Source organism: Pedobacter sp. MC2016-05 (genome assembly GCF_026239735.1).
Taxonomy (GTDB): domain Bacteria; phylum Bacteroidota; class Bacteroidia; order Sphingobacteriales; family Sphingobacteriaceae; genus Pedobacter.
The window spans coordinates 1-57,671 of sequence record NZ_JAPIVT010000007.1 but is presented as its reverse complement, the minus strand read 5'-3'; the positions used below and the strand labels follow the sequence as shown (position 1 = coordinate 57,671).

44 protein-coding genes and 1 pseudogene (1 of these 45 running past the window's edge) are annotated in these 57,671 nt (G+C 38.8%); 31 read left to right on the top strand and 14 right to left on the bottom strand.

Translation table 11 applies throughout. From position 1 onward, the window contains the following. On the top strand, positions 1-1,069 hold the 3' end of the coding sequence (gene purL / locus OQZ33_RS11285) for a phosphoribosylformylglycinamidine synthase (RefSeq protein ID WP_265799290.1). Its footprint begins 2,669 nt before the window's first position; the window shows 1,069 of its 3,738 coding nt (coding positions 2,670-3,738); its start codon lies beyond the left edge, outside the window; the stop codon is at positions 1,067-1,069. Between the two features lie 240 nt (positions 1,070-1,309). On the opposite strand, the gene OQZ33_RS11280 is transcribed toward purL, so the two are convergent. Beyond that, complete coding sequence (locus OQZ33_RS11280; protein ID WP_265799130.1) at positions 1,310-2,149, bottom strand: energy transducer TonB; 840 nt, start codon at positions 2,147-2,149, stop codon at positions 1,310-1,312. 203 nt (positions 2,150-2,352) lie between these two features. On the opposite strand from OQZ33_RS11280, the gene OQZ33_RS11275 reads away from it, so the two are divergent. Together OQZ33_RS11275 and OQZ33_RS11270 are read left to right on the top strand one after the other, a co-directional pair. Then, positions 2,353-4,527, top strand: a complete 2,175-nt coding sequence (locus tag OQZ33_RS11275; RefSeq protein ID WP_265799129.1) for a glutamine synthetase III — start codon at positions 2,353-2,355, stop codon at positions 4,525-4,527. A gap of 329 nt (positions 4,528-4,856) precedes the next feature. Further along, entirely contained in the window at positions 4,857-6,038 is a 1,182-nt protein-coding gene (locus OQZ33_RS11270) for an AIR synthase related protein (RefSeq protein WP_265799128.1), read from the top strand. A gap of 105 nt (positions 6,039-6,143) precedes the next feature. Here OQZ33_RS11270 and OQZ33_RS11265 read toward each other — a convergent pair whose 3' ends face one another. Both OQZ33_RS11265 and OQZ33_RS11260 read right to left on the bottom strand, forming a co-directional pair. After that, the gene (locus tag OQZ33_RS11265) at positions 6,144-6,593 is read right to left on the bottom strand and encodes a hypothetical protein (RefSeq protein WP_265799127.1); all 450 of its coding nucleotides are present in this window, start codon (positions 6,591-6,593) and stop codon (positions 6,144-6,146) included. After that, positions 6,590-7,261, bottom strand: a complete 672-nt coding sequence (locus OQZ33_RS11260; protein ID WP_265799126.1) for an alpha-ketoglutarate-dependent dioxygenase AlkB family protein — start codon at positions 7,259-7,261, stop codon at positions 6,590-6,592. The genes OQZ33_RS11265 and OQZ33_RS11260 overlap by 4 nt, the downstream gene beginning before the upstream one ends. Before the next feature lie 39 nt (positions 7,262-7,300). Between OQZ33_RS11260 and OQZ33_RS11255 the strand changes: the two genes are divergently transcribed. The 6 genes from OQZ33_RS11255 to OQZ33_RS11230 all read left to right on the top strand — a co-directional run bounded on the left by OQZ33_RS11255 (position 7,301) and on the right by OQZ33_RS11230 (position 12,675). After that, the gene (locus OQZ33_RS11255) at positions 7,301-8,038 is read left to right on the top strand and encodes an ImuA family protein (protein ID WP_265799125.1); all 738 of its coding nucleotides are present in this window, start codon (positions 7,301-7,303) and stop codon (positions 8,036-8,038) included. Position 8,039: 1 nt separating this feature from the next. Continuing rightward, positions 8,040-8,333 carry a hypothetical protein gene (locus OQZ33_RS11250; protein ID WP_265799124.1) on the top strand — a complete coding sequence of 98 codons (294 nt, stop codon included), beginning with the start codon at positions 8,040-8,042 and terminating at the stop codon, positions 8,331-8,333. Between the two features lie 23 nt (positions 8,334-8,356). Further along, the gene (locus OQZ33_RS11245) at positions 8,357-9,205 is read left to right on the top strand and encodes a Y-family DNA polymerase (RefSeq protein ID WP_265799123.1); all 849 of its coding nucleotides are present in this window, start codon (positions 8,357-8,359) and stop codon (positions 9,203-9,205) included. Between the two features lie 68 nt (positions 9,206-9,273). Then, positions 9,274-9,537 carry a hypothetical protein gene (locus OQZ33_RS11240; protein WP_265799122.1) on the top strand — a complete coding sequence of 88 codons (264 nt, stop codon included), beginning with the start codon at positions 9,274-9,276 and terminating at the stop codon, positions 9,535-9,537. Between the two features lie 6 nt (positions 9,538-9,543). Beyond that, complete coding sequence (locus OQZ33_RS11235) at positions 9,544-12,099, top strand: error-prone DNA polymerase (protein ID WP_265799121.1); 2,556 nt, start codon at positions 9,544-9,546, stop codon at positions 12,097-12,099. A 33-nt stretch (positions 12,100-12,132) separates the two neighbouring features. After that, positions 12,133-12,675 (top strand): OB-fold nucleic acid binding domain-containing protein, encoded by a 543-nt coding sequence (locus OQZ33_RS11230; protein ID WP_265799120.1) that lies wholly within the window; start codon positions 12,133-12,135, stop codon positions 12,673-12,675. Between the two features lie 65 nt (positions 12,676-12,740). Here OQZ33_RS11230 and OQZ33_RS11225 read toward each other — a convergent pair whose 3' ends face one another. Beyond that, positions 12,741-13,019: a hypothetical protein gene (locus OQZ33_RS11225; RefSeq protein WP_265799119.1), complete on the bottom strand. Its 279-nt coding sequence runs from the start codon at positions 13,017-13,019 to the stop codon at positions 12,741-12,743. A 137-nt stretch (positions 13,020-13,156) separates the two neighbouring features. Continuing rightward, positions 13,157-16,549, bottom strand: coding sequence for a TonB-dependent receptor (locus OQZ33_RS11220; protein WP_265799118.1), 3,393 nt, complete (start codon positions 16,547-16,549; stop codon positions 13,157-13,159). 783 nt (positions 16,550-17,332) lie between these two features. On the opposite strand from OQZ33_RS11220, the gene lpdA reads away from it, so the two are divergent. The 12 genes and pseudogenes from lpdA to asnS all read left to right on the top strand — a co-directional run bounded on the left by lpdA (position 17,333) and on the right by asnS (position 28,939). After that, positions 17,333-18,721 carry a dihydrolipoyl dehydrogenase gene (gene lpdA / locus OQZ33_RS11215; RefSeq protein WP_265799117.1) on the top strand — a complete coding sequence of 463 codons (1,389 nt, stop codon included), beginning with the start codon at positions 17,333-17,335 and terminating at the stop codon, positions 18,719-18,721. Between the two features lie 128 nt (positions 18,722-18,849). After that, a complete protein-coding gene (locus OQZ33_RS11210; protein ID WP_265799116.1) occupies positions 18,850-19,689 on the top strand; it encodes an MBL fold metallo-hydrolase in 840 nt (279 codons plus the stop codon). Further along, positions 19,690-20,247, top strand: coding sequence for a GNAT family N-acetyltransferase (locus OQZ33_RS11205; RefSeq protein ID WP_265799115.1), 558 nt, complete (start codon positions 19,690-19,692; stop codon positions 20,245-20,247). An 81-nt stretch (positions 20,248-20,328) separates the two neighbouring features. After that, positions 20,329-20,688, top strand: a complete 360-nt coding sequence (locus OQZ33_RS11200; protein ID WP_265799114.1) for a hypothetical protein — start codon at positions 20,329-20,331, stop codon at positions 20,686-20,688. A 437-nt stretch (positions 20,689-21,125) separates the two neighbouring features. Continuing rightward, positions 21,126-21,653 carry a ferritin gene (locus OQZ33_RS11195; protein ID WP_056849867.1) on the top strand — a complete coding sequence of 176 codons (528 nt, stop codon included), beginning with the start codon at positions 21,126-21,128 and terminating at the stop codon, positions 21,651-21,653. 456 nt (positions 21,654-22,109) lie between these two features. Then, positions 22,110-23,558: a circularly permuted type 2 ATP-grasp protein gene (locus OQZ33_RS11190; protein WP_265799113.1), complete on the top strand. Its 1,449-nt coding sequence runs from the start codon at positions 22,110-22,112 to the stop codon at positions 23,556-23,558. A gap of 9 nt (positions 23,559-23,567) precedes the next feature. Next, a complete protein-coding gene (locus OQZ33_RS11185; protein WP_265799112.1) occupies positions 23,568-24,503 on the top strand; it encodes an alpha-E domain-containing protein in 936 nt (311 codons plus the stop codon). A gap of 43 nt (positions 24,504-24,546) precedes the next feature. Next, complete coding sequence (locus OQZ33_RS11180; protein WP_265799111.1) at positions 24,547-25,533, top strand: transglutaminase family protein; 987 nt, start codon at positions 24,547-24,549, stop codon at positions 25,531-25,533. Positions 25,534-26,047: 514 nt separating this feature from the next. Further along, positions 26,048-26,302, top strand: a complete 255-nt coding sequence (locus OQZ33_RS11175; RefSeq protein ID WP_265799110.1) for a hypothetical protein — start codon at positions 26,048-26,050, stop codon at positions 26,300-26,302. Continuing rightward, positions 26,299-26,931: a M28 family peptidase gene (locus OQZ33_RS11170; RefSeq protein WP_265799109.1), complete on the top strand. Its 633-nt coding sequence runs from the start codon at positions 26,299-26,301 to the stop codon at positions 26,929-26,931. Before OQZ33_RS11175 ends, OQZ33_RS11170 begins: the two co-directional genes overlap by 4 nt. Then, positions 26,867-27,400, top strand: a pseudogene (locus OQZ33_RS24485) (M28 family peptidase). The gene OQZ33_RS11170 and the pseudogene OQZ33_RS24485 overlap by 65 nt, the downstream one beginning before the upstream one ends. Positions 27,401-27,490: 90 nt before the next feature. Continuing rightward, positions 27,491-28,939: an asparagine--tRNA ligase gene (gene asnS, locus OQZ33_RS11160; protein WP_265799108.1), complete on the top strand. Its 1,449-nt coding sequence runs from the start codon at positions 27,491-27,493 to the stop codon at positions 28,937-28,939. A 292-nt stretch (positions 28,940-29,231) separates the two neighbouring features. Here asnS and OQZ33_RS11155 read toward each other — a convergent pair whose 3' ends face one another. Genes OQZ33_RS11155 through OQZ33_RS11145 form a run of 3 tightly spaced genes read right to left on the bottom strand, consistent with a single transcriptional unit; the run spans position 29,232 to position 31,410 of the window. Next, the gene (locus OQZ33_RS11155) at positions 29,232-30,893 is read right to left on the bottom strand and encodes an FMN-binding glutamate synthase family protein (RefSeq protein ID WP_265799107.1); all 1,662 of its coding nucleotides are present in this window, start codon (positions 30,891-30,893) and stop codon (positions 29,232-29,234) included. Between the two features lie 12 nt (positions 30,894-30,905). Continuing rightward, positions 30,906-31,160 (bottom strand): Txe/YoeB family addiction module toxin, encoded by a 255-nt coding sequence (locus OQZ33_RS11150; RefSeq protein ID WP_265799106.1) that lies wholly within the window; start codon positions 31,158-31,160, stop codon positions 30,906-30,908. Then, the gene (locus tag OQZ33_RS11145) at positions 31,153-31,410 is read right to left on the bottom strand and encodes a type II toxin-antitoxin system Phd/YefM family antitoxin (RefSeq protein WP_265799105.1); all 258 of its coding nucleotides are present in this window, start codon (positions 31,408-31,410) and stop codon (positions 31,153-31,155) included. The genes OQZ33_RS11150 and OQZ33_RS11145 overlap by 8 nt, the downstream gene beginning before the upstream one ends. Before the next feature lie 127 nt (positions 31,411-31,537). Between OQZ33_RS11145 and OQZ33_RS11140 the strand changes: the two genes are divergently transcribed. From OQZ33_RS11140 to nhaA, 5 genes are all read left to right on the top strand, one after another. After that, positions 31,538-32,158 (top strand): L-threonylcarbamoyladenylate synthase, encoded by a 621-nt coding sequence (locus OQZ33_RS11140; RefSeq protein WP_265799104.1) that lies wholly within the window; start codon positions 31,538-31,540, stop codon positions 32,156-32,158. Between the two features lie 148 nt (positions 32,159-32,306). Then, a complete protein-coding gene (locus tag OQZ33_RS11135; RefSeq protein ID WP_265799103.1) occupies positions 32,307-38,051 on the top strand; it encodes a lamin tail domain-containing protein in 5,745 nt (1,914 codons plus the stop codon). Positions 38,052-38,059: 8 nt separating this feature from the next. Beyond that, positions 38,060-38,980 carry a PorP/SprF family type IX secretion system membrane protein gene (locus tag OQZ33_RS11130; RefSeq protein WP_265799102.1) on the top strand — a complete coding sequence of 307 codons (921 nt, stop codon included), beginning with the start codon at positions 38,060-38,062 and terminating at the stop codon, positions 38,978-38,980. A 692-nt stretch (positions 38,981-39,672) separates the two neighbouring features. Continuing rightward, positions 39,673-41,508, top strand: coding sequence for an ABC transporter ATP-binding protein (locus OQZ33_RS11125; protein WP_265799101.1), 1,836 nt, complete (start codon positions 39,673-39,675; stop codon positions 41,506-41,508). 94 nt (positions 41,509-41,602) lie between these two features. Next, the gene (gene nhaA / locus OQZ33_RS11120; protein WP_265799100.1) at positions 41,603-42,763 is read left to right on the top strand and encodes a Na+/H+ antiporter NhaA; all 1,161 of its coding nucleotides are present in this window, start codon (positions 41,603-41,605) and stop codon (positions 42,761-42,763) included. 358 nt (positions 42,764-43,121) lie between these two features. Here nhaA and OQZ33_RS11115 read toward each other — a convergent pair whose 3' ends face one another. Genes OQZ33_RS11115 through OQZ33_RS11105 form a run of 3 tightly spaced genes read right to left on the bottom strand, consistent with a single transcriptional unit; the run spans position 43,122 to position 48,819 of the window. After that, entirely contained in the window at positions 43,122-44,555 is a 1,434-nt protein-coding gene (locus OQZ33_RS11115; protein WP_265799099.1) for a TolC family protein, read from the bottom strand. Then, positions 44,548-47,718, bottom strand: coding sequence for an efflux RND transporter permease subunit (locus OQZ33_RS11110; protein WP_265799098.1), 3,171 nt, complete (start codon positions 47,716-47,718; stop codon positions 44,548-44,550). Before OQZ33_RS11110 ends, OQZ33_RS11115 begins: the two co-directional genes overlap by 8 nt. An 18-nt stretch (positions 47,719-47,736) precedes the next feature. Further along, entirely contained in the window at positions 47,737-48,819 is a 1,083-nt protein-coding gene (locus OQZ33_RS11105; protein WP_265799097.1) for an efflux RND transporter periplasmic adaptor subunit, read from the bottom strand. A gap of 263 nt (positions 48,820-49,082) precedes the next feature. Here OQZ33_RS11105 and OQZ33_RS11100 point away from each other — a divergent pair, with 263 nt between their 5' ends. The 3 genes from OQZ33_RS11100 (at position 49,083) to OQZ33_RS11090 (ending at position 51,014) form a co-directional block, all read left to right on the top strand. After that, positions 49,083-50,207, top strand: a complete 1,125-nt coding sequence (locus tag OQZ33_RS11100; protein ID WP_322975040.1) for an AI-2E family transporter — start codon at positions 49,083-49,085, stop codon at positions 50,205-50,207. 16 nt (positions 50,208-50,223) lie between these two features. Beyond that, positions 50,224-50,742 (top strand): protease, encoded by a 519-nt coding sequence (locus OQZ33_RS11095; RefSeq protein ID WP_265799096.1) that lies wholly within the window; start codon positions 50,224-50,226, stop codon positions 50,740-50,742. Positions 50,743-50,813: 71 nt separating this feature from the next. Continuing rightward, entirely contained in the window at positions 50,814-51,014 is a 201-nt protein-coding gene (locus tag OQZ33_RS11090) for a hypothetical protein (RefSeq protein ID WP_056849847.1), read from the top strand. Positions 51,015-51,123: 109 nt separating this feature from the next. Here OQZ33_RS11090 and OQZ33_RS11085 read toward each other — a convergent pair whose 3' ends face one another. The 3 genes from OQZ33_RS11085 to argS all read right to left on the bottom strand — a co-directional run bounded on the left by OQZ33_RS11085 (position 51,124) and on the right by argS (position 54,445). Next, positions 51,124-51,768, bottom strand: coding sequence for a DNA-3-methyladenine glycosylase family protein (locus tag OQZ33_RS11085; protein ID WP_265799095.1), 645 nt, complete (start codon positions 51,766-51,768; stop codon positions 51,124-51,126). Between the two features lie 8 nt (positions 51,769-51,776). After that, a complete protein-coding gene (locus OQZ33_RS11080) occupies positions 51,777-52,541 on the bottom strand; it encodes a sulfite exporter TauE/SafE family protein (RefSeq protein WP_265799094.1) in 765 nt (254 codons plus the stop codon). A gap of 131 nt (positions 52,542-52,672) precedes the next feature. Beyond that, positions 52,673-54,445, bottom strand: a complete 1,773-nt coding sequence (argS, locus tag OQZ33_RS11075) for an arginine--tRNA ligase (protein WP_265799093.1) — start codon at positions 54,443-54,445, stop codon at positions 52,673-52,675. 326 nt (positions 54,446-54,771) lie between these two features. Between argS and OQZ33_RS11070 the strand changes: the two genes are divergently transcribed. Both OQZ33_RS11070 and ctlX read left to right on the top strand, forming a co-directional pair. Further along, positions 54,772-56,220, top strand: coding sequence for an arginine deiminase family protein (locus OQZ33_RS11070; protein WP_265799092.1), 1,449 nt, complete (start codon positions 54,772-54,774; stop codon positions 56,218-56,220). A 71-nt stretch (positions 56,221-56,291) separates the two neighbouring features. Further along, a complete protein-coding gene (gene ctlX, locus OQZ33_RS11065) occupies positions 56,292-57,209 on the top strand; it encodes a citrulline utilization hydrolase CtlX (protein WP_265799091.1) in 918 nt (305 codons plus the stop codon). The last annotated feature ends 462 nt before the right edge of the window (positions 57,210-57,671 follow it).

The window sequence follows — 57,671 nt, the reverse complement described above, 5'->3', positions numbered from 1 at the left end:
TGCGGAAAATATCGCGATTGTTTTTCAAGCGGATTCATCAGTAGAAAGCACTTTAACAACCGCCGGTGTAACTTTCCATAAAATCGGGGAAGTGAATTCATCAGCTACGCTGGAAGTAAAAAATAAAGCTGATAGTTTCAGTTTTGATATTGATCATCTACGTGATGTTTGGTTTAAAACATCTTACTTATTAGATAGCAAGCAGACAGGAAATGGATTAGCGAAAGAACGTTATGATAATTATAAAAATCACGTTTTAAAATACAGTTTTCCATTACAGTTTGATGGAAAGAAACCGGTAATTGATTCCTCTAAACCTCGTCCAAAAGCGGCGATTATCCGCGAAAAAGGAAGTAATTCTGAGCGTGAATTAGCCAATGCAATGTATTTAGCTGGTTTTGATGTAAAAGATGTGCACATGACGGATTTAATTACTGGCAGGGAAACATTAGAAGATATTCAGTTTATTGGTGCCGTTGGTGGTTTCTCTAACTCTGATGTTTTAGGATCGGCAAAAGGCTGGGCAGGCGCATTTTTATACAATGAAAAAGCGAGAGTAGCACTGGAGAAATTTTTCGCCCGCCCTGATACTTTATCTGTTGGTATTTGCAATGGTTGCCAATTATTTGTAGAGCTTGGTTTAATTAACAAAGATCATGAAGACAAGCCAAAAATGTTGCACAACAAAAGTGGCAAACACGAAAGTATTTTCACTTCATTAACGTTACAAGAAAACAATTCGGTGATGTTATCAACTTTGGCCGGCAGCACCTTAGGCGTTTGGGTATCGCATGGCGAAGGAAGATTCTCTTTACCATATGCAGAAGAAAAATATAAAATTGTAGCTAAATATGCTTACGAAACGTATCCGGCAAGCCCCAACGGTTCGGATTATAACACCGCGATGATGTGTGATGAGACAGGTCGCCATTTGGTGATGATGCCACACATTGAACGTTCTTTATTCCAATGGCATTGGGCAAACTATCCGGCTGGCAGAAAAGACGAGGTTTCGCCATGGATGGAAGCTTTCGTAAATGCCAGAAAATGGATTGAAGAAAAGGCATAGGGTTAGCCATATTTATTTATACAAAAAGCTTGGGTTTTACTCAAGCTTTTTGCGTTTATGCTATTTTGATACGGCTATTTTGTTCGTCATTCCCGCGAAGGCGGGAATCGTAAAGCGAAAGTAAATCTTTAAACGCAGTATTTATACAGAACAAAGACCTGGATTTTCATCCAGGCCTTTAACCAATCATCCATCACACCTTCCTATTTTGAGCGCTAAATATTAACTGATCCCACTGCCTTACATTAAATTAAAATTAATCGGCATGTTATATCTCACCCTAACTGGAATGCCTTTATTTTTTCCGGGTTTCCACAAGGGTGATTTCTTGATTACTTTCATTGCCTCTTCATCGCAGCCAAAACCGATGCCTCTAAGTACCTTCACATCAGTGATCGAACCATCCTTCTCTACCACGAAACTTAAAAACACCTTACCTTGAATACCATCCTCTTGCGCTTGTGAAGGATAGCGTAGGTTACGCTCCATGTATTTGGTAAAAGCTTTCATGCCGCCGGCAAATTCTGGATATTCATCTACCCCACCTCCTGTATAAATCTCTTTATCCTCTCCAGCTCCAGCAACCTCTTTTTCTAATCCGCTGCCATTACCATTTAAAGAAGGAGTTACCAGGGTTAAATTCGGTTTGATTTCACCATCCTGAGTTACATTGCTCACTACAGCATTTTGAATCTCTTTAATAGTTGGTGGATCTTTAATTTCAGTTTTATCAACCACCACAATATTCGAAGTCATTTTAACTGTTTTTACTTTCACTGGCTCTGATTTCGCCGGCTCCACTTTTTTTTCTGGCTCTGGCTTCTTCATCTCATGAATCACATCACTTAAATCAATAACTTTTGGAGGGACAATAACTTCTACCACCGTTGGAAATATTTTGCTATACACTAAAGGAGCAAAGGCAAGCAATAAAAAAAGACTTACGGATAGCAATAATGCCCGGGTCATGATTTTTGACGATTTAGACCTTAACTCATAAGCACCATAAGTTTTGTTTCGGTTTGCGAATACAAGATCGAGCCACTCGGTTTTGTACACATTGATTGAGGAGTTGAACATAGCTATTGATTTTTATAGCATGATGTAGCAAATTTCACAATTCCATAAACCAACTGAAAATTCCACTTTCTTTACGAATAATGAAAAATTCCATTTGAAAAACATTTTTTTATTTCATTTTCAATAAAATTGCTCTAAAACTTACGATTGTTTTATAAAAAACAATAAAATATACTATTTTTGACAAAAAACATAACAAATTAATGAAAAGCTTAAGAACCATCGCATTAAAAGAGGCTCAAAACAGAATTTCGCCAGAAGTAAAATCACCATCTGCAAAAATTTCTGATTTTTTTGGCGCTAATGTATTTGATAAGAAAAAAATGAGAGATTTCTTATCTAAGGACGTGTATGAAAAATTAATCTCATCTATTAATCAAGGTGAATTAATTAATTCTGACGATGCTAACCAGATCGCAAATGCAATGAAAGCATGGGCTATGGCTGCTGGAGCAACGCATTACACTCACTGGTTCCAACCATTAACAGGTACAACTGCTGAAAAACACGATTCATTTTTTGAGCCAAGTGGCGAAGGTGCTATAGAAAAATTTGCTGGAAGTGCTTTGGTTCAACAAGAACCGGATGCATCAAGTTTCCCTAACGGGGGTATCCGTAATACTTTCGAAGCTCGTGGTTACACTGCATGGGATCCATCATCTCCAGCATTCATTATGGAAAGCAAAGCAGGTAAAACACTTTGTATTCCTACCGTTTTCGTATCCTACACTGGTGAGGCTTTAGATTATAAAGCTCCATTATTAAAAGCATTAGCTGCACTTGATAAAGCCGCTGTTGATGTTTGCCAGTATTTTGATAAAAGCATCACTAAAGTAAATGCATCTTTAGGTATTGAGCAAGAATATTTCCTGGTTGATGAATCATTGTTTAATGCCCGCCCGGATTTATTGTTAACTGGTCGTGCTTTATTCGGACACATGTCTGCTAAAGGCCAACAGTTAGAAGATCATTATTTCGGATCAATTCCTGAGCGTGTTTTCACCTACATGGTCGATTTCGAAAATGAAGCCCTAAAATTAGGTATTCCTTTAAAAACCCGTCACAATGAGGTTGCACCTTCTCAATTCGAATGTGCTCCTATTTATGAAGAAATAAACCTGGCCATCGATCACAATCAATTATTGATGGATTTGATGGAAAAAGTTGCTCGTCGTCACCATTTCCGTGTTTTATTACACGAAAAACCATACGCTGGCATCAACGGTTCAGGTAAACACAACAACTGGTCGTTAATTACTGATACTGGTAAAAACTTATTGGCTCCAGGCAAAACGCCTAAAAACAACTTAATGTTTTTAACTTTCTTCGTAAACACGATTAAAGCAGTAAGCGAACATGCAGATTTATTACGTGCGAGTATTGCTTCAGTAAGTAATGATCACCGTTTAGGTGCTAACGAAGCGCCGCCAGCAATTATCTCAATCTTCTTAGGTTCTCAATTAAACGATGTTTTAGATGAAATTGAGCACTCACGCATCAGCAAAAAAATTAAAGAAGATAACGCACTTTGGTTAGGTATCCCTAAAATTCCACAAATTTTGTTGGATAATACCGACCGTAACCGTACTTCACCTTTTGCATTTACAGGTAACAAATTCGAGTTAAGAGCAGTTGGTTCTTCAGCTAACTCTTCGGCTCCAATGACGATCTTAAACGCAATTATGGCTGAGCAATTGGTTAAATTCAAAGCTGAAGTTGATAAATTGATCAAAAAAGGCGATAAAAAAGACATCGCTTTATTAACGGTAATCAAAAAATACATCAAAGAATCCAAATCAATTCGTTTTGAAGGTAATGGCTACAGCCAGGAGTGGGAAGATGAAGCTGCAACACGTGGTTTATCAAACATCAAAACTACACCGAAAGCTTTAGATGCTTATTTAACTGAGAAATCTGCAAGTTTATTTGAAAGTACAGGAATTTATAGCAAACGTGAAATCCATGCCCGTCATGAAATCATGTTAGAGAATTTCTACAAAAAACTACAAATTGAAGCTCGTGTAATGGGCGAAGTGGCAAATACTGCCATCATTCCTGCTGCAATTGCTTACCAAAATTCTTTAATCGAGAATGTAAAAGGGTTAAAAGAACTTGGTGTAGAAAGCAAATCTTCTCTTGACATCGTTAAAAAACTTTCTGAGCATTTAGACATCGTTAAAACCAATATCGACGCGATGTTAGAAGAACGTAAAGTAACCAACAAAATTGAAGACACTCGTGAGAAAGCAATTGCTTACGATGAGAAAGTTAAATCTTACTTCGATACTATCCGTTACCATGCTGATAAATTAGAGCAAATTGTTGACGATAGCGTTTGGCCTTTACCAAAATTCAGAGAATTGTTATTCATGAAATAGATTTTAAGCCGGAAGGTTTAAGGTATAGGGCGTAAGGTGTAAACTTTACGCCCTTTTTTTTGATCATGATTTTTTGGATTTAAGGATTTTATGATCGTTCTCTTTAACATTGGCGTTTTGTTTAGCCCCACGTATTGATGAACTTGATTCAGCATCTTTCATGTCTTATGCCCAACGCTTGTTCGTGCTATCAAGTTCCTGAAACAAGTTCAGGATGACGGCCGTTTATAGTTAGTTAATATAAACGAACAAAACTAAAATTTTAACCACCAAAAACTTCTGACTCCCGACTTCTGACTCCCGACTTTTTCCCTTATCTTTGCGCCAACATGAGTGATAACAGGTACAATCAACGTGGCGTTTCTGCCTCAAAAGAAGATGTGCATAATGCCATCAAAAATATCGACAAAGGAATTTTCCCGAAAGCATTCTGCAAAATCATTCCTGACGTTTTAAGTGGCGATGAAGATTTTTGTAATATCATGCATGCCGATGGTGCCGGAACAAAATCATCTCTGGCTTATGTTTATTGGAAAGAAACAGGAGATATGTCCATCTGGAAAGGCATTGCCCAAGATGCAATCATCATGAATATTGATGATTTGATTTGCGTGGGCGCCACTGATCAGATCCTCTTATCATCTACCATCGGACGAAATAAAAACTTAATACCTGGAGAAGTAATTGCTGCTGTAATTAACGGTACAGAGGAAATTCTGGCTGATTTAAGGGAACAAGGAATTTCTATTTATTCTACAGGCGGCGAAACTGCCGATGTTGGCGATTTAGTAAGAACGATTATCGTAGATTCTACGGTAACCTGCCGCATGAAACGTGAAGATGTAATCAGTAATGATAACATTAAACCGGGTGATGTAATTGTAGCTTTAGCTTCTTACGGACAAGCAACCTACGAAACAGAATACAATGGAGGAATGGGTTCTAACGGATTAACCTCTGCTCGTCACGATGTTTTTGAGAAATCTGTTGCCAATAAATATCCTGAAAGTTTCGATCCTGCTGTACCTTTTGATTTGGTTTTTTCAGGTCAAAAGCAGCTAACTGATGAGATTGAAATTGAAGGTTTCGGTAAAACTACTGTTGGCAAACTCGTTTTATCTCCTACACGAACTTACTCACCGGTGATTAAGAAAATATTATCACAATACCGCAAACAAATTAATGGAATTGTTCATTGCAGTGGTGGTGCTCAAACAAAAGTACTCCATTTTATCAACGATGATATCCATGTGATTAAGGACAATTTATTTCCTATTCCACCCCTATTTAAACTCATCCAAGAACAATCTGGTACAGATTGGAAAGAGATGTATAAAGTTTTTAATATGGGTCATCGCATGGAATTATATGTTCCACAAGAAATTGCAAGAGATATTATAGAGATTTCAAAAAGCTTTAACATTGATGCGCAAATTATTGGTCGCGTTGAAAAAGGTAACCAAAAACAGGTTACCATCGAAAGTGAAAAAGGAACTTTTATCTATAATTAAGAAATAGCTAACCATGGCGCTTGAAAAATCAAGCGTCATTTTTGTTTTCTTTAAAATTGTAATTTTACAGCCATTGATAAATTATAATTTTTATCAAGATTTAAATTAAACTTCCAATTCAAATCCAGCCTCAAATTTTGCATCGTAAACTTTAAAACAAATCAACCATTCGTCTTTAACAAGTTGAGGAATAAAATCACGGAAAATCTTTTCAAAAGAATGAAATTCGATATTGGGTTTAGCAACAATAAGATACATAGATTCTGATTGAACAATAACCTCTTCTACCCACATTGGCCAACGATCTTTAATCAGTTTGGGTAATTTTAGAAACTGTTGTCCTTTTAAAAATTTGCCGATTGATTGTACAAATTGTTCATCAAGTTTTTGGTCGCTCAGGTTTCGCCAATATCCGTTAATCAATTCTATCTGACCCAATATTTCATCATCATTTAAAATTATAAATGATTGCTGGTTTTCTTCCTGTAGCAAGAGATAGGCACAGAAACCTAAACTTTCAGTTGGGTCTTCATGAATATAATGAAGCTTAATCATAATGAAGGGTTAATAATATTTCTAAAGGTGAGGTTAATTCTGGGTTTCATATATAGTTTAGATTTCGCAATCCGATGATCCCACTTTTGCTGTAAATCACCTTTCATCAAAAGCAATGAGCCATGTTCTAATTTAATAGAATATTTTTCTGAGTGGTTTGCTTTTAGGCGAATATCAAAAGACCTAACCTGTCCAAAAGACAAAGATGCAATCACAGGATGAGAGCCCATTACGGTTTCATTATCACTGTGCCAGGTTACAGAATCCTGCCCATCTCTATAATAATTAAGCAATACCGAATTAAAGGTGATGCCGGCAGCAGGTTCCACCATAGATTTTAGCTGCAATAGTTCATCAGTCCAACACAAAGGAATCGATTTACCTAATGCTGTATAATCCAACTGCTCTGCATCCCCATACCAGGCAGATAACCTTGGCGTAGTAATCTCTTTATCGTAATACCGCACTACTTTTTGTATCCATGGTGTATTCTCTATTAAATGAATTAAAAGTGAATCGCTTTCCGTTTTCCCAATAAAGTTGTTTTTATAGGTTAGAATATCCGATGGCAAGCCAATGGATTGTCCTGCTTCAGCAAAAAAACTTAACTGTTCCATAACGCCTACAAAGGTGCAAAACTTTTTATAAATTACTAATATTTTTAGCATTATATTTGCCTTTACTAAATTCAAAACAGGAGGTTGATTATGGTAAAGGAATCTAAACGGCACTTAATTGAAGATTTAAAGAAACAAATTTTAGGTTTGCAGGGCTATAGCGTATTAAGCATTCAAGAAAATAGTTTACCTAAATTGAGTTTGTTTGCAAATGCATTTCCGAATAAAAATTTTCCATTGGAGGGCATTCATGAATTTATTGCCATTGAAACCGAAGATACAGCGGCAAGTGTTGGCTTTATAAACGCATTACTTTCTGCATTAATGGAAACCGGTAGTCCATCAATCTGGATTAGCAGTTCCAGAAATCTTTTCCCCTCAGCCATGCAGCGTTTTGCATTAAAACCAGATCAGATTATTTTTATCGATCTCAATCATCAAAAAGAAATATTATGGGTTTTAGAAGAAGCCTTAAAATGTGAAAACTTAAGCGCTGTGGTCGCAGAAATTTCTGAGCTTAGTTTTAGCCAATCTCGCCGGCTACAATTGGTAATTGAAAAAAGCAAAGTACCTGCTTTTATTTTACGAAATAACCCACAGCAGGTTAACAACACCACTTGTTTGGCCCGATGGCAAATTAAGCATTTACCCAGTTTGTTGCCCGATGGCATGCCTGGCGTAGGTCATCCTTCCTGGTCGGTAAATTTACTTAAAGTTAGAAATGCACAGCCTGCAAGTTTTGAGGTGGCCTGGAACGGTACTACATTTCAACACCTCAACCAGGTTCAAAAAGTTCTTCAACCTCTTAAAAAACTTCAGGCAAGTTAGTATGGAAAAGCGTTTTGCAAGTATATGGTTTCCGTTTTTACTAACGGACTGGCTTTGTATCCTCCGTCCGGAGCTAAAAAAATGCGCTTTCGTTTTTACGGCGCCGGTACACGGTCGCGTTATAATTACCGCCGGTAACGCTTTAGCAGCAAGACAGGGCATACAAGTGGGCATGCCTTTGGCTGATGCCCGGGCACTGGTACATGAGATTGAGGTTTTTGATGATAAACCTGACCGGAATATCAAACTTTTAAAGGACTGGCAGAGTGGTTCATCAGGTTTACGCATTGGGTAGCCATTGATGCTCCAGATGGAATTGTGCTTGATATTACCGGATGTGCGCATTTATGGAACAATGAAGCGCATTATCTTGCCCAGATCAGTAATCGCATGCTTGAAATTGGATACACTACCAAATTGGCCATTGCCGATACCATTGGAACTAGCTGGGCAGTTTCTCGTTTTTCGAGCCAGGAAAACATCGTTCCCGCCAGGAAACAATATTATGCTTTATTGCCACTGCCAGCGGCATCCCTCCGGCTGGAGCAACCTACCATAGAGCGTTTGAATAAACTTGGCCTGCAAAAAATAGCGCAATTTATTCAAATGCCGCGAAGTGTGTTGCGTCGCCGATTTGGAGAAAATATATTAAATCGCATTGGCCAGGCCATTGGTGATTTACCTGAAGTTTTTGATCCTGTAATAATTATCCCTGAATATGAAGAAAGATTGCCTTGCCTTGAACCCATAAGAACTGCTACCGCAATAGAAATAGCCATTAAAAAGCTACTGGAACAAATGTGTACCCGATTAAAAAACGATGGACTCGGTTTACGCAAGGCAGAATTAAAAGGTTTCCGTATAGATGGAAAAATTATCCGTACAGCAATCGGAACCCATCAAAGCAGCAACGAAGCTGATCATTTATTTAAGCTGTTAGCTTTAAATATTGACAAACTAGCGCCAGGTTTAGGCGTAGAACTTTTTACCTTATCAGCAAGTAAAACTGAACCTGTTGAACTGCCACAGGAAAAATTATGGCTTACTAAATCCGGACTCCAAAATCCATCACTTTCTGCTTTACTCGATCGTGTAGCCGGAAAAGTGGGACCGAAAGCTATTCGCCGCTTTATTCTGAAGCCAATTATTGGCCGGAACGTGCTATAAAAAAAGCAGATTCTCTTACTGAAAACAATGATTTACCCTGGCATAATCCATTAGGAAGACCAATCCAATTGCTGCATCAACCAGAACATATCCAGGTTACTGCACCAATTCCAGATTATCCTCCTTTGTTATTTATTTACAAAGGGAAACGTCATCCCATTAAAAAAGCAGATGGACCAGAGCGGATAGAGCGTTCTTGGTGGCTTGAAAGCGGAGAGCACCGCGATTATTATATTGTAGAAGATGATCAGGGTTGCCGTTATTGGCTATTTAGGGCCGGTCATTATTCCGCTCAGAATTCGCGTTGGTTTATTCATGTTTTTTTTGCTTAAATAGTTATGGAATATGCAGAACTTCAAATCACCAGCAATTTTAGCTTTTTAAAAGGTGCTTCACATCCTGAGGAATTGGTTGAAGAAGCCGCAAAAATGGGCTATTCTAAAATTGCCATTACCGACCATAATACCCTGGCCGGTATAGTTAGAGCACATGCCGCCGCTAGAAAATATGAAATCAATATTATTCCGGCTTGCCGATTGAACCTACAGGATGGCCCAAGTTTGCTTGCGTACCCACAACATTCATCCGGCATTTTATTTGTCGCCATTCCTCCTGATACTTTATCTGCAAATTTTGATTTTGAAACCGATTTCCAAAATTCTTTGGCAGAATATAAACACAACCTTAATGATCAGCTTTATTTAGCTATTTCCAGGAATTATCAGGGCGAAGATCAAAAGCGGATGTTTCGTTTAACATCGCTTGCTAATCAATTGAGGATTCCTTTAGTGGCAACCAACGATGTGTATTACCATACGCCAGAAAGACGCGAGCTGCAGGATGTGCTAACTTGTGTTCGTGAGAAATGCACCATTCATGCCGCCGGTTTTCATTTGTTTAAAAATGCAGAACGCCATCTTAAAACTCCAGAAGAGATGTTAAGGCTTTACCGGCAATATCCACAAGCGCTTCAAAATGCCGTACATATTGCGCAAACATGTCAGTTTAGTTTAGATAGCCTCAAATACGTATATCCGGAGGAGATAACCAACGGAGCGCGCTCTCCTTTTGAAGAATTAACCCATTTAGCGTGGAAAGGTGCACATGAAATTTTCGGTGAAAATTTGCCGCAAAAAATTGTAGACAACATTAACTATGAACTGAAATTTGTAAAGGAAATGGAATATGCTTCTTATTTTCTTACCGTCTATGACATTGTGAGTTTCGCCCGAAGGCAAAAAATTCTTTGCCAGGGTCGCGGTTCTGCTGCAAATTCTACCATTTGTTATTGCCTGGGCATAACCTCGGTAGACCCAACAAAATTTGATTTGCTTTTTGAACGTTTCGTTTCTTCAGCCAGGAATGAGCCACCCGATATAGATGTAGATTTTGAGCATGAACGCCGTGAGGAAGTGATTCAATACATCTATAATAAATATGGCAGAGATCGGGCCGCGATTGTTGCAACCGTTACCCAACAGCGACAAAAAGGAGCCATTAGAGATGTTGGCAAAGTGATGGGCTTATATGTTGATACCATTAACAGGCTATCGGCATCCATTTGGGAATTTACCGATGAATGGTTTGAGGGGAACAGATTAACAGAGCAAGGGCTTAATCCTAATGATCCACTATTAAGAAAAGTACTTTCACTTACCGCACAATTGATGGGCTTCCCTCGTCAGCTGGGGCAACATACAGGCGGCTTTGTAATTACGCAGGGTAAGCTGACCGATCTTTGCCCGATATTGAATGCCCGCATGGCTGATCGAACCAATATTGAATGGAACAAGGATGATATTGATACACTGGGTTTTTTAAAAATAGATATTTTGGCTTTAGGTATGTTAACCTGCATTAGAAAAGGTTTCGATTTAGCAAAACAACACTACAATCTCGATCTTTCTATGGCTAAAATTAATGAATACGATGATCCGGAAGTATATAAAATGATTAGCCATGCAGATACCATTGGCGTATTTCAGATAGAAAGCCGGGCCCAACAATCTATGTTACCCGGATTGAAACCAGAATGCTTTTACGATTTGGTAATTGAAGTGGCAATTGTACGTCCTGGCCCTATTCAGGGCGACATGGTTCATCCTTATTTGCGCAGAAGAAATAAAGAAGAAGTGATAAAATATCCTTCAAAAGAACTGGAAGAAATTTTAAATAAAACTTTGGGAGTTCCACTTTTTCAGGAGCAGGCGATGAAAATTGCCATCGTAGCTGCCGGTTTTACACCTACTGAAGCCGATGAATTGCGTAGAAGCATGGCAACCTTTAAACTGAAAGGTATGGTTACGCAGTTCGAGAAAAAATTAATCTCTGGAATGGTAGCTAAAGGTTACGATGAAGAATTTGCAAAACGAATTTTTAAGCAACTGGAGGGTTTTGGAAGTTATGGATTTCCAGAAAGTCATGCTGCAAGTTTTGCGCTCCTGGTGTATGTTTCCTGCTGGTTAAAATGCTATTACCCCGATGTATTTGCAGCGGCTTTATTAAATAGTATGCCCATGGGATTTTATCAGCCAGCGCAAATAGTAATCGATGCCCGAAAGCACAATGTTGAGGTTCGCCCGATTGATATCAACTACTCTTATTTCGATAATACCTTGGAAGAACTGGTTGGGAAATATCACGCTTTGCGTTTAGGTTTCAGACAAATTAAAGGCATTAGAACAGAAGATATTGAAGCGCTAACCACGTATCGGATAAAGCATTATCAGAATATTCATGAACTATTGGATGTGGGTGTATCATTAGCCACAATGGAACGTTTGGCAGACGCTGATGCTTTTCGTTCTTTAGGTTTTGATCGGCGCCAGGCTTTATGGGAAGTTTCTGCCCTGGCCGATAGACCAATTGCACTCTTTAAAGATCAGACAGCATAAAGTCAGCTAGAAAAACAAACGTCCCTCCCGCTCATGTCTACCTCCGAACATGTGATTCAAGATTATGCTTCTACTTCACTTTCATTAAAAGCACATCCGGTAAGCTTTGTACGGGAGCAATTGAATTTGTTGAGGGTATCAGCCAATAAAGATTTAGCAGAAATTAAGGATGGAACAACATTAAAGGTAGCCGGACTCGTATTGGTGAGGCAAAGACCTGGAACAGCTGGTGGAGTTTGTTTTATTATTATAGAAGATGAATCAGGATTTTCAAACCTGGTTGTTTTTGAAAGCTTATTTATAAAATATAGAAAAGAAATTTTGCAGGCCAGGTTACTCATGGTAGAGGGAAAACTACAAAGAGAAGGCGAAGTAATCCATGTTATTGTAAAACGTTGCTTCGATCTTACTCCGCTATTAAGAAAATTAAGCAAGGAAGAGAATGATCATTCATCTTTGTTAACACTTTCCCGTTCTGATGAAAAAACGGCTCCTTTCCCTGTCGAAAATAAAAGAACTCAGGTACGCAAAACAGACCAGGAAATTTCCATTCCGCAAGCCCGTAATTTTAGATAAGAATAAACGCTCAAAATTTAAGTCATAAAAAACCTCTATTGGATGATAGAGGCTTTTACTTACGTTTATTCTCTTTCTACAAACTTATGGAAAGTACTTTCTTCTCCATCAGCCTTCTTTTCCTGATAAAGAAAGTCGAGCTTGTTATCATCAAATACTTTAAAGAAATTATCCCAGTCGGTTTCTTTCAAATCACTACTCTTACTATTTTTAGGGAAATGAATTCTTAAAAGTCCTCCGCCTTTTCCATCAGTTGTATCTGCAACTACTGCAGGTACGCCATCATGTTTTTCTACCCACTTTTTAATGGTATCGTGGTCATGGGTTTGTTTTGAACTGCTCATATCGTTGTATTTTATTTTTACAGTATATGTATATACAATTCTATTGGGTAGAAAAGGTTTTGACTTTTTAAAAATCTTTAAAAAATAAAGCCCCCACTTTTCAGTCGGGGCTTATAAATTATTACCTAAATTAAGTATTAGTTGAAGTTATAACGAACACCGAATTGCATGTAGTAAGTAGATAAGATGGTTTGAGTTGTACCAAAAGTTTCTCTAACCACATCATTTGAGGCATTAGCAACTCTAAAAGTAGGTTTTGTTAGCGCATTAATAGCTGAAACATTTTGAGGAACAAGAATAGCAGCGTTATTTACGAAGTTTTGATTACCCCATTTGCGGTTTAATAAATTACCAACATTGAAGATATCAACAGTAAATTGGAATGAATTTTTTGTTTTTCCAAAATCCTTGAAAACCTCTTGTGTCAATCTAAAATCGAACTGATTTCTCCAAGGAGATGTACCACCATTACGCTCTGCAAATTTACCTCTATTTTTGCTTAAATATTTATCTTGAGCAATATAAGCTTCGAATAAATCAGCTTGCTCTTGAGCACTATATGCCCTAGCATAACCAGTAGTGTTAGCAGGTACTGCAACAAATGATGCTGCTGTATATTCTCCTACGTTCGGAATATAAATCAGATCGTTACCTGAAACGCCATCACGATTAAAATCTCCATTATAAGTATATGAGAATCTTCCTTGTTGACTTCCTTCATAGAACAATGAGAATGAAGTTGCTAAGTTACCAAAATATGCTTTTCTGTAAGAAATATTCGCAACAATACGATCAGGGTTTAAGTTACTTGAATAACTTAATGTAGGTGTGTTTGGATTCACAGAAGTTTGAGGTAATGACCAAAGGTTAGCTAATTGGTCACCACTTTGATCTCCAAAATTACGTTGATCAGAACGGGTATAAGCAATCATAGCTGTTAAACCATTAGAAAACTGTTTGGTTAATTGAGCAGTTGCCATCCAATTATAGCCACCTTTAACATTACTCATTTGAATTGCATTAAAACCTGTTACAGTTCCGTTAACTCCTCCTGTTGGAGTTCCTTGAGCTACAGGCAAACCTGCAGCGTTGATAGGGTTATAATATTTATCAGAATTACTTGCAGGATAAAATAACCTTGTATCCCCGTAACCTGAGACTTGAATTCCTGGATTAACCAAGTTTAAGTTTTTAGCGAAGGCTACATTTAAATCACGACCATAAATTCCTTCTAAAGTAGCTACAACACCACCTGGTAATCTAAAATCAAATGCTAAACTAGATTTCCAAGTTTGAGGAAATTTAAGATCGGGAGCCATTACACTGATGCCAGCAGAAGGAATTGAACTTCCAGCAGCAGGTGCAGCTGTAGACAACTGAGGAGCTATTGAAGGATTAAAATATGGAGCAGCATTACCAACATAACTCTGAGTATACTGGATTAAACCAGCATCACCTGATTGAGAAACGATCCATACAAAAGGAATACGACCAGTGAAAATACCAGACCCACCACGAACTTGGAACGAACGATCACCCAAAACATCCCAGTTAAAGCCAAAACGCGGAGAGAAAGAAAGTTTGTTTTCAGGTAAAACACCTGTATCAACTCTTTGACCACCAAAACTCAAACCTGCGACTAATGGATGAGTTCTAACTTCAGTAACATCTGGATACGATGCTTGTTCAACACGAACTCCAGCAGTCACCTTTAAGCGGTCTGTAATTGTAAACTCATCTTGCAAATAAGCTGAGTACTGAGCAAATTTAAAACTCGGATAAGCTTGAGAACCATCAGCTGTCAAAGGATAAGTAACAGTATACTGCGCCGGCCTTTGATTAGTAATGAAATCATTCCATGATCTGAAAGTATAGAAACCGGTACCAAAACGTTGGAAACCATTTTTAGTTGTACTAAATTCAGCTTGTAAACCTAAAGTAATATTATGTTTTCCTAGAGCAATACTCAAGTCATCACTGTAAGTATAACCCTTAACATCTCTCAAATTCCCGTATGAAAATGGCTCATAACCGAATGTAGTCAATACACTTCCTAAGTTTGCAGAACTTGTAGGATTTCCATCCAAAATATCCACTAAAGGGAAAGCATTACCGTCTGTAGTACGAGGATCATTTTGATGGGAATAAGTAGCTCTTAAAACATTAGTAACCTTACTACCGAAATTTGAATTTAGCTCTGCAACGCCAGAATATAAGTTAGCAGCCTGATAGTAATTAGAGTTAAAGAAAGGTAAACCAGCGTTTCTGTTAGTACCTGATCTCTGATTTACATATGCATAACCAGTTACCGTTCCAATAGGTGATCCACCTGTAGAAGTACTTGCAGAGGCAGGAGTTTTGCTCTCTACTTGATTATAACGAACGCTAAAACGATGATTTTTATTAATGTTCCAATCTAAACGAGCAAACATCTTTTCATTATCGCTCTGATTTGAATAACCTTGATAAGGCCCTGTTGAATAACCGTAAGTATTAAATAAATATGAACTTACATCATTTAAAAAACTTTCGCTAGCCTGCACCACATTTGGATTGGCTACTATATAAGGGTTTGCTTCGCTTGATGCAATACGTTGGGTACCCGGAGAGGTTGTATTTTTCTTTTCGTAGTTTACGAAGAAAAACAACTTGTCCTTTACAATTGGTCCACCCAAACTGAAACCATAATTTTTCTCATCAAGTTTCTGAATTGATCTTTCAGGAATTCTGTAAGTATCACCAATTCTTTTTCCTTGCTGATCATCACCTCTCATGGTGTAAAAAGCATTACCTGAAAATGTATTAGTACCTGAACGGGTTACAGCACTAACTGATCCTCCCGTAAATCCTGTCTGACGAGCATCATAAGGTGTTACATTGATAGAGATTTGCTCTAACGCATCAATTGAGATTGGAGAACCACCTGCAGGAATATTCCCTCCGATTCCAAATTGGTTGTTGAAGTTGGCACCGTCCACCGTGAAATTATTAGAACGATAATTACCACCACCAATAGAAGTACCATTTGCCTGCGGTGTTAAACGCGTCAAATCATTTACACTACGAGTAATGGTAGGTAACGACTGTATTTGAGCCTTATTGATAACTGTTGAAGTACCATTTCTATTCGAATTAAGAACGCTATTCGAACTTTGTCCAACAACTTTCACCTCAGCTAAGGTTGCACTGTTATCAACCAATGTTGGGTTAATAACGAAAGGTTCACCTATTTTCAAATAAATGTCATTAACTTTTTCTGGTCTGTAACCCACAAAACTTATTTCTACAGTATAAGGACCGCCTACACGCATTCCACCAATTGTAAAACGGCCATCGTTGTTGGTAGAAACAGAGTAAACTGTTCCGGTTGGCGTATGTGTAGCTTTTACACTTGCACCAGGTAAGGCGCCTTTGGCATCCTTAATTGTTCCTGTCATTGATGATGTGGTAACCTGTGCACTAGCACCGAAAGTAATACCTACAACTGCAACAATAACGAGTACTAATCTTAAAAGTAAAGATTTGTTCATACTTTGTTTTTTAAATGTTTTTTGTTTGTTGAATAATAATCGGGGGTGATTTTATTGGCGCAAATGTACTTAATAATATTTAACACATTTTAACATCCAATGTTAAATTATCGTTAAGCATTCCAAAACTTTTCAACAATTAACATCATTAATAAGTCGCTTAACTTTCACTTTGTCAATCGTTTGCAAGCAACATTGAATTTTCCTTAAAGAATCACATATAATCTTGCCATTATCGAATCAAAAAAAGGCCTATTGTTGAATTTCACAACAAAAGTCTATAAACATTTATACCTTTGACCTTCTAAATCTTACAAATTGTTGACTAATACTGAATGAAGCGATTAAATTGTCCTAAAAAAATATTCGGACAGTGGATTTATTACTCAATCTTCAAAAGCTCATTTTTACACTATGATTTTAGCATTTTATAAATCTGTTTTAACGATAATTTAAACAGGTTGTGAAAGTAATATGTCAAATTCAGAATTTTGACACGAGATCTCATATTCATCAGTGCCAATTAACATTTTTTTTTTAGTTTTGGGGATTATAAGAAACAAAAGTTTTTTTAACTGTAATGCTGATATTATTTATTAAAGCGAGGGAAATCTGTTTTCAAAGAGCCTTCTCCTAACCTGGAGATTACCAACAATAAAATAACTTAAAAGAAGTCTTGTTTAGATATGAACCGTTCATAATTAAATCGCAAAAACACTACTAAGTAATGTTTTAATTATGGTAAGTTCCATCTGACAGATAAAAAATAAACTAAAAAAACAGATGAATTACGACGTTATTGTTTTAGGCAGCGGCCCAGGTGGCTACGTAGCTGCAATCAGAGCTTCACAATTAGGAATGAAAGTTGCCATTGTAGAGCGTGAATCATTAGGTGGTATTTGTTTAAACTGGGGTTGTATCCCAACAAAAGCATTATTAAAAAGCGCTCAGGTTTTCGAATATATTAACCATGCTGCAGATTACGGAATTACTACAGCGGGTGCTACAGCAGATTTCGCAGCAGTTGTAAAACGTAGCCGTGGCGTAGCCGATGGCATGAGTAAGGGCGTTCAATTTTTAATGAAGAAAAATAAAATTGACGTAGTGATGGGTATCGGTAAAGTGAAACCGGGAAATAAATTAGAAGTTAAAGGTGCAGATGGTTCTCAAAAAGAACTTACAGCAAAAAATATCATTATCGCAACTGGTGCTCGCTCAAGAGAATTACCAAACTTAAAACAAGACGGTAAAAAAATTATTGGCTACCGCCAGGCAATGGTTTTACCAGAGTTACCAAAAAGCATGGTTGTGGTAGGTTCAGGCGCTATCGGTGTAGAGTTTGCTTATTTCTATGCTACAATGGGCACAAAAGTAACTATCGTAGAATTTATGGAAAACGTTGTTCCGGTAGAAGACGAAGATGTATCTAAGCAATTATTGCGTAGCTTGAAAAAAGTGGGTATCGATGTAATGACTTCAGCTTCGGTTGAATCAGTTGATACTGCTGGCGCTGGCTGTAAAGTTTCTGTTAAAACAGCATCAGGCATGCAAACCATAGAGGCTGATATAGTCCTTTCTGCTGCTGGTATTGTAGCAAACATCGAAAATATCGGTTTAGAAGAAACTGGAATCAAAACTGAAAAAGGTAAAATCGTTACTGATGAATTCTATAATACGTCTGTAAAAGGATATTATGCTATTGGCGATGTAGTAGGTGGTCAGGCATTGGCACACGTTGCATCTGCCGAAGGCATTATTTGTGTGGAGAAAATTGCTGGTCAGCATGTAGAAGCCTTGGATTACAACAACATTCCGGGTTGTACTTATTGCACTCCAGAAATCGCTTCAGTAGGGTATACTGAAAAAGCAGCGAAAGCAGCTGGATACGAATTGAAAATTGGTAAATTCCCATTCTCAGCTTCAGGTAAAGCAAGTGCTGCTGGTGCAAAAGATGGTTTTGTAAAATTAATTTTTGACGCCAAATATGGTGAATTATTAGGCGCACACATGATTGGTGCTAACGTTACTGAAATGATCGCAGAAATTGTGGTTGCCCGTAAACTAGAAACCACTGGTCATGAAATGATAAAATCTGTACATCCTCACCCAACCATGAGTGAGGCCATTATGGAAGCTGCTGCAGACGCTTACGGTGAAGTTATCCACTTGTAAGTCGGACTCTTTAGTCTTTAGTGAAAATACGAAAACCCTTTAGTTAGTTCTAAAGGGTTTTTGTATTTTTAAAACTTGATAGTCAACTCGCATCTTGATACCAAATACTTGTTACTAAATACTAGCGAATGAAACTCCATACTATAAACACAGGCCTATTTAAACTAGATGGTGGCGCTATGTTCGGTGTTGTTCCGAAAGCAATCTGGCAAAAAACCAACCCGGCAGATTCGAACAACCTTTGCACTTGGGCCATGCGCTGCCTTTTAATTGAGGATGGCAATAGACTCACCTTGGTTGATACCGGAATTGGCGAGAAACAGGATGACAAATTTTTTAGTCATTATTATTTGCATGGAGATGATTCAATCACAACATCACTGGCTAAATTGGGTTTCGGATTGGATGATATCACCGATGTATTTTTAACACATCTGCACTTTGATCATGTTGGCGGGGCTATTAAGCGGGAGAATGACAAGCTATCCCCTACTTTCAAAAATGCCCAGTATTGGAGTAACGAAAAACATTGGCAATGGGCTGTAGAGCCAAATGCCCGCGAAAAAGCGTCATTTTTAAAAGAAAACATTCTACCTATTCAAGAATGTGGGCAACTTCAGTTTGTGGAAGAAAAAGAAAATATCGAATGGCAACCCAACATTAATATCTCTTTTGCTTACGGCCATACCGATGCGATGATGTTGCCGAAAATAAAATACAAAGGCAAAACCATCGTTTACATGGCCGATCTTTTACCATCTGTTGGTCATTTACCCCTGCCCTATGTAATGGCTTATGATATGTTTCCACTGCAAACATTAACCGAAAAACAGGCCTTTTTAAATGAAGCTGTCGATAACGACTACATTCTTTATTTAGAACATGATCCTTTGAACGAGTGCTGTACTTTACAAAGAACTGAAAAAGGGATACGGGTGGATCAAACATTTAAATTGAGTGAAATTTAGATGATTAGGCCAGCAAAACCAGGTGATGCAGATGCGGTAGTTCCATTAATTGTTTTAGCGATGGATGAACTGGCCACTAAGTTTGCCAACTCTGGTGATTCAGTAGTGATATTCGAATTATTCAAACATTTCTTTCAGCAGATCGGCACTCAATACAGTTACGAAAACACAATAGTATATGTGGAGGAATACAAAGTTCTTGGTTCATTAAATGCCTACAATGGCGGCGATTTACCTGCATTGCGAAAAGGTTTTCTAGAATATTTGGCAGAGAAGCACAATTTAAAAAACTTTGAACCGGAGCCGGAAACGCAGTCAGGAGAATTTTATTTCGATACCTTGAGCGTTGCTCCAGAAGCACAGGGCAAAAGAATTGGCAAAGCATTAATCCAGGCTGGTATAGACTGGGCCTCAGCGCTTGGACATCAGAAGGTGGGTTTACTGGTAGAAAAAGATAACCTGATTGCACAAAACCTTTATAAAAAGTCTGGCTTTAAAAAGCAAAATACTCAGAAATTTATGGGTGGCGATTACGATCATCTTATCTACGATATTTAAATGAACAGCTTGATGTCAATTCGAAAATTTATTTTTGTTTTTATTTGTATTTAATCTAAATAATGCCAATTTTTGCAATACATGGAAAAAGCTTGTATTGATATCAATGAACTGGTTAACGTATTCTCAAATGCACATGGCTCTGTTTATCAATCAGATAAATTAAATTGCTTTTATGTTGATTTTGGTGGAAAGTTTGCCAAATACAATTGTATTTCGCTACAAAAATTAAAAAAGGTAGTGGAGCAAATCGACATCGAAGAGCTTTTACTAAATACACACCGGGCTGATTTCGAGTTGGTAACTTTTAATGGTTGCGAGCATATTTACCTCTTAAGTGCCTTGGAAATCGTTGCTTTAAAAGATTTATTACAAGGCGCATTTACTATGTTCAAACTCAACCACCTCCTTAGCGATTGTCTTTATAGATTAATTTATTAGATCATTGGTTTAATCGCCGGTAGTTCATTTGTTTTTTATTCATTGAATCAACCGTCTTTAGTATATTTCTGATTAATCAATTGGTGCTTTATATTTATTATACAGTAGTTGATTTTCTTCTTTATCCCTAGCAATTACCTATTCAAATTCTTGCTTAGCTAGTCAATCTCTAATATTCCGACCTTCATTTTTGCTCCTTCATCCTTAACTTTGTTCGTTGCGCTATCGGGCTTTGCTCAAAATAAAAGTACTATCTCACTGTCTTCCAATCGGTATCCGTTAAACGTTATTCAGCATAATACACCAACAATTGTCGTTATTTAAACTCATTACAAATAACTTATTATCAGCAATTTAGACTAATTTCATATAGCAAATAAATAGTGTAATTGAACAATTTCGTTTTACATTTGTATTGTTATTAAAGCACAGAAATTATGAAAGATCTAATGCGTATAAAGTGTTTAATATCTCAGGATATCGAAACACTTTTAAATCAGCAAATAAAAAAAGAAGCTCACTCTTCATCACTATATTTATCAATGGCGTCTTGGTGTAACCAACAAGGCTACGATTTCTCGGCAGATTATTTCACAAAACAATCTGAAGAAGAAAGAATGCACCAATTAAAATTGTTCAAATACGTTTTAGATATGGGTGGAAATGCAATCTCTCCGGAAGTTACAGGAATTAAAACTGACTTTGCAGGTTTTAGAGAAGTATTTGAAGATGCACTTGAGGCAGAAATTGCAATTACGCAAAGCTTTAAAAATTTAGCGGCCAGATGCCATAAAGAACAAGATTTCGTGACAATGGAATTCTTGAACTGGTTCTTAAAAGAGCAACGTGAAGAAGAATATAAAGCACGTAGAGCGCTTGAACTATTCGAAGTGATTGGTGAAGAAGGAACTGGAAGATGGGAAATAGACAAACATGTGAACAAAATCACCTATTCGGAAGATTAAGAATAACAATCAACAAAACATATCTTTAAAAGACTATCTTGATTAACCATCAAGATGGTCTTTTTTTTTGTGCATTATTCCCAAAACTAAAAACTTCTTAAAAAGAAAGCTCCCAAGTGATCACTTGAAAGCTTCTTTTAGTTTAGTTTGTTTGGTTTTATGTTGATTATGAATAAGCCTGAAGGGTTTTATAAAAAAAGCGCCGTTGCCAGCGCTTTTTTTAAACCAAATATATAATAATAATTAACGAGCATCACAAAAGTACAAACTTTATTCATATAAGCAAGTAATATTTATAAATAAATTAAAGTATTTCATAAAAAATAAAAAATATTACGAAAAAACAGATAAAAATACCACAAAAAGACACCGTAAAACATTTAAGTACAATTTTTTTATAACAAAAAACGCATTTTTTACTTTCAAAATCATACTTTAACAAAATATTTAAGTCAAATGATAGAAAATTTTATAAAAAATTACTTAAATCATCCCCAAACTTATGATGAAATGTTTTTAAATAGTGACAATTACAGAAATCACTATTCAAACTTCATCAATAATTTCTCTAAAGAATCTCTCGAAAACCTAAACAAAAAAGAAGAGTTGGCAAAAAAACTCTTCATGAGCCAGGGTATTACTTTCACCGTTTACGATAGCGGTGAAGGAATTGAAAAGATTTTTCCTTTCGATATCATCCCCCGTATCATCACCTCGAGTGAATGGTCGTTTATTGAAAAAGGAATTAAACAGCGTTTAAAGGCTTTGAATCTTTTCTTAAAAGATGTGTATAGCAATCAATTTATCATCAAGGATCAAATTGTGCCTATTAATGTAATTTATTCGTGCTCACACTTTTTAAGAGAGATGCACAATGTGAATGTACTTCACGACATTTATATTCACATTGCTGGCATTGATCTGATCCGGGATCACGACGGCACTTTCTATGTACTCGAAGATAATCTGCGCACGCCATCTGGGGTAAGTTATATGCTGGAAAATAGGGAAATAACGAAGAGATTATTCCCTGATCTGATTCCGCAATGCGGCGTAAGAAGTGTAACCGAATACCCAGCCATCCTTTACAAAAACCTAATGGCGCTTTCACCAAGAGCGGTATCAAACCCTACAATTGTGCTTTTAAGCCCGGGCATGTACAATTCTGCTTACTACGAACACACTACCCTAGCCCGATTGATGGGTGTTGAATTGGTAGAAGGCCGGGATTTAGTGGTTAAAAACCAGAAAGTTTTCATGAAAACCACTACGGGTCTGCAACAAGTTGATGTAATTTATCGCCGGGTAGATGATGATTACCTCGACCCGCTGGTATTTAACCCGAACAGTGTTCTAGGCGTAGCGGGATTAATGGGCGCTTATCGAAAAGGCAATGTAGCCATCGTAAATGCTGTTGGAAATGGCGTTGCTGACGATAAAGCAGTTTATACCTACGTGCCGGATATGATTAAATATTATTTGAACGAAGAACCCATACTAAAAAATGTACCGACCTACCAGCTGAGCAACCGCGATGAATTGGATTATGTTTTTCAAAACATCAACACGATGGTGATTAAAAAAACCAATGGCAGTGGCGGCTATGGCATGCTAATGGGGCATGCAGCGTCGGAACAGGAAACAGATGATTACAAACTGGAAATATTAAAAGATCCCCGCAATTTCATCGCTCAGCCAACAATAAGCCTGTCTTCTGCACCCTGCTTTATTAATGGAAAACTTGCACCAAGAAGAATCGATTTACGTCCTTTTGCACTAAACGGACCGGATGGAATTTCGATTGTTCCCGGTGGATTAACCCGGGTGGCCCTGAAAGAAGGCTCTTTGGTGGTAAATAGTTCGCAAGGTGGCGGCAGTAAAGATACATGGGTTTTAACTTCTTAGAATAAAAATATGTTAAGTAGAGTAGCATCAAGCTTATATTGGTTGAGCAGGTATGTGGAGCGTAGCGATGGTATGCTTCGCATGCTAAAAATAAATTATGCCTCATCGCAAGATACCATCCAGGAATTTACCTGGAAACCCGTAATCCGGATTTTTTCTGCTGATGATGAAAACGAACTGTTAAATATCCAGCACGATAGCAGAGCCGTAATTGAATATTTATTGTTGAACCGTGAAAATCCCAACTCGATTTTAAATATTGTAACGCTGGCCAGAGAAAATGCAAGAAGCGTACAAGAGCACATTCCAAAGGATTTATGGCAATGTTTAAACGAATATTACCATACCGTAAAAGACAAAAAGTTATTGTGGTATGTACAGAAAGATGATCCAATTACAGCGCTGGATATTTTGATTAAGCAGGTAATGCTTTACCACGGAACCGCAGATAGCGCTATGGAACGTGGCGAAAGCCGAAGCTTTATGAAAATTGGCAAACATTTGGAAAGAAGTATTCAATCTGTTGATATTTTGGACATTAAATTTAGTTCCATTAGCGACAATCCGGATTTGTTAACCGATATCGCCTACTGGAAACATTTACTTTTATCATTAGGTGGTTATGAGCTTTATTTGAAAACCTATAGACAAGGATTTGATGCTAAAAATATCATCGAACTGGTGATGTTAAATAACGATTTCCCTCGATCGGCGCTTTACTCGATGCACAATATCGAAAGGTATTTTAACAGGTTGAAAAGCGAAAGTAATATTGAACATTACAACAACTTGTCGTTTAAAATAGGCCGGTTAAAAAGTATGATTACCTATAGTTCAGTTAACACAATGGAAGAAGAGCAGCTGCATGATTATCTAACTGAAATCCGGGCTGAGCTTTTTGGCATCGGAAACCTTTTAAACGAATATTATTTCGCAAATTCATAGTATTAAATGATCATCCCGATAGATAATAATAACCAATATCACTATGCCAATTTTTAAAATTAAACATATCACCAATTACAAATACGAGTCGCCAGTTCGAGATAGCGCTAATCAGATTATTTTGTTTCCTATAAAAGACGATTTCCAGAAGGTGGTTAAACACGACCTCAATATTTCAGGTAGTCCCGAGATTGAAATTTTCATAGATTATTATGGAAACGAGGTGGGAACTTTTACTCAAAATGAACCCCACACACAGTTGAAAATATTTTCAAAGGTTAGTGTAGAAACTTTCCCTAAACCACTGCCTCAAGATGATATGTTCAGCAGTGAGCAATGGAATAGTTTAGCGGCCATCAGATACGAAGTGCCTTATATTGATTATCTGAGGCAAGAATCTTTTACGGGAATAACTCAACTTAAAGAAACCGCGTTATCCATTAAAGTAGCAGAAGATACGCCATATCAAACAGCAGTTAAATACTGTGCGCACGTCTTCAGCAATTTCGAATACATTAAAGGAATTACTGCAGTAGATACCACCATTGAAGAAATTTTGAAATTAAAGGCCGGTGTTTGCCAGGATTTTGCACATGTGCTTACTGCTATGCTAAGGTTAACGGGTATCCCATCGCGATATGTAAGTGGATACATTTGCCCGAACAGAGACGGTATGCGTGGTGAAGGCGCAACCCATGCCTGGGCAGAAGCCTATTTACCAGAATATGGGTGGCTAGGTCTCGACCCTACCAACAACTGCATCGCCAATGAAAATCATGTTCGTTTGGCAGTTGGCCGAAATTTTGCCGATTGCTCACCTGTAAAAGGCGTTTATAAAGGTGGTTTTGAGCATATTATGGAGGTAAATGTATCGGTAGGTTATAACGATGAAGATTTTAATGACAATGAGAATTACTTCCAACCCAAAGAAGTAAATTATACCAAACCATCAGGATTAGCGACTACCGTTAGAAAGCAAAACAGCTACCAGCAATATATGGAAGCCATGCAGCAACAGCAGCAACAATAGAGATCAGGTTTTCAAGATTTAAGGACAAGGCAGGATCGACGGCATAAAATAATTTGTTCATTTGATTAAAATCTGCGTTTTGACGTATTGATCAAAGGACTTCGTATGAGTTAAATCCCTATTTGCTTGCATCGAAACACCATCATTAATGAGTCATTGGATGAATATCTGCAATTCAGCTTATATTCATCCGATGACTTTTTTATTAATCGAAAAATAATATGAGTACAATTAAAAATAGGAAGTTTAGCTGCATTGGGAATTGCTCTCATCTTCGGCTGTAAAGAAAAAATCTCTAAGCTTAGGCTCCATAAATCCAGAAACAATAAAATATTACATTGCTGTTTTAGCTGATGATTCACTGCAAGGCAGGCGCCCATTTACGGTCGGAGAAACTAAAACTGTGAATTATATGTCGTCGACACTAAAAACCGAGGGGGTAGAACCTGGCAACAATGGCAGTTACATTCAAAAAGTGCCAATGGTCGAAATCACTTCTACCCCATAAGAAAAAATGGAAATAAATGGCGGGAAAGAAAAACTGAAATTTAAAGCAGTTGATGATTTCGTTGCAGTTACCAGACGAGAACAGGATACCATTCAATTGAAAAATTCGCCGCTTGTTTTTGCAGGTTTCGGTATTGTGGCACCAGAATTTAACTGGAAAGACTACAAAAACCTGGATATAAAGGGTAAAACAGTCGTGGTATTAATCAGTGATCCTGGTTTTAACGCAAAAGATAAAATGTTTTCAGAGGCGATACCATGACTTATTATGGTCGCTGGATGTACAAATATGAGGAAGCAGCCAGACAAGGCGCTGCTGGAGTAATCATTATACATCAAACGGAACCTGCTAGCTACTGCTGGTCGGTAATTACCAATAGCAATACCGGTTCAAGGTTATACCTCCAGGCTGCTGACAAACACAAATCGAGATATACACTTGAAGGCTGGATGACGGAGCAGGCGGCAGCAAAGTTACTTGCTAACGCTGGAATCACCGGAGATATTCGTGAGTATGCCCGACGAAAGGATTTTAAAACTGTTCCGCTAAACCAAACGGTAACTGTAACTTTAAACAATAAATACAAATATTCCACTTCGCAAAATGTGATAGGAATTATTAAAGGAAGTAAACGACCGGAAGAAACGATTATTTACTCTGCACACTGGGGTCATTTCGGCATCGCACCCAAAATCAATGGCGATTCTATTTACAATGGCGCTGTAGATAATGCAAGCGGTGTTGCAGCAATGCTGTCCATTGCCAAAGCTTTTCAGGAGTCAAAAGAAAAGCCAAAAAGATCTATTGTATTTTTAGCAGTAACCGGTGAAGAACATAGTTTTACTAGGTTCAGAATATTATGCCTTAAACCCAATCTATCCATTAAATAAAACGGTAGCCAACTTAAATATGGATGCGCTAGGTTTCTATGGCGAAACCAAAGACATTTCAATTAAAGGAAAAGGCCAAAACGAGGTGAAAGATTACATCGTCAAGTTGCTCAAGGATAATGACTTGGAAGCAGTTGGCGACACCCGCCCAAGTGCAGGAAGCTAATATCGTTCTGATCATTTCGATTTTGCAAAAGTGGGCGTACCCGCAATCGATATCGTGAATGGCTTCAACAGCAAGGAACATGGCGCTAAATGGGGACAAGAACAGAGATTGGGCTATTATGAGAAACATTACCATCAACCTTCAGATGCTTACTCGCCACAAATGAACACGAAAGGCTTTGCGCAAATTGCAAATATCCTATTTACCGTAGGTTACAAATTAAGCAACGAAACTACTTTTCCGCAATGGAAAGCCGGATCAGAGTTTAAAGCAGCAAGAGATAAATCAAACAACAGTTTGTAGTTCGCAGTTTCAATAACCGAAAATTGGATACTGCTAATTGTTAACCGATGCATTTTTTTTCCTAAATTTGTGCCTTTTACAAATAACAATATGATTAAGAGACAGCAAATTAAAGATTTATTAAAGTCGACAGCATTTGACACAGAAGTAACGGTTATGGGATGGGTTAGAACCTTCCGGAATAATCAATTCATTGCCTTAAATGATGGATCTTGCATGGGCAATATCCAGGTTGTAGTTGATTTTAATAATTTACCAGAAGAGCTGTTAAAAAGAATAACTACTGGTGCAGCTATCTCTGCAACTGGTAAATTGGTCGAGTCGTTAGGAAAGGGCCAATCAGTTGAAATTAAAGCAACAACGGTTGAGATTTTGGGAGACAGTGATCCTGAAAAATTCCCATTGCAACCAAAAAAACACAGCTTGGAGTTTTTGCGTGAAATTGCCCACTTGCGTTTCCGTACCAATACTTTTAATGCCGTATTTAAAGTCCGTCATGCTTTGGCTTTCGCGATACACCAGTTTTACAACGAGCGCGGCTTTGTTTATATGCACACGCCAGTTATTACTGCGAGTGATGCCGAAGGAGCCGGAGAAATGTTTAAAGTAACCACTTTAGATTTCGACAATACCCCTCGTACTGACGATGGGAAGGTCGATTTTTCACAGGATTTCTTCGCCCGTGCTACCAACTTAACCGTTTCTGGTCAGCTGGAAGGCGAATTAGCGGCCATGGCATTCGGACAGATTTACACCTTCGGTCCTACTTTTAGAGCAGAAAACTCAAATACTACCCGCCACCTGGCTGAGTTTTGGATGATTGAGCCAGAAGTGGCTTTTGCTGATTTGGAAGATAACATGCAACTTGCGGAAGACATGATGAAGTATGTAATTAACTATGCTTTGGATAACTGCAAAGAAGAACTGGAATTTTTAAACACACGTTTGGCTGAAGAAGATAAACAAAAACCTCAGAATGAGCGGAGTGAATTTGGTTTGTTAGAAAAATTGGATTTCTGTTTAGCTAACGAGTTCGAACGTTTAACTTATACAGAAGCGATTAGAATTTTAAAATCATCTAAACCAAACCAAAAGAAACAATTCAAATATTTAATTGATGAGTGGGGAGCAGATTTACAAAGTGAACACGAAAGATATTTGGTAGAAAAACACTTCAAAAAACCAGTGATCTTAACCGATTACCCGGCTGATATTAAATCTTTCTACATGCGTCAGAATGAGCCAGATGCCGAAGGCAGACAGACTGTAGCGGCTATGGATATCTTGTTCCCGGGCATTGGAGAAATGATTGGTGGTTCTCAACGTGAAGAACGTTTAGATCGTTTAACGAAACGCATGGGAGATATGAATATCCCACAGGATGAGTTGTGGTGGTATTTGGATACCCGTCGTTTTGGATCGGCACCACATGCAGGTTTCGGTTTAGGCTTCGAACGTTTGGTATTGTTCGTTACCGGGATGACAAACATCCGCGATGTGATCGCATTCCCTCGTTTCCCTAAAAACGCAGAGTTTTAACTGAAGCAAAAAGGATAAAAGCGAAATCCATTTGATATGAAAAATCCGTTTGAATTAATCAAACGGATTTTTTTTACTAACGAGTCGTCATTTAGAATAGAGCGCAGCAGAAGGGAAAAACCTTTTTACCTGGCAACTCTTCTTCAAAAGATTTCTCCGCTTCGCTTGAAATTACGGATAGCATTCTAATTTATCTTCATCCATCAGAACGCTATTCGGCAAAAACCATCAAAAACAAAAAAAGCCAAGTTTTAAAACTTGACTCCTTAAAAAATTTCAAAAAATAGCTCAACTATATTCCTTCCTCACTCATGGTATCATTATAAGAATTGGCATGTTGATAATCAACAGCAGATACTTTATAATCGGTTGGCGCAAAACTTTTTGCTGTGCTCAGTGCCATACCCAATTCGAACCTTGTAGGATAAGGGGTTTGCAATAAACTTCCTGCAGGAATATAGGGGAATGTTTCCAGATAAGACTGCATCACATTCTGGCTTACCCTCCTGTTAATATAAGCACGACTCAACTGTGAAGGTTCGCGGAGTCCTGCCGCACCTAATAATTCAACCGCACTGGCTACGGTTAAATTATGAAAGTTTTTCACCCTCACAGTTTTATCTTCCACAACCAAACCTTTCATTAAACTTTGATCTTGCGTGGCCACACCCGTTGGGCAAGTATTGCTGTTACACTCCAAAGCCTGAATGCAACCCAAGGCAAACATCATTCCACGGGCAGCATTACACATATCAGCTCCTAATGCGATGTTCTTAACCAAATCAAATCCAGAAGACACCTTACCAGAGGCTATAATTTTAATGTGTTTTTTAAGGTCAAAACCATTCAACACATCATAAACAAAAGCTACACCCTCTCTCAACGGCATACCCACCGAGTTAGAAAACTCTTGTGGCGCGGCACCTGTTCCCCCTTCACCCCCATCAACGGTAATAAAATCAGGATAGATACCGGTTTCAATCATCGCTTTGCAAATGGAATAAAATTCGCTCTTGCGCCCGATACACAATTTAAATCCAACAGGCTTTCCGCCAGAAAGATCTCTTAACGTTTTTACGAATTCTAAGAGCCCGATTGGCGTATTGAATGCGGAGTGAGCTGGCGGTGATAAGATGTCTTTACCCTGTGGAACCAAACGAATCCGTGCCACCTCTGGTGTAACCTTTTTTGCGGGCAACATCCCGCCATGCCCTGGCTTTGCACCTTGTGATAATTTAATCTCCACCATTTTTACCTGTTCGGTTACCGCTCTTTCTGCATAGGCTTCATAATTAAAAGTCCCATCCTCATGGCGACAGCCAAAATATCCGGTTCCTATTTGCCAGATCAGATCGCCACCGGGCTGACGGTGGTAGTCGCTGATTCCACCTTCACCTGTATTATGAGCAAAGTTGCCCATTTTGGCTCCTCCATTCAATGCTAAAATGGCATTCTGACTTAAAGAGCCGAAACTCATCGCTGAAATATTATAGATACTGGCAGAATATGGTTTCTTACAATTTGGCCCACCCACCAACACACGTGGATCAGAATCAAGCTCGTGATGGGAAATGGCAGCAATACTATGGCTTAACCATTCGTAACCATTATCATAAACGTTAAGCTGCGTTCCAAATGGAATAGTATCGTTATCTTTTTTAGCACGTTGATAAATCAAAGACCTGTTTAGCCTGTTATAAGGTGTACCGTTCGTATCACTTTCCACAAAGTATTGATAAACTTTTGGCCTTAATTCCTCCATGAAATACCTCAACCGCCCAAAAACCGGGTAATTTCTTACAATACTATGTTTGGGTTGATATAAATCATAAATGCCGAGGATTACAAAAGGACCGGTGAAAAGGAAAGTCCACCATAAAAACGGATGATAAAGGCCCAACATAATGGTAAGGGCAACTAAAAATGCTGCAATAGCAACGAAAGCTTTTCTCATGTTTTGTTCAAATTAGGTATGATATCTACATTGCAAAATAATAATAGCTGAATTTTCTACCTTGTAAACCAGTCTGTGTTCTAAATTTATTCTTCGAGACCACCAACTCGAGTAATGATGTTTTAATGGTTCAGGCTTTCCTGTTCCTTCAAACGGTGCACATTCAATTTCTTTTAATAATGCATTGATTTTTTTCAGAATAGCTTTATCAACCTTTTGCCAATACAGATAATCCTCCCATGCAAGATCAAGAAATAATTTATTCATTATCAAGCAATTCATGTGGCTTAGCTAAGCCCTTTTCATAGTCTTTTAAACCCTGCTCTAATCGCAAAGCATTTTTTGGACTCCTTAATAAGTAAAAAGTTTCCTGCATGCTATCATAATCTGCTTTTGATAATACCACCACATCTTCGCCCTTTGCACGTGTTACAAACAAAGGTATGTGATCAGAAAAAACTTTATCGAGGTAGGTTTTTAAACTTTGCCTGAATGAGGTATAGTTTGTGATTTCCATTTTTATTCTTTTATACATCAAAATTAAAAATAATAAAACGGCTGTACAAATTTTTGTACATATTTAGAATTTTTATGATTAGACCATCTCGTAAACAACTAACGTCATTATTTGTTATTTTTACGCTATGCTTATTAAGATCTATCCAGAAAACCCAAATGAAAAGGCCATTGAACAGGTGGTTGAAGTGCTTAAAAAAGGTGGTTTGATTATTTATCCTACGGATACCATTTATGGTTTAGGTTGCGATATTACCAATCCCAAGGCGATCGAAAAAATCGCCCGGATTAGAGGAATCAAACCAGAGAAAGCTAATTTTTCTTTTATTTGCCACGACCTGAAACACATTTCTGATTACATTAAACCGATTGACAACACGACGTTTAGGGTATTGAAAAAAGCGTTACCTGGTCCCTTTACATTTATTTTCAATGCCAATAATAATGTACCCAAGTTATTAAGCTCTAACAAAAAAACTGTTGGTATTCGGGTGCCAGATAATAATATCGCCCGCTGCATTGTAAAGGAACTTGGCAACCCCATTTTATCAACTTCAATCAAAGATGATGACGACGTGGTTGAATATTCGACAGATCCTGAATTGATCCATGAGAAATATGAAAACTTAGTTGATTTGGTAATTGATGGAGGCTTTGGAGACAACGAAGCTTCAACAGTAATTGATTGTACCAATGGCGAATTTGAAGTTATCCGTGAAGGCAAAGGCAACATTGAAGATTTTTTATAAACACCATCGTTGATGTGAGCGCAACGTATTAAGTGAACATAAATTATTCCATATAAAATCTATTTTTCCACATTCTGGCGAATTAACATTAAGTTAAACTGACTATTAGGCTTTTGCATATACATTTGTTCTAAACAAAACAAACTATATGAAAAGACCTTTACTTCTCATTTTATTCCTTTTATTTTCCTTTCCAATTTTCGCTCAGGTAACTTTGACAACATCTCCGTATGTTGAAAATTTTAATGGAATTGGAACTGGATTACCTAATGGTTTCAGCATTAGATTAAGTTCAAATGCAACGAGTTTAGGTACAGCAGCAGCGTTAACAACCGCTCCGACTGCCTGGAATAATGCAACAGGAGCCTTTAAAAACTTCGCTTCAGCAACTGGCTTAACCTCAGCAAGTAGCACCACAGATCAAAATGCTGCAACAAACCGCAGCCTGGGAGTCAGGCAAACAGGTGCTATTGGAGACCCGGGAGCAGCTTTTGTATTTCAGATTGCAAACACAACAGGAAAATCGGCACTCAAATTAAGTTTCGATTTACAATCTTTAGATAGTTCTTCGCCAAGAGCTGCAGCCTGGGTGGTAGATTACGGTTTTGGAGCAAGCCCAACAACCTTCACCCCTGTTACGAGTACCGGAACCCTAGTTACCGGCGGAAGTACATTTTCAAGCAATGCCATTACGGTAGATTTTGGTGCAGGTTTAGACAATAATGCCGGGCCAGTTTGGATCAGGATTGTTACCCTTAACGCAACAACAGGGTCTGGAAACAGACCTTCCTCGGCAATAGATAATTTTAACCTTACATTTACTTCGGGTAGTGCTGTAGTGCCAACCCTTGCCGCTAATCCAAATAACCTTTCATTCGGAAATCAAAACGTAGGTTCAGTTTCTGCATCACAATCTTATACCTTAAGCGGAGCCAATTTAACAGGAAACGTGAGTGTGAGTGCGACTGCCCCGTTCTCCATCTCTAAGGATAATAGCACATTTAGTAATTCGCTTAGCTATACCGCTGCAGAACTTACCGCATCTCCATTAGTTTATGCCAGATACAGCCCCACTGTGGGCGGTAGTACAACTGGTAATATCGTAAATACAAGTGCTGGCGCATCAACCGCAAATGTTGCGGTAACCGGAACTGGCCAGACATCAATTTTAACCGTTGATAAAACCTCATTAGATTTTGGCAATCAGAATGCAGGTACAAATTCTGCTCCTAAAACCTTTGTTTTAAGCGCTACAGGCTTGACTGATGCAGTAAATCTGACTGCAACTGCACCTTTCACCTTATCAAAAGACAATGTAAGTTTTAGCGCTGCCATTAGTTATTCGGTAGCAGAATTAACTACAAGTAAAACAGTTTATGCTCGTTTTAGTCCTACAGCAGCAGTGCTTTCAAATGAAAATATTTCGGTTTCAAGCACAGGTGCTGGCACACAAACTATCTCGGTAACCGGAACGGGAACAACACCGCCCGCCGCCCCCACTCATGTAGTGATTTCGGAGGTATATGGTGGCGGAGGAAACGCAGGTGCAACTTATAAAAATGATTTTATCGAACTCTATAATCCAGGCAATACTTCAGTAAGCTTGACAGGGTGGAGCATTCAATATGGCGCTGCAACTGGAACATCGTGGCAGGTTACGCCATTAACAGGCAGTATTCCAGCTAAAGGGTTTTTCTTAATTCAACAGGCAGCTGGTGCTGGTGGAACAATTAATTTGCCAAGCCCCGATGTAACCGGAACCATCAATATGGCTGGAGCGGCGTTCAAAGTAATTTTGAGTAACGCGACTGCTCCTTTAACAGGTGCAAATCCATCCGGCGCAGCCGTTGTAGATAAAATTGGTGTCGGCCCAACTGCAACCGGATTTGAAACCACGCCAACTGCTGTATTGACTAACACAACATCAGCAGAAAGAAAAGCTACCGCAACTTCTACTACAACTACTTTAGCCGTTGGTGGCCCTGAAGAATTTGATGGAAACGGATTTGACTCAGACAACAACAGCACAGATTTTGTAATTACAGCACCAAATCCTCAAAACTCAAGTGTAAAAGAACCAACGGGTGCAAACCATGTGGTAGTTTCCGAAGTTTACGGTGGTGGAGGCAATTCAGGTGCCATTTACAAGAACGACTTTATCGAACTGTATAATCCAACGCTCTCAGCAGTAAATTTAACTGGCTGGTCCGTTCAATATGCAAGTTCAACAGGTACGAGCTGGCAGGTAACCACACTTGCAGGAAGCATTGCTGCGAAAAGTTTTTATCTCATCCAGCAAGGTGCCGGAAGTGGCGGCACCACGAATTTGCCCACACCTGACCGGATTGGTTCCATAAACATGGCTGGTGCGGCTGGCAAGGTTTTATTAAGCAATGTATCCACTGCACAAACTGGCGCAAGCCCCACCGGAACACAAATTATTGATTTTGTAGGTTTTGGAACGGCAAATGCCTTTGAAGGTTCAGGGCCAACAACTGCTCCATCAAATACTTCATCCATTGAACGTAAAGCAACGGCAACTTCTGATGCGACAACATTGGGCATTGGAGGAACTGAAGAATTTGCTGGTAACGGGTTTGATAGTGATGATAATACCTTTGATTTTGTGGCTAAAGTGGCGAATCCTCAAAATTCGACCGTAACCGAACCCGCTTCAACTGCTGGCCCTTACTTAATCACTACACCTAAAACCCTTGCATTTAGTAATCAGGCGATTAACACCATTTCAGCATCAAAAAGCTATGTTTTATCTGCCGGAAATTTAACTGCCGCAACTACACTTACCACAAGCGCACCTTATGCGATCTCAAAAAACAACATCACTTTTACGAATACCTTATCTTACACTGCGGCTGAATTAACTGCCAACCAAACGGTTTATGTGAGCTTTAGCCCAACGGTTGCCGGCAATACCACTGGGACAATTTTGCATACCAGTCCTGGGGCAACCGCTGTTTCTTTGGCACTTTCAGGACCTGCGATTGATCCAAATCAAACCGTTTTTAATTTCGAAAATTGTACAACAGTTGGAAGTGCTGCATTATCTGACGGCTTTTACCAATATAGCGTTACCGGACCTCAAACCTGGGGCTGTACAACTACTTTCGGTCACGATGCAAATGATGCTACCGGTACAGCCAGCGCTGGAAATGCCTTGCAAATAAATGGTTTTGCCAGTGGAAATATCTTGAATGAAGATTGGTTGATCTCTCCGGCGCTTAATTTATCAACCATGAATTATGCGGTGCTTTCCTTCTGGACAAGATCTGCCTTCGCAGGAGATAAATTGCAGCTAAAAGTTTCTACCAATTACACCGGAAGTGGGAATCCTGCTTTAACAACGTGGATTAATTTGGATGGCAAGTTCCCGGAAACAGGTTCTGATATCTGGACAAAATCAGGAAACATCGATCTTTCAGCCTACAAAGCTACTCCGGTATATGTAGCTTTTGTTTACAATTCTACCACTTCATCGGCAAGCCGCTTGACAGTTGATGATTTTGCGGTGGTCAGTTCAAATACTCCACCACCAGTAGATATCACCACTTCTACAACGAGTGTTAATTTTGGTTTCCAGGCTGCAGGCACCACCTCGACAGAGAAATCATTTACATTTTCTGCAGGTAACTTAACGGGAGATGTTACGGTTACTGCTCCGGCCAACTTTAGTATTGCAAACAGCAGTAATGGCACTTTCGGCTCAACACTAACCTATAACAGGGCCGCAATTAACAATACCTCCCCTACTGTTTACGCCAAATTTTCGCCTACAGCAGTTAACACCACTTATTCTGCAAATCTAAATATCGCTACAGCAGGTTCGGCTACGAAAATGGTCAACCTGGCTGGAAATACTTTTGATGTGGCAAATACTTTGGAAGTGGTGAACTGGAACATAGAATGGTTCGGTAGTCCGGCACAAGATCCGGCAAACGATACCCAACAGGCAGCGAATGTGAAGACAATAGTCAATAACATCAATGCAGATATTTATGGCTTCGCCGAAGTGGTGGATACCACTTTATTTAGAAATACCGTTTTGCCTGCGGGATATAATGTTGTTTTCAGCTCCTTCGGTTCTTATGCTGATGATAAACAAGATATTGATTATCCGCTGGCACAGAAACTGGCTTTTATGTACCGTACCGATCTGGTAAAACCGATTAGAACTTTTGGCGTACTGGAAGACACCTATAATCCTTCCATTCCATCAACGAGTGTAGATGGAACACCTTACAAAAACTGGTCATCGGGTCGTTTTCCTTTCGCAATGGAAGCAGAGGTAACCCTTAACGGCAAAAAGGAAACGGTTTATTTTATTGAAATCCATGCAAAGGCGAACACAGGAACTCCAGCCGAACAAATCGATTCTTACAATAGAAGAAAAGGTGGAAACCTGCAATTGAAAAACTGGATCGACGCTAATTTGGCTGGCAAAAAGGTAATCATTTTAGGGGATTTTAATGATATACTTAATCCGGATAAAACCATTGCACCGATGCCGGCTGGAACAGGAACTTCGTATGCTGATTTTACCCTGGATGCTGCTAATTATTTCCCTATTACCTTGCCTTTGAGTTTAGCCGGCAAACAATCTACCGCAGGTTTCAATACCGTGATAGATAATGTAATCCTCACGAAAAGCTTGAATTTGAATTACATACAAGGAACGGCAGAAGTTTTGGATGCCGTTAAAAATCTGGTAACCAATTATAGTTCAACCACAACCGATCATTATCCAATCAAATCAAGGTATCTTTTCGGAAACGGCGCTCCTACCCTGAGCCCAATTGCCAACCAATCATCTTGTTTCACCACACGGAACAAAACTATTGAGGTAAGCGGAATATCTGCTGGTCCGGAGACTACGCAAACTACCACGCTAAGCATCACTTCTGATAATCCGAATTTATTCGATGTGTTAAATATTGCGGCCAGTGGAATGGATAAAGGAACCATCACTTATCGTTTTAAAAATAATGTAAATGGTTCGGGAAACATTACAGTAACCGTAACAGATAATGGAGGAACCGACTATGACGGCATCAATACAGTAAGCAGAACGTTTAAGTTGACGGAGCTTTCTGCAGCTACGGCTACCATTTCTGGCAATACTGCCGTTTGTTTAAATGGTACTTTACCTGCAATCACATTTACAGGTACAAATGGTACGGCACCTTACACCTTTACTTATAATGTAAACGGTGGCGCAAGCAGAACAATAAGTACTACAGGAACAAATGCTTCTGTTGCGGTATCGGTTCCAGTGAATACAGCTGGAAGCTTTGCCTATAATTTATTAAATGTTACAGATATAAACTGTGGTCAATCGCAAACGGGAACAGCTATCGTAGTGGTAAATCCGCTCCCAGTTGTTGCCATTACCGCGAATAAAGCGCTTTCTATTTCAAAAGGTGATGCTTTAATTCTTAGCGCAACTGGCGGAAACCAGTACAGCTGGACGGGTGCCGATATCATCAACGGTCAGGTGAGTTCATCCGTAACGGTACGCCCTAGGCAAACGGGAATTTACAAAGTAACCGTTACCAATTCAAGCGGTTGTGTGAGTGAGCAAACGATCACCATTACGGTTGTAGATGATTATAAATTGGAAGCAAGCACAGTAGTTACCCCTAATGGCGATGGGTATAACGATAAGTTTATCGTGAAAAACATCGATTATTATCCAAATAACACGGTTAAGATTTTCGATAAAGCTGGTCGTATTTTATACACTAAACAAGCTTATGCCAATGATTGGGATGGAACGGTAAATGGAAGTCCGCTGGAGGAAGGAACTTATTACTACATTATTGATTTAGGTTCTGGAATCGGCACTTTTAAAGGTTACATTAATATTATTAGAGACTAATTACAGACATGAAAGCAATTACAAAAAACTTAAAGCAAATGCGTCGCGTAACGTTTCTATTTGCAACTGGGTCATTTATTTTCAGCACAGCGAAGGCGCAGATCTTACCTTTAAATGCTCAGTATTTTCAAAACCGCTATTTAGTAAACCCATCAATGGCAGGTATTAAAGAAGGATTCAATATCAATGGAAGTTTCCGCAAACAGTGGTCGAATATTCCCGGTGCACCCCTCACGCAGAGCGTAACTTTAGATCAGCAAGTTGGAAAAGTAGGTTGGGGCGTTAACGTTTATAACGAAAAATCTGGCGATTTACAACGCACAAAGGCCGTAGGAACTTTTGCCTACCATTTGCCTTTAAGTGGTAAGGAACAGCAACTGAATTTCGGCGTTTCCTTTGGAGTAAGCAGGGATCGATTAGATTTAAGCAGCATCAGAAACAGCGATATTAACGATCCATCAATTGCCCGTTTCAACGATCGTGGATCTTATCTTGATGGAGATTTTGGCGTTTCTTATACCTCCAAGGGATTAACAATAGAAGGCGCCGTTCCAAATATCCGCTCTGTTTTTAGAAAGGATGATTTAAACTATGCCAATAAACCTACTTTTTATTCGGCTATAGGATATAAATTTAGCCTTGGTGAAGGAATGAACGGTATAAGCCTGGAGCCAAAAGGGGTTTTCAGAGGAATTAAAAACTATAAGAACTTGTGGGATGCGGGTGTAAATGCCAACTTCGCCAACGATAAACTGTGTGTAATGGCCATGTATCATAACACGCAAAATGCAACGGTCGGCTTCGGCGTAAACTACAAATCGTCTCTATATTTTATGGCCTACTACAACACAGCAACTTCAGCCATTAGCGGCTATACAGATGGCGATTTTGAGGTGAACATTCGGGTGAATATCGGAAAGAAAAAATAACTAGAGTAGCATAAACAAAAAATTTAGCCACAGATTCGCAGATTGAAATCTATGATTCTGTGGCTTTATTAGTTTATTCTTTGCCAGTGAAAGGTAGAAGGCACCAGAAACTTTTCGCTAAAAGGAACCCTTACAAAGCAGAGTCTTCCACTCCTCGCTAAAGCCATCCTGCTTTCCGGCATAGGAAGTGATGGAAAGAGAAGCAGGTGAAACTTTTGCCCAAACTTTCAAAATCCGAATGACTAAAACTGCGGTCAGTTCGATTCTTCATCGAACCTAATCCGCTGTTGCAATTAAAGTTTCGCATGGCTTATCCGACATCAGTTCCAAGCCTTGATTTTTTTGTTACTTTTTTGATCAAGCAAAAAAGTAAGAGCCTTCGGTTTCAAACCGAAGAAAGATTAGTAAGAGCAAGCTTCAATCACCTTGTCAACCCTTTATCGCTATGAGATCACTCGTACTTCTTATAGGTGTTATATTCTCATTTGCAGCTGTCGATACGTTTTACTCTTTGAAAAATAAGTTTCCTAATCATTAGATCATATTGTTTTATGATTTTGTCGAAGTAACCAACATTTTCAAATTAAAATTGTTCGGGTTTTAATAGTATCTCTGTTAACATAGATGCTATTTTTTTCAAATAAACCGAAAACTACTCATTCAATAATTAGCTTTGCTATTACAGCACCACTATGGCAAAGAATAGAAATACAATACCCCTTGAAAATATAACTTTTAAAGAACGCCTTTCATCGTTAAAAAATCTGCCCAGTTTGTTTAAGCTGGTTTGGGAAAGCAGTCCGAGCAAGACAATCATCAGTTTCATCCTTCGGATAATACGTTCGGCCATGCCGGTTGCCCTGCTTTATGTGGGCAAACTCATTATCGATGAGGTGGTTGACTTGAGTACCGGCGCCACGAATGGTAATATGCAACTGCTTTGGGAACTGGTAGGATTACAATTTTTACTGGCGATTTTGAACGATGCACTGGGCAGAATGATTAATCTAACAGATAGCTTGCTCGGCGACCAGTTTTCGAATTATACTTCTATTAAAATAATGGAGCATGCAGCTACGCTCGATCTGGATCAATTCGAAGATTCGGTATTTTACGATAAGCTTGAACGGGCAAGGCAGCAAACAGTGGGGCGAAGTGTAATGCTTTCTCAAGTGATGAGCCAGATACAGGATTTGATCTCTATGGCCTTTCTTTTGACTGGTTTAATTGCTTTTAACCCGTGGTTAATTCTCCTTTTAGTGCTTGCAATCATCCCTTCTTTTTTGGGTGAATCTTATTTTAATAGCAAGAATTATGCATTATCTCGGAGTCAGACACCAGAGCGCAGGGAACTCGATTATGTACGTTACCTGGGTGCAAGCGATGAAACGGCAAAGGAAGTAAAGATTTTTGGCCTCGCTGATTTCATTATCGACAAATTCAAAACTTTGTCTGATAAATTTTATCAAGACAACAGCAAGTTAGCGGTGCGCAGATCTATTTGGGGTACATTCTTTTCCATCTTAGGCACTATTGGTTATTATGCGGCCTATGGATTTATTGTTTACGAAACAGTTACCGGAAAATCGACGGTGGGCAACCTTACTTTCCTTGCTGGGTCATTTCGTCAACTGAGCAGCTTGATGGAAACAATGCTTTCAAGGTTTACGATGGTTTCTCAAGGCGCCATTTATTTACAGGATTTCATTGATTTTTTTGAGATCAAGCCGAAAATCACCAAACCAAAAGCGGCGCTGCCTTTTCCAAACCCCATAAAATCAGGTTTTGTATTTGAAAATGTGGGGTTTCAATACCACAATAGCGACAGGTGGGCGAATAGAAATTTAAGCTTTGAGCTCAAACCCGGCGAAAAATTGGCCCTGGTTGGAGAAAACGGTGCAGGAAAAACGACCTTGGTTAAACTCCTGGCCAGACTGTACGATCCAAGCGAAGGTCGTATTTTATTAGACGGAAAGGATTTAAAGGCTTATGATTTAGACGACCTAAGGCATAACCTCGGCATCATTTTCCAGGATTACATCCGCTATCAAATGACTTTTTATCAAAACATTGCGGTCGGCAATATTAAGGAAATTGAAAATGAACAGTTGGTTAAAAATGCTGCGCAACTTAGTTTGGCAGATGAGCTTGCACAGAAGCTGCCGGGAGCTTATCAGCAATGGCTAGGCAGGAAATTTAACGATGGAGTTGAACTTTCGGGCGGCGAATGGCAAAAGGTTGCGCTTGCCCGGGCATACATGAAAGATGCGCAAGTATTAATTTTAGATGAGCCTACCTCTTCATTGGATGCACGGGCAGAATATGAGGTCTTCCAACGTTTTGCACAACTCACTACAGGAAAATCAGCAGTTTTAATTTCACATCGTTTCTCTACAGCAAGGTTAGCCGACCGGATTTTAGTGTTAGAGAAGGGAACGCTGCTCGAGTCAGGAACACATGAACAACTCTTGAAAGCGGGAGGCAAGTATGCTGAGCTGTTTAATTTACAGGCCTCAGGTTATAAATAAATTCAAAGCGTTTGCCAATAAAACAAGAACTTATATCTCCATTTAAATAAAATTAATTCCTAGCCGAAACTAAGTTTTCCTTATTTTTGCCATCATGCCGAAACTAATCAACCTAGCCGTATTTCAACGTTTTTTCCGCTCCGGACAAGTTGGCGGTTTCTTACTGCTAATTTGTGTAGCCATCTCCTTACTGATCGCCAACACAGCATCGAAAGAAAGTTTTGAAGCTTTTTTAGAAACCAAGCTCGGGTTTGGCCACGTTAATTACAGCATTCTTGCCTGGATTAATGATGCTTTAATGGCCATATTCTTTTTACTTGTGGGGCTGGAAATTAAACGTGAACTCGTAGAAGGCGAACTATCTTCATTAAAAAACGCAGCACTTCCGGTAATTGCTGCGTTAGGTGGCATGCTGGTTCCCGCCGCAATTTATGCAATATTTAACAAAGGAGCCGAAACTGCTAGCGGTTGGGGCATCCCTATGGCCACGGACATTGCTTTTGCGCTGGCCATAATTGCCATGCTTGGCAAAAACGTACCCGCTAGCTTGAAGATATTTTTAGCAGCTTTGGCTATTGTTGATGATTTAGGCGCAATCTTAGTAATCGCTATATTTTACACCAACCAAATTCATTTTGAATATTTGGCAATGGCCGGCGGAATTTTAGTATTATTAAGCTTAATGAACTATTTCGGTGTAAAAAGCCTGATCTTCTATCTTATCCCAGGAATCTTTCTTTGGTACTTTATTCACCACTCCGGCATTCATGCCACCATTGCAGGTGTACTTTTAGCATTCACCATCCCTACAAACGAAACGGATGTTTTATCTCCTTTAGAAAAGTTGGAGCACGCCTTAAGCGTTCCGGTAAATTACCTGATCATGCCAATCTTTGCCCTGGCGAACACCAACATCACTTTCGAAAAAGAAATGATTAAAGGACTAGTTTCGCCTTTAGGCCTGGGAATTATAGTGGGTTTATTTGCGGGAAAAACCATCGGCGTGACGTTATTTTCCTGGTTGGCCGTTAAACTTAAATTTGCCGATTTACCGACTGGTGCCGGCTGGAAACATGTTTTAGGTTTAGGCATGTTGGCAGGCATCGGTTTTACAATGTCGATATTTATTGCACTATTATCTTTTAGCGATGCCTTGCATGTTTCCGAAGCGAAGTTCGCCATATTAACCGCTTCGGTTTTATCGGGTGTGGTGGGTTTTGTGTTTTTGAAATCGTTGAAGAAAAGTGAAGACTAAACCGAAGGAAATAATCAGCCTTTACATCGCTTTAGGATCCCCGCCTACGCGAGGATGACGATGAGTGGACAGATTTCTCAATCGCGAAAAGCTCATTTCGAAATGACGAGTGAGCGAGTAAAATACCTAAGAACTTTGATGTCTGCTATTGATCTTCCACCCTGCTATCCGGCATAGGAGACAATGAAAGAGCCTGTCCCGATTTACCTTCGGGGAGAAAACGTCAAAGCCTTTACATCGCTTTAGGATCCCAGCCTACGAGAGGATGACGATGAATGAACAAATTTCTCAATCGCGAAAAGTTCATTTCTAAATGACGACCTAATTTATTACAAACCTGTGCTGTAGCACGGAGGGTTTAATTCCACCCCCCGCCTAAAGCATGATAAATATTCACCACCGCATTTAGCTGCTGTTTTTTGGTTTCTATTAATTCCAATTTAGATTGCAACGCATCCCTTTGTGTCATTAAAACCTCGAAATAATCAGCTCTCGCCGCTCTAAACAAATCATTTGAAATTTCTATGGATTGCGTCAACGCCACAACCTGTTTTGATTTTAGATCGTAACTCTTTTGGAGATTCGAAATATTCGAAATTTGATTTGCAACCTCGATATATCCATTTAAGATGGTTTTTTCATAATTGAAAACGGCTTGTAACTGTTTAGCGTTTGCTGTTAAATACTCTGCCTTAATCGCATTGCGATTGATTAGTGGACCGGCCAAATCTCCGGCAAGGGAGTAAATCAACGATTCTGGTGTGCGTAATAAATAGGAAGGATTAAATGCTTGATAACCGATGCTGGCAGAAATCCCCAATGAAGGATAGAATTGTGCCTTCGCCACTTTAACATCTAATTTTGCTGCTTCCAAATCGTATTCGGCTTGTTTAATATCAGGTCGGTTTGCCAGTAACTGAGCAGGCAATCCGGCCTGGATAGCAGGTGGAACCAATAAACTAAAAGCATTTCGATCTCTAACAATTGGTTGTGGAAAACGGCCCAATAGGTAATTGATTTTATTTTCACTTTCGGTAATGTCTTGCTGAATGTCGAATTCTAAACTTTTTGAACTCAACACTTCGGCTTCAAATTTACGTACGGCAAGTTCAGTAACTCTTGTAGCTTGTTTTTGAATTTTCATCAGTTCAAGCGCATTGCTTTGAAGGGCGATATTTTGCTTAACGATTTCCAGCTGATTATCCTGTGCCAGCAATTCGTAATAGGTATTGGCAATTTCTGCGATCAAATTGGTGATGACGAAATTTTTTCCTTCAACCGAAGACAGATAGCGGTCGACTGCGGCTTTCTTGGAATTGCGAAGTTTATGCCAGATGTCGGCCTCCCAATTGGCCTGCAAACCAAATGCATAATCGGGCAGCACTTCTGGTACACCTTTACCCGGAGTAATCTCCGTTGAGGCATCGCCGGCACCCGAACTGGTGTATCGGCCAACTTTATCTAAGCCAGCACCTACCCGGTAGCCCACAGTAGGAAGCAATTCACCTTTTTTAGCCTTAATTTCGTTCTTAGCCACTTCAATCTCCTGCAAGGTGATGTTTAGTTCCTGGTTATTTTTAAGGGCCGTATCAATCAGGTTTACCAAATTTGGATCGGTAAAAAAACTACGCCACTGTACAGCACCTGTATTGGTACTATCTACTGAGGTATTAAAACTAGCTGGTGTATTTTTATGCTCATTACGTTGGGCAAAATCTGGCACTTTACAGGCATTGTAAGTGGCAACAATGATGGCTAAACCAAGTATTTTATAAATTTTTTGCTTAAACATTATCTTCAATTTCTTCAGTTAACGGATGTTCTTCTTCTATTTTAATTAACTTGTGTTTGGCTGCGATGGTACCGAAAATGTAGTATAATCCTGGAATCACAATCACGCCGAATATGGTTCCGAACAACATCCCTCCTGCTGCTGCAGAGCCAATGGTTCTGTTTCCAATTTTACCTGGTCCGGAAGCAATCATCAAAGGAATTAAACCTGCAATAAATGCAAAAGAAGTCATTAAAATAGGTCTGAAACGTACGCTTGCACCTTCCAAAGCGGCTTTTAAAACTGTGGCCCCCTGACTATGCCGCTGTGTCGCAAACTCCACAATCAAGACGGCATTTTTCCCCAGCAATCCAATCAGCATCACCATGGCTACCTGAGCATAAATGTTATTTTCTAACCCCAATAGTTGCAGAAACAGAAACGCTCCGAAAATACCCGCAGGCAAAGATAAAATCACCGAAAGTGGCAAAATGAAGCTTTCGTATTGTGCGGCAAGGACAAGGTAAACAAAGCCCAAACAGATCAAAAAGATATACACCGCTTCATTACCTCTGGACACCTGATCTTTAGAAATCCCAGCCCAATCGATACCGAAGCCCCTTGGAAGCGTTTTAGCAGCAACTTCAGTGATGGCATTAATCGCCTGACCCGAACTGTAGCCCGGTGCAGATTGTCCACTAATTTCGGAAGCATTGTACATATTGTGACGCGTAATTTCAGATAGTCCGTACACTTTTTCCATCTTCATGAAAGCCGAAAACGGAACCATTTCATCACGATCGTTTTTAACAGATAGTTTCAATATATCTGCTGGCAACGCTCTGTATTGTGGCAAAGCCTGAACCATTACTTTATATTGGCGATCATATTTAATGAAGCTGGTTTCGTAATTACTCCCCACGAAAGTAGAAAGGGTATTCATTGCATTATCAATCGTTACGCCCTTTTGCTGCGCTATTTCATTATCAATATTTAACATATACTGAGGGAAACTTGCGCTGTAGAAGGTAAATACCGATGACAGTTCTTTCCTTTTATTAAGCTCTTTTACAAAATCATTTCCAACGGTTTCCATGCGTTTGTAATCGCCACTACCCGCTTTATCTAATAAGCGGAGTTCGAACCCTCCCGCTGCACCGTATCCTGGAACTGCCGGCGGCTGAAAAAATTCAATAGTAGCACCAGGAATAGACTTTGCTTTTTCTTCAAGTTCTTTTATAATTTCTGATGCAGAGTGTTTACGGTCGTTCCAATCTTTAAGGTTGATTAAACAGGTTCCTGAATTGGAGCCGGTACCTTCCGTCAAAATTTCGTAGCCTGCTAACGATGAAACTGATTTTACACCATCTATATCTTCACATAGTTTTTGCAAGCGTTCTGCAATCTGGTCGGTACGTTCAAGCGTTGATCCTGGAGGCGTTTGAATAATCGCATAAACCATTCCCTGATCTTCATTCGGAATAAATCCTGAAGGTACGGTTCCGCTTAGTCCCCAAATACCAAAGCAAAAAGCTACAAGAACTCCGAAGGTTAACAACCGGCGACCCACCACTTTGCTCAATACAATTTCATACCTACCGGATAACTTATTGAAAGCATTATTAAAGCCATCTAAAAACCGATCAACAGCAGTTTTCTTTTTCGGTTTCCCATGGTTGTTTTTCAACATAATGGCACACAAGGCTGGCGTTAACGTTAGCGCAACAACACCCGAAAGAATAATTGCTGTTGCCATAGTGATGGAAAACTGACGGTAGAAAATACCAACCGGACCCGACATGAAAGTTACCGGGATAAACACCGAAGCCATTAAAAAAGTGATGGCGATAATAGCCCCACTGATTTCTTTCATGGCTTGTTGCGTGGCTTTCAATACCGATAAACGCCTATCGTTTTCCATCTTCGCATGCACAGCCTCAATCACCACAATGGCATCATCTACCACCACACCAATGGCCAAAACCAAAGCAAATAGGGTAATTAAATTGAGTGTAATGCCAAACATAGACATGAAAACAAAGGTTCCGATCAGAGATACCGGTACGGCGATGGCTGGAATAACAGTAGAACGCCAATCTCCCAAGAATAAAAACACTACCAAACCCACTAAAATAAAGGCTTCAATTAAGGTGTGAATTACCTTTTCGATAGATGCATCAAGGAACTTGGAAACATCATAGCTGATTTCATAATTCAATCCCTTTGGAAAAGAAGTTGACTTAATTTCAGCCATTTTGGCTTTCACATCTTTGATTACCTGACTGGCGTTACTGCCATAAGATTGTTTTAAAACAATTGCTGCAGATGGTCTGCCGTTTAAATTAGAATACAAATTATAAGCTGCACTGCTGAAATCAACATCAGCCACATCTTTTAAACGCAACATTTCCCCATTCGAATTTGCCCTTAAAATGATGTTCTCGTAACCCTCTTTCGTATTAAAACGGCCAGAATATTTTAACACATATTCAAAAGCTTGTGAACGCTTGCCCGAACTTTCTCCGGTTTTACCAGGTGAGGCTTCCAAACTTTGCTCATCAAGCGATCTCATCACTTCATCTACAGAGATTTTATACGCCTGCATTCTATCGGGCTTTAACCAAATGCGCATGGCATAATCGCGATCGCCCAAAATATCAGCAAAGCCTACCCCATCAATCCTTTTTAATTCGGAAAGTAAATTGATATCGGCGAAGTTGTACAAAAAATTCTCATTCAACTTTGGATCTGTGCTATACAAGTTAATGTACATCAACATATTGGATTCTTCACGACTGATCTTTACACCTTCACGAACCACCAATGGCGGAAGTTTATTGGTTACCGCAGCCACACGGTTCTGCACATTTAAGGAAGCCTGATTGGGATCAGTTCCTAAATTAAATACCACCTGGATGGAAGCTTCACCATCGTTACCAGCATCTGAGGCGATATATTTCATCCCTGGAACACCATTTAAAGCTCGCTCCAACGGGATAACTACTGATTTAATTAATAACTCGTTATTTGCTCCAGGATATTCGGCCGTGATATTAACTTTTGGTGGCGAAATAGATGGAAATTGGGTAACGGGAAGATAGGAAACCGATAATGCGCCTAAAAATAAAATAATAAGAGATACGACTATAGAAAGGACGGGCCTTTGTATGAACTTGCTAAACATAAAAAATTATTGCTGGAGTTATTCGGTTTTTAATCTTAACTGTTTGATTACCTCTTGAGGCTTTTGGAATTTGAAAGTGATTTTATCATCATCTTTCACTTTTTGTACGCCTTCAAGTAAAATCTTATCTCCTATTGATAATCCGCTGCCAACCACATATAAATCGGGCATTTCACCGCTAATTGTGATGTTGCGTGAGTGTACCATATTGCGGTTATCAACCACAAAAACGTAAGTTTTATCCTGAATTTCGTAGGTGGCTTTCTGAGGAATAACCAATGCCTTTTTCAGGGGAACAACCATTTGAATTTTTCCGGTTTCGCCGTTCCGAAGCAGATTATCGGCGTTGTTAAAACGAGCCCTAAAAGCGATGTTTCCGGTTTCATTATTAAACTCACTCTCGATAACTTCTACTTTCCCTTTCGACTTTAGCAGCTCATTATTGGCTAAAAGCAAACTCACTTCTTGCTGCGTTTTTGCTTTGGCAGCCGCCTGGTAATTTAAATATTCGGGTTCGGAAACATTGAAATAAGCAAACACCTGACTGTTATCAGACAAGCTGGTTAACAGTGCGCCTTCATCTACAAGGCTTCCCAACTTCAATGGAATCCGATCAATTGTGCCGTTAAATGGCGCCCTGATTTCGGTATTAGATAAATGATATTTGGCTAAGGAAGTTTCTGCATTGGCTTGTTGCAGTTTGGCTTTAGCCATGGCAAGCTCATTTTTCGAAACCACATTTTTGTCAGAAAGCAATTTGGTATTTTCTACTTCTAACTCTGCTGCTTTGGTTTCGGCCTGAGCTTTCAAAACTTCTGCCTGTGCCATACGCGGCATAATTTTAAATAAAACCTGCCCGGCATGTACCTGCTGCCCTTCATCAACATAAATATTTTGAAGATATCCCTTTTCCTGAGCACGTACTTCAATGTTGCGAACAGATTTAATTTGCGATACATATTCCTTTGTGAAGGAGGTATCGATGGTTACCGGAGAGGTTACGGCATAAGTAATTGCTTCTTCTTTTTCTTCCTTTTGCTGATTACAACCTGCTGCACAGAGCAAAGCACACAGGCCAAAATACATGAAACTTCTGTTCATCTTTTAACTGAATTTTATCTGATTTAATTCTTTCAATAGAATTAAGAGCAGAAAACCGAAATATTCAGCAAACATCACATTTACCAAATTATACCCGACTTTCCCTTAATTCCTATACGAAATAAGGGTAGAATTATGAAGTTATAATGAAGTTGATTTCATGAAGGATGATTTCACCATTAAGAAGATTTCTGCTGGCCGGTTTAATTCAAAAAACATTTTTACCTTCATGCTGTTTAATCCTCAAATCGGAACAACCATTTATGATGAATAATATACCTCTAACTGTAAAGCGATCAATAGAATTATTGGGTTTAATGGCACTTGTAGCCGTTTTAGTAATTGGTCGCGATATTATTATGCCTATACTGATGGCATTTTTTATCAGCATTATGCTGTTACCTCTTTATCGTTTCCTAAAAAGAAAAAAAGTTCCTGAAACCTTTTCTATCATATTGCCAATTTTATTAGTTGCGATATTCGTGGCGCTTATTGTATGGTTTTTCTCTAATCAAATAGGAATATTGGTTAAAGACTTCCCTCAAATTAAAAATAATGTTTCGCAGCATATTAATTCTTTAAGCGAGTGGATTAGTAGAATTTCGCAATATGATGCTAAAGAACAAAAAGCCTTTATTCAGGATAAAAGTGATGACATGATGAATATGGGTACCTCGTTGGCAGGTGGTGCAGCGGTTACTTTGAGCGGCATTTTCGTGTTTATCGGTCTGTTACCCATCTATATTTATCTGATGCTTTTTTATAAAGATATTTTATTGCGTTTTATATTTATGTGGTTTAAACCAGATCATCACCCAAAAGTGAAAGAGGCTATTTATGAAACCGAATCGATCATTAAAAGCTACCTGGTTGGTTTATTGATCCAGGTTACCTATATGACGGTTTTATTAGGTGGAATTTTAATGTTAATTGGTATTGAACACGCCCTGCTCATTGGAGTAGTTTTCGCAATATTAAACCTGATTCCTTATGTAGGCGCTTTAATTGGGAATGTAATCGGTGTATTGTTAACCTTGGCTTCTTCGCAAGAATTATGGCCTGTAATTACGGTGTTGGGTGTTATCGCTGGGGTCCAGTTTTTAGATAACAATATTTTAATGCCTAGGATTGTGGGTTCAAAAGTTAAAATTAATGCGTTATTTTCTATTCTTGGTGTATTTATCGGAGGTAGCGTTGCGGGAATCTCAGGCATGTTTTTAGCCTTACCAATTGTTGCGGTATTGAAAATTATTTTCGATCGTACAGAAATGTTTAAACAATGGGGTGTTTTATTGGGAGATGAACGTCCGGCTAGAAGCCCAATGACGTTTCCATCTTTTAGAAAGAAGAAACCTGTTCCAGTAAAAAGTGGCGCAGAAAAAGAGTAATTAATAATTATTGTACATGAGAAAATTAAGCACAATCCTTTGCGCAAGCACTATTATTTTAGCCGCTTGCAGTTCATCCAATCAACAGTCTGATCAGAAGAAAACAGACACCATGACCGTAAATGAAACAGCCAATACGCCGGTAGATGCGATAACCGGAAAAATGACACTTTTATCGACACCAAAAATCGGTCAGCCGATTAATATAAAATTTACCGTTTATAACAATGCAGATATCGCTGCAAAATTCTGTAAATGGCATACCCCTTTCGAAAACCTGATGAGTAAATATGTTGATGTTACCATGGAAGATGGAACGGAGGCAGCTTATAAAGGTGCGATGGCCAAAAGGGTAATGCCACCTCCGGCTGATAGTTACATCACGTTAAAACCTGGTGATAGCACCAGTGTCGATTTCGACTTAAATAATGCATTTACCATTGACAAAAGCGGTAAGTACACCGTTAAATATAATTCGGCTAGTATTAGTGGAATAGTGATTAAAGACAGTTTACAACTCAACATTGTAAAATAATTTTAATTCGTTGTAATTAAAACCATTACTGATAGTCATATGTTATATTGATAAATTAAATCGAAAATAAAATGGGACTATTAAAAACAGCAATAATTGGTGCCGCAGTATATGCAGGCTTTAAATATGTGACGAAAAAAGATCCAATTACGGGTAAATCTATTGTAGACGACTTGAAAGATCAGGCACCTGAATGGGTAGAGAAAGCAAAAGGTTACAAACGTGAATTCGAAACACGTGCGGATTATGCTAAAGAAGATCTTGGAATCTAGTCATTAATCATTTTCATTAGTCATTAGTCATTAGTCATTAGTCATTAGTCATTAGTCATTAGGATGGAATGCAAAAAGCACCGCTGGTTTAACCAAGCGGTGCTTTTTTTTAACTTTTTTTTCTATTAGCAGGTTTCCGCTCCTCCAGATAGTAATGCCAAATCATCATTAATCCGATGGTGCGAAAAGGTTTCCAGTCTGCAACCACCCTTAACAACTCATCTTTATTTGTATCTTTTGGGAGTTTCTTTAAACTTTTCAAAGCATTGACTGCAGCTAAATCGCCAGTAGGAAAAACATCGGTATGGTGCAAAATGAAAATCAGATAAATATGTACAGTCCAATCTCCGATACCTTTTACTTTTTTCAGTTGCTCTCTAATTTCATTATCAGGAAGTTTTTCCAATTGTGAAAGATCCAACTGGCCGCTGCCAATCTTTTCGGCAAGATCACGTACATAAACGGTCTTCTGCCGGCTGAAATAACAAGCCTTCAATTCCTCATCGTTGAGTTTGAGGAAATTCGCAGGAGTGACTGCCCCTATTTTAGCTTTAAGCTTTTGCATAGCCGCAAGCGCCGACGCCAAAGATACCTGCTGCTCTAAAATAATATGAACCAACGATTCAAAAGTGTTGGGCCTCGTCCAAAAGGGTGGATAACCATATTTTGCTAAAACGCTGGCCAATTCCTGATCTTTGCTGGCCAGGTAGTCGCACAACTCATAAAAATTATGTTGATTAAAAGTTTCGAACATAAAGCAAATTACCGCAAAAGAATATCATACGCAAACCTCAATATCGTCCCGAAAACTACAATTAAGAAAAATATACGTACAAATTTATTTCCTTTTAGCAACGCCAGCTTTGTGCCAAAATAAGCACCGCCCAAATTAAAAATAGCCATTGGTATGGCATATTGAAAGAGGATGTGGCCGGTAGAACTAAAATAAATTATAGCAGCCAAATTGGTTGCAATATTTACAATCTTGGCATGAGCACTTGCGCTAATGAAATCAAAACCTAAAACTACAATAAAAACCAAAATCAAGAAAGAACCTGTGCCAGGGCCAATCAAACCATCATAGAAACCAATAAGTAGACCAAAAATGGCCGCCATTAAAACCTGTTGTTTAACAGAGTGGTTTTTCTCCTGGTGAATACCAAATTGTTTGTTAAAATAGGTATATAGTGCAACAAGAACCAGCACCACCAAAATAATGGGTTTGATAACTGAATTATCAATCCGGCTGACTAAAAATGCCCCAAGCAGTGCGGCAAAAAAAGCAGTACTGGCACAGGCCGCCAATACTTTCAAATTAAATTTTACTTGTTTTGAATACTTGAAAGCCGCTAAAGTGGTGCCTGCTATCGACGGGATTTTTGTCGTTCCGAGTAATGTAGCTACAGGATAATGGGGCAAAATAAGTAAGGTAGCTGGAGTTTGTAATAACCCACCGCCACCTACAATAGCATCTATAAACCCTGCTGCAAAAGCAACCAGGCAAAGCAATACCAGTTCATTAATCATTGATCAGGATTAAGGATTTAAGGATTTTAAGATCATAATGCCCGTTGATTCTTCCACCTCAATTTCGAATTCCCTATTTTCTATTTCTAATTCTCTATTCCCTATTTCCCATTCCCCTTTTCTCATCTATCCTACATTCTTTCCGGCGAAGTAATCCCTAAAATCAACATCCCTGAATGAATAATATCAGCTGTTTTCTTGCTTAAGTTCAAACGGAATTGTTTAGTTTCTCCTGCTTCGGTTTTAACAATTGGAGGCACTTCGTGATAAAATTTATTAAACAACTTCGCCAATTCATATAAATAATTAGCCAAACTCGCCGGACTATAAGCTTTAGCAGCAATCTCAATTTCTGCCGGATATTTTGCCAACAAAAGAATCATCTCCAATTCCACAGGCAACATTTCTCCATCCTTCGGACTTGCAGACTTAGCCGTATATTCCGCTTTAGCTAGTAAAGATTTAATCCTTGCATGCGTATATTGAATAAATGGACCAGTATTTCCCTGGAAATCGATACTTTCCGCAGGATTAAATAATAAGCGCTTTTTAGGTTCTACTTTCAAAAGGAAATATTTCAAGGCACCTAAACCAATATTGTGATATAAAGCAGCCTTATCTTCTTCGCTGAAATCATTTGTTTTACCCAACTCTTCGGTTTTTTCACGGGCAGTAGTCACCATGCTTTCAATTAATTCATCAGCATCCACCACTGTTCCCTCACGACTTTTCATTTTACCGTTTGGTAAATCGACCATACCGTATGAAAGGTGATAAAGTCCTTTAGCCCAGCTTTTACCTAATTTCTCCAAGATTAAAAATAACACCTTAAAATGATAATCCTGCTCATTACCAACCACATAAATCGACTCATCCATATTGAAATCGTCGTGTTTCATTTCAGCGGTTCCTAAATCCTGGGTAATGTAAACCGAAGTCCCATCAGCACGTAAAACCAATTTCTGGTCTAAACCATCAGCCGTTAAATCAATCCAAACCGAACCGTCTTCTTTCTTGAAGAAAACACCCTTTGCCAGTCCTTCATCAACGGTGTCTTTCCCTAATAAATAGGTATTGCTTTCGTAATAAAAGTTGTCGAAATCTACACCAAGGTTTTTATAAGTTACGTTGAAGCCTGCATAAACCCATTCGTTCATGGTTTTCCAAAGTGAAACCACCGCCTCATCGCCTTGCTCCCATTTCAAAAGCATTTGTTGTGCTTCTCTAATCAATGGTGCATTTTTCTTCGCCTCTTCCTCAGTTTGTCCTTCTGCTTTTAAAGCTTCAATTTCTTTTTTGTATTCCTTATCAAAAATCACATAGTATTTTCCAACTAAATGATCGCCTTTTAACCCAGAACTTTCAGGCGTTTCTCCATTGCCCCATTTTTGCCAGGCGAGCATAGATTTACAGATGTGAATGCCGCGATCGTTAACCAGGTTAACCTTTACTACATCGTAACCATAGGCTTTTAGCAATTCAGAAACCGAATAACCCAATAAATTATTACGAACATGCCCCAAGTGAAGTGGCTTATTGGTATTTGGCGAAGAATATTCTACCATCACCTTTTTCCCGTTAGATGGATAAATACCGAAATCTGGAGCTAAAATTTCATCATTAAACTGATTTAAAAAATAGCTTTCAGCGATGCTTAAATTGAGAAAACCCTTCACTACGTTAAATTTGGTTACATTTTCTAAGTTAGCCACCAAATATTCACCAATTTCGTTTGCAGTTTGCTCAGGTGATTTTTTAGATATCTTAGTAATCGGAAAAACAACTATGGTTACCTGGCCTTCAAATTCTTTGCGGGTATCTTGTATATTGATCAGGCTTTCAGCAACTTCTTCCTTATAAAGTTCAAGGATGGCTTTCTGCGCTTCGGAAATAATAAAATTCATGGTGTAAAAATAGGTATTAAAGCGGAAAGCTGAAAGACCAAAGCTGAAAGCATTGTGTTAGAAAATATTTATCAAAAATTTGGAAAGGTGCTATTCTGCTAATCGGTTAACACAGCCCTCCTTTTCCTTGGCCGTCCGGCAGGCTGGCGCTGTAGTCCCGATTGATTTCGATGAAAAATCGAAAATCGGGAGCTGCCGCTGCAATGAGGTTTAAGCGGTCAGGCTTTTGTAAGAAACAATCTTCTCTATGGAAGCGGCTACCAAATCTCTCCTCTCCATTCTCATATCTAAATTTTTCTAATAGATTTGCAATAACTAACTTATTTATGAGCGAGCAGAATCCAAATTTTAAAGTGAGCGTAAACACCGAAATCGGCAGATTGCGTAAGTTATTAATTCATAGTCCAGATAGCGGATTGGGGAAAGTGGTTCCATCAAAAGCGCAAGATTGGCTTTTTGAAGATATTGTCCACCTCGATACTATCCGAAAGGGCGAATACGATTACTACATTAAACTCCTGATGTACTTCTTAGATCCTGAAAAAATTAAAGGAAAGCTCGCTCTAATAGATTCGGAAGAAGGAAACAGAAATTTTTACAAACCCAATCATCCCGATTTTCACAACTCAAATTCAGTAATAGAAATTCAAAATCTATTAAGTGAAATGTTGGAAAACGAATCTATCCGCAAAAAATTAGTGGCTGCTGTTTGTGCCATTGAGGGTTGTACTTATAAGGTGCAAATGCAATTGACGAATACTGATCCGAAGGAATTGGCGGAGATTTTTATTTCCGGAACTTTGGCCAACGATACGATGATTTTTGCGCCTATTCCGAATTTAATTTTCACTCGAGATGTAGGTACAACCATCAATAATCATATTTTATTAAACAAACCGGCAAAAAAAGCCCGCGTTCGCGAAACGCTTCTGATGCGTTATATTTTCTTCAACCATCCCTTATTTGCCGACTATCAAAATAAGGTTCTCGAGATTCCTGATGTTACCATGCATTTCCTGCGTCCAGGCGATGAACCCGCTTTTAGCACCACACTAGAAGGTGGCGATGTAATGATGGTGAGTGAAAACCATGTGTTGATCGGTTGCAGTGAACGCACCTCTGAGCACGGCGCAAACGAGGCGATTAAGTTATTATTTGACAACGATGTGGTAGAAAAAGTAACAGTGGTTAAGATCCCAAGCAAACGCGATTACATGCACTTAGACACGGTCTTTACACAGGTTAAACGCAATACCTGGGTAATTCTGAACTCTATTGCCCATTCACCAAAATACAATCCATACGAACCTATAAATTTTTTAAAGGAGCCTGAAAAACTAGAAGCTACAACTGCTATCCAGTTCACAAAGGCTAATCCACAGGAACCGAAAAACTTTGAACATGTAGAAGCGTTACTGAATGATATTAGTCAGAACGATTTAAAGAGCAGTGAGCCAACCAAAATCATTTACAGCGGCAACAACCAGTTCCCATACGATTCCAGAGAGCAATGGACAGATTCTTGTAATTTGTTGGCCATTAAAGAAGGTGTTGTTTTGGGTTACGATAGAAACGATAAAACTGTAGAGGCATTTAAAGCAGCTGGTTTTGATGTAGTTGATGTGAAAGATCTGATTCAGGATTTGGAAAGTGGCAAAGTAGATGCAGAAACTATCACTGATACTTTAATTTTGATGCCATCGGCAGAACTTTCTCGTGCCCGTGGAGGTTTCCACTGTATGAGTTTACCGATATTGAGAGACAGTTTAAGTTGAAAGTAAAAAGATCAAAGCAAAAACACTACGTCGAGAATCTTTAAACTTTTAACTTTACACTTTTAACTCCTATGCAGACAACCAATCACCTCCTAATGATTCGCCCGGTTGATTTTAAATTCAATGAGCAAACTGCGGGCAATAATAAATTTCAGGTAGCCTCAACTGAAAGTGATGTACAAAGCCAGGCTTTAAAAGAGTTTGATGATTTTGTAGATCTGTTGAGAAAAAACGATGTTGATGTTACCGTTGTAGATGATACTTTACAACCTGAAACACCAGATTCTATCTTCCCTAATAATTGGGTTTCTTTTCATGATGATAGTACGATTTATCTTTATCCAATGTTTTCAGAAAACCGAAGATTGGAGCGTAGAAGAGAAATATTAGATGGATTGACAGAGAAATTTGAGGTAAATAATGTGAACGATTTAAGTTTCTACGAAACTGCGAATATTTTTCTTGAGGGTACAGGCAGCATGGTTTTGGATCGTGCTAACAAAATTGCGTACGCTTGCCTGAGCATTCGTACAGAAGTAGAAGCATTTAACAATTTCTGTCAGTTGGCTGGGTACAAATCAGTTATATTTAACGCTCTTGATTCGAGCGGATTTCCAATATACCATACCAACGTGATGATGTGCATCGGAGATCGTTTCGCTGTTATTTGCTTTGATTCAATTGCAAATTTGTATGAACGCGATTTTGTCCGCAAAGTACTTAAACTAACTAATAAGGAAATTATTAACATTAGTTATGATCAAATGAATCACTTTGCTGGAAACATGTTACAGGTATCTAACGCACAAGGCGAAAGTCTGTTGGTAATGTCAGAGCAGGCCTATTTATCATTAACAAAGGATCAAATCAGTGCCTTAGAAAAATATTCACGAATTATTTATGCACCGATTTATACCATTGAAAAAAACGGTGGCGGCAGCGCAAGGTGTATGTTAGCAGAAATTCATTTACCCGAGAAATCACAATAGATTTTTCGCTTGATTTATTTCCCGCTGATTAAGGAGATTTACGTAGATCACCGTATTATCTGCGTAAATCATTTTAATCTGCGGGCTAATCTCACCTCCACGTCATTGCGAGGCTCGAAGCAATCCCAATGCGATCAAAGGCAAACCCATAGTTTTAAGATTGCTTCGTACCTCGCAATAACGAACGCCTTAAACTATAATTAATTTTCGCTTAATTCATTTCCCGCTCACCTCCATGTCATTGCGAGGCACGAAGCAATCCTAATGCGATCAAAAGGCAAAACTATCGTTGTAAGATTGCTTCGTACCTCGCAATGACGAACGCCTTAAACTATAGCTTATTTTCGCTTAATTATCTCCGGCTGATTACGGAGATTTACGCAGATCGCTGTATTATCTGCGTAAATCATCTAAATCTGCGTGCTAATCTCACCTCCACGTCATTGAAACGCTATCGGCTGG

Bases quoted from the DNA above. Each gene is read 5' to 3' on its own strand.
- OQZ33_RS11100 (WP_322975040.1), top strand. From the start codon at position 49,083: ATGATGAATAATATACCTCTAACTGTAAAGCGATCAATAGAATTATTG.
- OQZ33_RS11255 (WP_265799125.1), top strand. From the start codon at position 7,301: ATGGTAAAGGAATCTAAACGGCACTTAATTGAAGATTTAAAGAAACAA.
- OQZ33_RS11105 (WP_265799097.1), bottom strand. From the start codon at position 48,819: ATGAACAGAAGTTTCATGTATTTTGGCCTGTGTGCTTTGCTCTGTGCA.
- argS (WP_265799093.1), bottom strand. From the start codon at position 54,445: ATGAATTTTATTATTTCCGAAGCGCAGAAAGCCATCCTTGAACTTTAT.
- OQZ33_RS11180 (WP_265799111.1), top strand. From the start codon at position 24,547: ATGCCAATTTTTAAAATTAAACATATCACCAATTACAAATACGAGTCG.
- OQZ33_RS11115 (WP_265799099.1), bottom strand. From the start codon at position 44,555: ATGTTTAAGCAAAAAATTTATAAAATACTTGGTTTAGCCATCATTGTT.
- OQZ33_RS11095 (WP_265799096.1), top strand. From the start codon at position 50,224: ATGAGAAAATTAAGCACAATCCTTTGCGCAAGCACTATTATTTTAGCC.
- asnS (WP_265799108.1), top strand. From the start codon at position 27,491: ATGATTAAGAGACAGCAAATTAAAGATTTATTAAAGTCGACAGCATTT.
- OQZ33_RS11145 (WP_265799105.1), bottom strand. From the start codon at position 31,410: ATGGAAATCACAAACTATACCTCATTCAGGCAAAGTTTAAAAACCTAC.
- OQZ33_RS11080 (WP_265799094.1), bottom strand. From the start codon at position 52,541: ATGATTAATGAACTGGTATTGCTTTGCCTGGTTGCTTTTGCAGCAGGG.
- OQZ33_RS11170 (WP_265799109.1), top strand. From the start codon at position 26,299: ATGACTTATTATGGTCGCTGGATGTACAAATATGAGGAAGCAGCCAGA.
- OQZ33_RS11220 (WP_265799118.1), bottom strand. From the start codon at position 16,549: ATGAACAAATCTTTACTTTTAAGATTAGTACTCGTTATTGTTGCAGTT.
- OQZ33_RS11250 (WP_265799124.1), top strand. From the start codon at position 8,040: ATGGAAAAGCGTTTTGCAAGTATATGGTTTCCGTTTTTACTAACGGAC.
- ctlX (WP_265799091.1), top strand. From the start codon at position 56,292: ATGCAGACAACCAATCACCTCCTAATGATTCGCCCGGTTGATTTTAAA.
- OQZ33_RS11140 (WP_265799104.1), top strand. From the start codon at position 31,538: ATGCTTATTAAGATCTATCCAGAAAACCCAAATGAAAAGGCCATTGAA.
- OQZ33_RS11225 (WP_265799119.1), bottom strand. From the start codon at position 13,019: ATGAGCAGTTCAAAACAAACCCATGACCACGATACCATTAAAAAGTGG.
- OQZ33_RS11195 (WP_056849867.1), top strand. From the start codon at position 21,126: ATGAAAGATCTAATGCGTATAAAGTGTTTAATATCTCAGGATATCGAA.
- OQZ33_RS11280 (WP_265799130.1), bottom strand. From the start codon at position 2,149: ATGTTCAACTCCTCAATCAATGTGTACAAAACCGAGTGGCTCGATCTT.
- OQZ33_RS11085 (WP_265799095.1), bottom strand. From the start codon at position 51,768: ATGTTCGAAACTTTTAATCAACATAATTTTTATGAGTTGTGCGACTAC.
- OQZ33_RS11125 (WP_265799101.1), top strand. From the start codon at position 39,673: ATGGCAAAGAATAGAAATACAATACCCCTTGAAAATATAACTTTTAAA.
- OQZ33_RS11275 (WP_265799129.1), top strand. From the start codon at position 2,353: ATGAAAAGCTTAAGAACCATCGCATTAAAAGAGGCTCAAAACAGAATT.
- OQZ33_RS11070 (WP_265799092.1), top strand. From the start codon at position 54,772: ATGAGCGAGCAGAATCCAAATTTTAAAGTGAGCGTAAACACCGAAATC.
- nhaA (WP_265799100.1), top strand. From the start codon at position 41,603: ATGCCGAAACTAATCAACCTAGCCGTATTTCAACGTTTTTTCCGCTCC.
- OQZ33_RS11110 (WP_265799098.1), bottom strand. From the start codon at position 47,718: ATGTTTAGCAAGTTCATACAAAGGCCCGTCCTTTCTATAGTCGTATCT.
- OQZ33_RS11230 (WP_265799120.1), top strand. From the start codon at position 12,133: ATGTCTACCTCCGAACATGTGATTCAAGATTATGCTTCTACTTCACTT.
- OQZ33_RS11150 (WP_265799106.1), bottom strand. From the start codon at position 31,160: ATGAATAAATTATTTCTTGATCTTGCATGGGAGGATTATCTGTATTGG.
- OQZ33_RS11260 (WP_265799126.1), bottom strand. From the start codon at position 7,261: ATGCTAAAAATATTAGTAATTTATAAAAAGTTTTGCACCTTTGTAGGC.
- OQZ33_RS11135 (WP_265799103.1), top strand. From the start codon at position 32,307: ATGAAAAGACCTTTACTTCTCATTTTATTCCTTTTATTTTCCTTTCCA.
- OQZ33_RS11205 (WP_265799115.1), top strand. From the start codon at position 19,690: ATGATTAGGCCAGCAAAACCAGGTGATGCAGATGCGGTAGTTCCATTA.
- OQZ33_RS11090 (WP_056849847.1), top strand. From the start codon at position 50,814: ATGGGACTATTAAAAACAGCAATAATTGGTGCCGCAGTATATGCAGGC.
- OQZ33_RS11235 (WP_265799121.1), top strand. From the start codon at position 9,544: ATGGAATATGCAGAACTTCAAATCACCAGCAATTTTAGCTTTTTAAAA.
- OQZ33_RS11190 (WP_265799113.1), top strand. From the start codon at position 22,110: ATGATAGAAAATTTTATAAAAAATTACTTAAATCATCCCCAAACTTAT.
- OQZ33_RS11130 (WP_265799102.1), top strand. From the start codon at position 38,060: ATGAAAGCAATTACAAAAAACTTAAAGCAAATGCGTCGCGTAACGTTT.
- OQZ33_RS11270 (WP_265799128.1), top strand. From the start codon at position 4,857: ATGAGTGATAACAGGTACAATCAACGTGGCGTTTCTGCCTCAAAAGAA.
- OQZ33_RS11175 (WP_265799110.1), top strand. From the start codon at position 26,048: ATGGAAATAAATGGCGGGAAAGAAAAACTGAAATTTAAAGCAGTTGAT.
- OQZ33_RS11185 (WP_265799112.1), top strand. From the start codon at position 23,568: ATGTTAAGTAGAGTAGCATCAAGCTTATATTGGTTGAGCAGGTATGTG.
- OQZ33_RS11200 (WP_265799114.1), top strand. From the start codon at position 20,329: ATGGAAAAAGCTTGTATTGATATCAATGAACTGGTTAACGTATTCTCA.
- OQZ33_RS11265 (WP_265799127.1), bottom strand. From the start codon at position 6,593: ATGATTAAGCTTCATTATATTCATGAAGACCCAACTGAAAGTTTAGGT.
- lpdA (WP_265799117.1), top strand. From the start codon at position 17,333: ATGAATTACGACGTTATTGTTTTAGGCAGCGGCCCAGGTGGCTACGTA.
- OQZ33_RS11155 (WP_265799107.1), bottom strand. From the start codon at position 30,893: ATGAGAAAAGCTTTCGTTGCTATTGCAGCATTTTTAGTTGCCCTTACC.
- OQZ33_RS11210 (WP_265799116.1), top strand. From the start codon at position 18,850: ATGAAACTCCATACTATAAACACAGGCCTATTTAAACTAGATGGTGGC.